This is a genomic window from Geodermatophilus tzadiensis (assembly GCF_003002915.1).
In the GTDB taxonomy this organism is placed as follows: domain Bacteria; phylum Actinomycetota; class Actinomycetes; order Mycobacteriales; family Geodermatophilaceae; genus Geodermatophilus; species Geodermatophilus tzadiensis.
Window position 1 is genome coordinate 168,736 of record NZ_PVTG01000001.1, and the last position, 57,202, is coordinate 225,937.

General features: G+C 77.4%; 55 protein-coding genes (1 of these 55 cut by a window edge). 19 read left to right on the forward strand and 36 right to left on the reverse strand.

From position 1 onward, the window contains the following. The first annotated feature begins 126 nt into the window (after positions 1-126). On the forward strand, positions 127-621 hold the full coding sequence (locus tag LY71_RS00810; RefSeq protein WP_245887574.1) for a nucleoside/nucleotide kinase family protein: 495 nt from the start codon (positions 127-129) through the stop codon (positions 619-621). An 83-nt stretch (positions 622-704) separates the two neighbouring features. Here the strand turns inward: LY71_RS00810 and nudC are convergent, their stop codons facing one another. The 6 genes from nudC to LY71_RS00840 all read right to left on the reverse strand — a co-directional run bounded on the left by nudC (position 705) and on the right by LY71_RS00840 (position 7,447). Then, entirely contained in the window at positions 705-1,664 is a 960-nt protein-coding gene (gene nudC / locus LY71_RS00815; protein ID WP_106275093.1) for an NAD(+) diphosphatase, read from the reverse strand. Then, entirely contained in the window at positions 1,661-3,034 is a 1,374-nt protein-coding gene (locus LY71_RS00820; RefSeq protein ID WP_106275094.1) for a M16 family metallopeptidase, read from the reverse strand. Before LY71_RS00820 ends, nudC begins: the two co-directional genes overlap by 4 nt. Then, complete coding sequence (locus tag LY71_RS00825) at positions 3,031-4,341, reverse strand: M16 family metallopeptidase (protein WP_106275095.1); 1,311 nt, start codon at positions 4,339-4,341, stop codon at positions 3,031-3,033. The genes LY71_RS00820 and LY71_RS00825 overlap by 4 nt, the downstream gene beginning before the upstream one ends. 329 nt (positions 4,342-4,670) lie before the next feature. After that, on the reverse strand, positions 4,671-5,561 hold the full coding sequence (locus LY71_RS00830; protein WP_106275096.1) for a DUF2510 domain-containing protein: 891 nt from the start codon (positions 5,559-5,561) through the stop codon (positions 4,671-4,673). A 4-nt stretch (positions 5,562-5,565) separates the two neighbouring features. Beyond that, the gene (locus LY71_RS24635) at positions 5,566-6,006 is read right to left on the reverse strand and encodes a DUF2510 domain-containing protein (RefSeq protein ID WP_106275097.1); all 441 of its coding nucleotides are present in this window, start codon (positions 6,004-6,006) and stop codon (positions 5,566-5,568) included. A gap of 37 nt (positions 6,007-6,043) precedes the next feature. Further along, positions 6,044-7,447: a M20/M25/M40 family metallo-hydrolase gene (locus LY71_RS00840; RefSeq protein ID WP_106275098.1), complete on the reverse strand. Its 1,404-nt coding sequence runs from the start codon at positions 7,445-7,447 to the stop codon at positions 6,044-6,046. A gap of 65 nt (positions 7,448-7,512) precedes the next feature. Here LY71_RS00840 and LY71_RS00845 point away from each other — a divergent pair, with 65 nt between their 5' ends. Further along, the gene (locus tag LY71_RS00845) at positions 7,513-8,349 is read left to right on the forward strand and encodes an alpha/beta fold hydrolase (RefSeq protein WP_106275099.1); all 837 of its coding nucleotides are present in this window, start codon (positions 7,513-7,515) and stop codon (positions 8,347-8,349) included. Beyond that, positions 8,346-8,846 carry a GNAT family N-acetyltransferase gene (locus LY71_RS00850; protein ID WP_170121168.1) on the forward strand — a complete coding sequence of 167 codons (501 nt, stop codon included), beginning with the start codon at positions 8,346-8,348 and terminating at the stop codon, positions 8,844-8,846. The genes LY71_RS00845 and LY71_RS00850 overlap by 4 nt, the downstream gene beginning before the upstream one ends. 26 nt (positions 8,847-8,872) lie before the next feature. On the opposite strand, the gene LY71_RS00855 is transcribed toward LY71_RS00850, so the two are convergent. Beyond that, entirely contained in the window at positions 8,873-10,069 is a 1,197-nt protein-coding gene (locus LY71_RS00855; RefSeq protein WP_106275101.1) for an HNH endonuclease signature motif containing protein, read from the reverse strand. Between the two features lie 205 nt (positions 10,070-10,274). Between LY71_RS00855 and LY71_RS23275 the strand changes: the two genes are divergently transcribed. Further along, complete coding sequence (locus LY71_RS23275; protein WP_106275102.1) at positions 10,275-10,460, forward strand: zinc-binding dehydrogenase; 186 nt, start codon at positions 10,275-10,277, stop codon at positions 10,458-10,460. A gap of 15 nt (positions 10,461-10,475) precedes the next feature. Here the strand turns inward: LY71_RS23275 and LY71_RS00865 are convergent, their stop codons facing one another. The 11 genes from LY71_RS00865 to LY71_RS00915 all read right to left on the reverse strand — a co-directional run bounded on the left by LY71_RS00865 (position 10,476) and on the right by LY71_RS00915 (position 25,407). Next, the gene (locus tag LY71_RS00865; protein WP_211297077.1) at positions 10,476-10,925 is read right to left on the reverse strand and encodes a GNAT family N-acetyltransferase; all 450 of its coding nucleotides are present in this window, start codon (positions 10,923-10,925) and stop codon (positions 10,476-10,478) included. A 66-nt stretch (positions 10,926-10,991) separates the two neighbouring features. Continuing rightward, positions 10,992-14,381: an ATP-dependent helicase gene (locus LY71_RS00870; RefSeq protein WP_106275104.1), complete on the reverse strand. Its 3,390-nt coding sequence runs from the start codon at positions 14,379-14,381 to the stop codon at positions 10,992-10,994. Next, positions 14,378-17,566 carry an ATP-dependent helicase gene (locus LY71_RS00875; RefSeq protein ID WP_106275105.1) on the reverse strand — a complete coding sequence of 1,063 codons (3,189 nt, stop codon included), beginning with the start codon at positions 17,564-17,566 and terminating at the stop codon, positions 14,378-14,380. Before LY71_RS00875 ends, LY71_RS00870 begins: the two co-directional genes overlap by 4 nt. 54 nt (positions 17,567-17,620) lie before the next feature. Next, positions 17,621-18,148 carry a dihydrofolate reductase family protein gene (locus LY71_RS00880; RefSeq protein WP_106275106.1) on the reverse strand — a complete coding sequence of 176 codons (528 nt, stop codon included), beginning with the start codon at positions 18,146-18,148 and terminating at the stop codon, positions 17,621-17,623. Positions 18,149-18,207: 59 nt separating this feature from the next. After that, positions 18,208-18,519 (reverse strand): MGMT family protein, encoded by a 312-nt coding sequence (locus tag LY71_RS00885; RefSeq protein ID WP_106275107.1) that lies wholly within the window; start codon positions 18,517-18,519, stop codon positions 18,208-18,210. Beyond that, positions 18,512-19,093 carry a TIGR03086 family metal-binding protein gene (locus LY71_RS00890; protein WP_106275108.1) on the reverse strand — a complete coding sequence of 194 codons (582 nt, stop codon included), beginning with the start codon at positions 19,091-19,093 and terminating at the stop codon, positions 18,512-18,514. The genes LY71_RS00885 and LY71_RS00890 overlap by 8 nt, the downstream gene beginning before the upstream one ends. 132 nt (positions 19,094-19,225) lie before the next feature. Next, positions 19,226-20,386, reverse strand: coding sequence for an adenylyltransferase/sulfurtransferase MoeZ (gene moeZ / locus LY71_RS00895; RefSeq protein ID WP_106275109.1), 1,161 nt, complete (start codon positions 20,384-20,386; stop codon positions 19,226-19,228). Between the two features lie 83 nt (positions 20,387-20,469). Further along, entirely contained in the window at positions 20,470-22,116 is a 1,647-nt protein-coding gene (locus tag LY71_RS00900; protein WP_211297078.1) for a hypothetical protein, read from the reverse strand. Next, complete coding sequence (locus LY71_RS00905; protein ID WP_106275110.1) at positions 22,113-23,018, reverse strand: ABC transporter ATP-binding protein; 906 nt, start codon at positions 23,016-23,018, stop codon at positions 22,113-22,115. The genes LY71_RS00900 and LY71_RS00905 overlap by 4 nt, the downstream gene beginning before the upstream one ends. 111 nt (positions 23,019-23,129) lie before the next feature. Next, a complete protein-coding gene (locus tag LY71_RS00910; RefSeq protein ID WP_245887575.1) occupies positions 23,130-24,185 on the reverse strand; it encodes a DUF3152 domain-containing protein in 1,056 nt (351 codons plus the stop codon). 136 nt (positions 24,186-24,321) lie between these two features. Further along, positions 24,322-25,407 (reverse strand): alpha/beta fold hydrolase, encoded by a 1,086-nt coding sequence (locus LY71_RS00915; RefSeq protein ID WP_245887576.1) that lies wholly within the window; start codon positions 25,405-25,407, stop codon positions 24,322-24,324. A gap of 69 nt (positions 25,408-25,476) precedes the next feature. Here LY71_RS00915 and LY71_RS00920 point away from each other — a divergent pair, with 69 nt between their 5' ends. Together LY71_RS00920 and LY71_RS00925 are read left to right on the forward strand one after the other, a co-directional pair. Next, positions 25,477-26,118 (forward strand): TetR/AcrR family transcriptional regulator, encoded by a 642-nt coding sequence (locus LY71_RS00920; RefSeq protein ID WP_106275111.1) that lies wholly within the window; start codon positions 25,477-25,479, stop codon positions 26,116-26,118. A gap of 98 nt (positions 26,119-26,216) precedes the next feature. After that, positions 26,217-26,456 (forward strand): DUF3107 domain-containing protein, encoded by a 240-nt coding sequence (locus LY71_RS00925; RefSeq protein ID WP_091362592.1) that lies wholly within the window; start codon positions 26,217-26,219, stop codon positions 26,454-26,456. 130 nt (positions 26,457-26,586) lie between these two features. Here the strand turns inward: LY71_RS00925 and LY71_RS00930 are convergent, their stop codons facing one another. Continuing rightward, entirely contained in the window at positions 26,587-27,237 is a 651-nt protein-coding gene (locus LY71_RS00930) for a ferritin-like fold-containing protein (RefSeq protein ID WP_106275112.1), read from the reverse strand. 126 nt (positions 27,238-27,363) lie between these two features. Between LY71_RS00930 and LY71_RS00935 the strand changes: the two genes are divergently transcribed. From LY71_RS00935 to LY71_RS00950, 4 genes are read left to right on the forward strand one after another with little or no spacing between them, the layout of a single operon-like run. Further along, entirely contained in the window at positions 27,364-29,328 is a 1,965-nt protein-coding gene (locus tag LY71_RS00935; RefSeq protein ID WP_245887577.1) for a DEAD/DEAH box helicase, read from the forward strand. 8 nt (positions 29,329-29,336) lie between these two features. Beyond that, complete coding sequence (locus LY71_RS00940) at positions 29,337-30,482, forward strand: outer membrane protein assembly factor BamB family protein (protein WP_106275113.1); 1,146 nt, start codon at positions 29,337-29,339, stop codon at positions 30,480-30,482. 49 nt (positions 30,483-30,531) lie between these two features. After that, entirely contained in the window at positions 30,532-31,461 is a 930-nt protein-coding gene (locus tag LY71_RS00945) for an alpha/beta fold hydrolase (protein ID WP_106275114.1), read from the forward strand. Continuing rightward, complete coding sequence (locus tag LY71_RS00950) at positions 31,458-32,309, forward strand: oxygenase MpaB family protein (RefSeq protein WP_106275115.1); 852 nt, start codon at positions 31,458-31,460, stop codon at positions 32,307-32,309. Before LY71_RS00945 ends, LY71_RS00950 begins: the two co-directional genes overlap by 4 nt. Here the strand turns inward: LY71_RS00950 and LY71_RS00955 are convergent. From LY71_RS00955 to LY71_RS00975, 5 genes are all read right to left on the reverse strand, one after another. After that, positions 32,306-33,175: a RecB family exonuclease gene (locus LY71_RS00955; RefSeq protein ID WP_245887578.1), complete on the reverse strand. Its 870-nt coding sequence runs from the start codon at positions 33,173-33,175 to the stop codon at positions 32,306-32,308. The two genes, LY71_RS00950 and LY71_RS00955, sit on opposite strands and share 4 nt — an antisense overlap. A gap of 10 nt (positions 33,176-33,185) precedes the next feature. Beyond that, a complete protein-coding gene (locus LY71_RS00960) occupies positions 33,186-34,061 on the reverse strand; it encodes a PHP domain-containing protein (protein WP_106275116.1) in 876 nt (291 codons plus the stop codon). 25 nt (positions 34,062-34,086) lie between these two features. Further along, positions 34,087-34,737: a PH domain-containing protein gene (locus tag LY71_RS00965; protein WP_106275117.1), complete on the reverse strand. Its 651-nt coding sequence runs from the start codon at positions 34,735-34,737 to the stop codon at positions 34,087-34,089. A gap of 7 nt (positions 34,738-34,744) precedes the next feature. Continuing rightward, positions 34,745-34,975, reverse strand: coding sequence for a hypothetical protein (locus LY71_RS00970; RefSeq protein WP_106275118.1), 231 nt, complete (start codon positions 34,973-34,975; stop codon positions 34,745-34,747). 72 nt (positions 34,976-35,047) lie between these two features. Next, positions 35,048-35,671 carry a DUF6758 family protein gene (locus LY71_RS00975; RefSeq protein WP_091362608.1) on the reverse strand — a complete coding sequence of 208 codons (624 nt, stop codon included), beginning with the start codon at positions 35,669-35,671 and terminating at the stop codon, positions 35,048-35,050. A gap of 81 nt (positions 35,672-35,752) precedes the next feature. On the opposite strand from LY71_RS00975, the gene LY71_RS00980 reads away from it, so the two are divergent. After that, positions 35,753-36,193 carry an NUDIX hydrolase gene (locus LY71_RS00980; RefSeq protein ID WP_245887579.1) on the forward strand — a complete coding sequence of 147 codons (441 nt, stop codon included), beginning with the start codon at positions 35,753-35,755 and terminating at the stop codon, positions 36,191-36,193. 16 nt (positions 36,194-36,209) lie between these two features. Here the strand turns inward: LY71_RS00980 and LY71_RS00985 are convergent, their stop codons facing one another. Then, positions 36,210-36,779: a MaoC family dehydratase gene (locus tag LY71_RS00985; protein WP_245887580.1), complete on the reverse strand. Its 570-nt coding sequence runs from the start codon at positions 36,777-36,779 to the stop codon at positions 36,210-36,212. Positions 36,780-36,847: 68 nt separating this feature from the next. Between LY71_RS00985 and LY71_RS00990 the strand changes: the two genes are divergently transcribed. After that, a complete protein-coding gene (locus tag LY71_RS00990; protein WP_106275120.1) occupies positions 36,848-37,336 on the forward strand; it encodes a hypothetical protein in 489 nt (162 codons plus the stop codon). Continuing rightward, entirely contained in the window at positions 37,333-38,274 is a 942-nt protein-coding gene (locus LY71_RS00995; protein WP_245887581.1) for an MFS transporter permease, read from the forward strand. Before LY71_RS00990 ends, LY71_RS00995 begins: the two co-directional genes overlap by 4 nt. 12 nt (positions 38,275-38,286) lie before the next feature. Here LY71_RS00995 and LY71_RS01000 read toward each other — a convergent pair whose 3' ends face one another. Next, on the reverse strand, positions 38,287-38,580 hold the full coding sequence (locus LY71_RS01000) for a WXG100 family type VII secretion target (protein WP_106275121.1): 294 nt from the start codon (positions 38,578-38,580) through the stop codon (positions 38,287-38,289). Between the two features lie 152 nt (positions 38,581-38,732). Here LY71_RS01000 and LY71_RS01005 point away from each other — a divergent pair, with 152 nt between their 5' ends. Continuing rightward, positions 38,733-42,926: an FtsK/SpoIIIE domain-containing protein gene (locus tag LY71_RS01005; RefSeq protein ID WP_146146035.1), complete on the forward strand. Its 4,194-nt coding sequence runs from the start codon at positions 38,733-38,735 to the stop codon at positions 42,924-42,926. 8 nt (positions 42,927-42,934) lie between these two features. On the opposite strand, the gene LY71_RS01010 is transcribed toward LY71_RS01005, so the two are convergent. The 4 genes from LY71_RS01010 to LY71_RS01025 all read right to left on the reverse strand — a co-directional run bounded on the left by LY71_RS01010 (position 42,935) and on the right by LY71_RS01025 (position 47,180). Then, on the reverse strand, positions 42,935-43,447 hold the full coding sequence (locus LY71_RS01010; RefSeq protein ID WP_106275123.1) for a DUF6912 family protein: 513 nt from the start codon (positions 43,445-43,447) through the stop codon (positions 42,935-42,937). Between the two features lie 87 nt (positions 43,448-43,534). After that, positions 43,535-44,917 (reverse strand): WS/DGAT/MGAT family O-acyltransferase, encoded by a 1,383-nt coding sequence (locus LY71_RS01015; protein WP_106275124.1) that lies wholly within the window; start codon positions 44,915-44,917, stop codon positions 43,535-43,537. 50 nt (positions 44,918-44,967) lie between these two features. Beyond that, a complete protein-coding gene (locus tag LY71_RS01020) occupies positions 44,968-46,257 on the reverse strand; it encodes a CpaE/TadZ family protein (RefSeq protein ID WP_106275125.1) in 1,290 nt (429 codons plus the stop codon). After that, entirely contained in the window at positions 46,257-47,180 is a 924-nt protein-coding gene (locus LY71_RS01025; RefSeq protein WP_106275126.1) for an SAF domain-containing protein, read from the reverse strand. The genes LY71_RS01020 and LY71_RS01025 overlap by 1 nt, the downstream gene beginning before the upstream one ends. Positions 47,181-47,389: 209 nt before the next feature. Here LY71_RS01025 and LY71_RS23865 point away from each other — a divergent pair, with 209 nt between their 5' ends. Further along, positions 47,390-47,704: a helix-turn-helix domain-containing protein gene (locus LY71_RS23865; protein WP_245887582.1), complete on the forward strand. Its 315-nt coding sequence runs from the start codon at positions 47,390-47,392 to the stop codon at positions 47,702-47,704. 3 nt (positions 47,705-47,707) lie between these two features. On the opposite strand, the gene LY71_RS01035 is transcribed toward LY71_RS23865, so the two are convergent. After that, positions 47,708-48,271, reverse strand: coding sequence for a hypothetical protein (locus LY71_RS01035; RefSeq protein WP_106275127.1), 564 nt, complete (start codon positions 48,269-48,271; stop codon positions 47,708-47,710). Between the two features lie 88 nt (positions 48,272-48,359). Here LY71_RS01035 and LY71_RS01040 point away from each other — a divergent pair, with 88 nt between their 5' ends. After that, positions 48,360-49,049, forward strand: coding sequence for a LysM peptidoglycan-binding domain-containing protein (locus tag LY71_RS01040; RefSeq protein ID WP_106275128.1), 690 nt, complete (start codon positions 48,360-48,362; stop codon positions 49,047-49,049). A 70-nt stretch (positions 49,050-49,119) separates the two neighbouring features. Then, positions 49,120-49,665, forward strand: a complete 546-nt coding sequence (locus LY71_RS01045; protein WP_106275129.1) for an Rv3235 family protein — start codon at positions 49,120-49,122, stop codon at positions 49,663-49,665. Between the two features lie 75 nt (positions 49,666-49,740). Here LY71_RS01045 and secA read toward each other — a convergent pair whose 3' ends face one another. Continuing rightward, positions 49,741-52,830 carry a preprotein translocase subunit SecA gene (gene secA, locus LY71_RS01050; RefSeq protein ID WP_106275456.1) on the reverse strand — a complete coding sequence of 1,030 codons (3,090 nt, stop codon included), beginning with the start codon at positions 52,828-52,830 and terminating at the stop codon, positions 49,741-49,743. Positions 52,831-52,890: 60 nt separating this feature from the next. Beyond that, positions 52,891-53,592, reverse strand: a complete 702-nt coding sequence (locus tag LY71_RS01055; protein ID WP_106275130.1) for an SDR family NAD(P)-dependent oxidoreductase — start codon at positions 53,590-53,592, stop codon at positions 52,891-52,893. Positions 53,593-53,634: 42 nt separating this feature from the next. Here LY71_RS01055 and LY71_RS01060 point away from each other — a divergent pair, with 42 nt between their 5' ends. Then, positions 53,635-54,027, forward strand: a complete 393-nt coding sequence (locus tag LY71_RS01060; RefSeq protein WP_106275131.1) for a pyridoxamine 5'-phosphate oxidase family protein — start codon at positions 53,635-53,637, stop codon at positions 54,025-54,027. 10 nt (positions 54,028-54,037) lie between these two features. Then, positions 54,038-54,661: a GNAT family N-acetyltransferase gene (locus LY71_RS01065; protein ID WP_106275132.1), complete on the forward strand. Its 624-nt coding sequence runs from the start codon at positions 54,038-54,040 to the stop codon at positions 54,659-54,661. Between the two features lie 44 nt (positions 54,662-54,705). Here the strand turns inward: LY71_RS01065 and hpf are convergent, their stop codons facing one another. The 3 genes from hpf to LY71_RS01080 all read right to left on the reverse strand — a co-directional run. Next, positions 54,706-55,398 carry a ribosome hibernation-promoting factor, HPF/YfiA family gene (gene hpf / locus LY71_RS01070; RefSeq protein ID WP_106275133.1) on the reverse strand — a complete coding sequence of 231 codons (693 nt, stop codon included), beginning with the start codon at positions 55,396-55,398 and terminating at the stop codon, positions 54,706-54,708. Between the two features lie 39 nt (positions 55,399-55,437). Next, entirely contained in the window at positions 55,438-56,217 is a 780-nt protein-coding gene (locus LY71_RS01075; protein ID WP_211297080.1) for a ComF family protein, read from the reverse strand. A 67-nt stretch (positions 56,218-56,284) separates the two neighbouring features. Then, on the reverse strand, positions 56,285-57,202 hold the 3' portion of the coding sequence (locus LY71_RS01080; RefSeq protein WP_106275134.1) for an LpqB family beta-propeller domain-containing protein. The gene runs 792 nt beyond the window's last position; the window shows 918 of its 1,710 coding nt (coding positions 793-1,710); its start codon lies off the right edge, out of view — the gene reads right to left on this strand; its stop codon occupies positions 56,285-56,287.

The window sequence follows — 57,202 nt, forward strand, 5'->3', positions numbered from 1 at the left end:
CGGCTGGCCGCGCTCCTCGCCGACGTCGCGCCCGAGCCCGACGCCGCCGCCCTGCGGGTCGCCGTCGACGGGCCGGACGTCGCCGCGCCGGACGAGCTCGCCACCGCGCTGGCCGACCGGCTGCCGGTGCTCGGGCGGGCCGCCGTCGTCGTCCCGACCGCGGGGTTCCTCCGGCCGGCGTCCCTGCGGTTCGAGCACGGCCGCACCGATCCCGACGCCCGCTACACCGACTGGCTCGACGCCGGGGCGCTGGCGCGCGAGGTGCTCGACCGGGTGGGTCCCGGCGGGCCCGGTGAGTACCTGCCGGTGCTGTGGGACGTGGCGCGCGACCGCGCTGCCCGGGTCGGCTACGAGCCGGCGCCGCCCGGCGGGGTGCTGCTCGTCCCCGGCCCGCTGCTGCAGGGCGTGGGGCTGGCCTTCGACGTCGTCGTGCACCTGCGGGTGGCGCCGCCCGCCCGGCGTCGGCGCTTCCCCGCCGAGCAGGCCTGGGAGCTGCCCGCCTTCGACCGCTACGACGACGAGGTCGACCCCGTGGCGCTGGCCGACGCCGTGGTGCTGGCCGACCGCCCGGAGCACCCCGCCCTGGTCCTGCAGGGCCGCCTGGCCGGTCCCCCGCGATGACCAGGTGACCTGATCGTCGAGCGTCCTACCCGACGGTGGGACGTCCGGTAGGACACCGCACGACCAGGTCACCTGATCGTCGCTCAGCCCAGGTCGCCGGCCACCCAGCGGTCGATGATGGTGCGGGCGATGGAGACCGGCGGCGGCAGCGCCTCGGGACCGCGGCCGGTGGCGAGCTCCTCGCGGGTCCACCAGCGCGCCTCCTCGATCTCGGTCGGGTCCAGCCGCAGCTCCAGGTCGCCGTCGGCCCGCGCGGTGAAGCCGAGCATCAGCGACTGCGGGAACGGCCACGGCTGGCTGCTGACGTAGCGGACGTCGGTGACGCCGAGCCCGACCTCCTCGGCCACCTCGCGGGCGACCGCGGCCTCGGCCGACTCCCCCGGCTCGACGAACCCGGCGAGGATGGAGAACCGCCCCGGCGGCCACACCGCCTGGCGGCCGAGCACGCAGCGGTCGCCGCCGTCGTGCACGAGCATGATCACCGCGGGGTCGGTGCGCGGGAACAGCTCCGTGCCGGTGACCGGGTCGCGCTGCACCCAGCCCGCACGCTCGATGGTCGTCGCGGCGCCGGAGACCGGGCTGAACCGGGCGCGCTCGTGCCACTCGAGGATGCCGATGGCCTCGGCGAGCAGGCCGGCGTCGAGGTCGCCGAGGTCGGCGCCCACCTCGCGCAACCCGGCCCAGAGGTCCACCGGCCGGCCGTTGACGGTGAGCGCCCGCTCGCCGCGCACCGCGGCGTACGGGACGCCGTCGGCCTCGCCGAGGTACACCGCGCCCAGCGGCAGCGCGGACTGCTCGTCCCAGACCAGCGCCGGGCCGTCGGCGCCCTCGGTCACGGGCACGGCGCGCCGCTCGTCGACCGTCAGCACCCGCACCGGCCGTCCGCGGGTGGGGTCGTCGAGCAGCCGGCCGAGGTGGTCGCGGTCGTGCGCCGAGCGGGACAGCACCGGCACCCGCCCCGTGGTGGCGCGGGTGCCGGCCGGCCAGGTGTCGCGCGTGGCGGGGACGTCGGCCGGCGTGCTGCCGCCCGGGGGGACGCTCACGCCGGTGCCGCGGCCGCGCTGGCGGTGACGTCGACCGGGCCGAGGGCGCGCAGGGAGTCGGTCACCCGCTCGGCGTCGCCGACGACGACGGCGGTCAGCGCGGCCGGCGCCAGGTACCGGCGGGCGGCGTCCTGCACCTGCTCGACGGTGACCGCGGCCAGTGCCGCCTGGTGCTCGGCCAGCCACTCGACCGGCAGCCCCGACCCGACCAGCGCCGAGATGGTGCCGGCCAGCCCGGCGTGCGTGGCGGTGGACAGCGCCATCGAGCCGAGCACGTACCGGCGGGCGGCGTCGAGCTCGGCCTCGGTGACCGGTGCCAGCGCCATCCGGCCGAGCTCGGCCCACGTCTCGAGGAAGGCCGGTCCGGTGACCTCGGTGGCGACGTCGGCCTCGACGGTGAAGGACGACGCGGCGGCCAGGTGGTCCACGCCGCTGCGCGGGCTGTAGGAGTAGCCGCGCTGCTCCCGGATGTTGCCCACCAGCCGCGAGGAGAAGTAGCCGCCGAAGACCATGCTCGCCAGCCGGACGGCGGGCAGGTCGGGGTCGGTGCGGCCGGGCGCCGGGCCGCCCAGGCGGATGTTGGACTGCACCGCCCCGGGCCGATCGACCACCTCGAGGTGCCCGGGCGCCAGGGTCGGCGCGGGCGGGGCGCCCACGGCGGCACCCTCACCGGCCCACTCCCCCAGCGCCGCGGCGACGGCGTCGGTGGCCGCGGCGGCGTCGAGGTCGCCGACGAGCACCAGCGTGCTGCCGCTGGGCAGCACCCGCTCGCGGTGCAGCTTACGCAGCGCGGGTGCGCCGACTCTCGCCACCAGCTCCGGCGACGGGAGCTGGACGGCGTAGGGGTGGGTGCCGTAGCGGCGGGCGGCCAGCGCGGTGCGCGCGATGACCCCGGGCTGGGAGTTGGCGATGGCGATCCGCTCGGCCACCCGGTCGCGCTCGGCCTCGACCCGGTCGCCCGGGTAGGACGCCGAGGTGAGCACCTCGGCGAGCACGCCGAGCACGGGGACGAGCCCCTCGGCCAACAGCGTGGTGGAGAACAGCAGCCGGTCGGGGTCGGCGGAGACCGACAGCTCGGCGCCGTGGCCCTGCAGCGCCTCGGCGACCCCGGTGGCGTCGCGTCGCGCCGTCCCGAGCAGGACCGCGCCGGAGAGGACCGAGGCGCGGGCGGTGTGCTGGGCGGCGCCGCGCGGCGAGCCGGCGGCGAAGGGCACCCGCAGGCGGAGCTCCACCAGCGGCACGCCCGGCCGCGGGACCACCACGACGCCCAGGCCGGTGGGCAGCGTCGTCGTCGTCACGTCGGGGACCGGCTGGGGCCGCGGCTCGCCGAGCGGCGGGACGAGGCCGAGGTCGAGCACCGGGGCGCTCACCGGGCACCCCCGGTGGCGCGCAGCTCCAGCACGGCGGCGGTGTCGGGGTCGAGCCCCTTCGCCGCGACCTGGACCTGGTCGGGGGTGACCGCGGCGAGGCGGGCGGCCAGCTCGCCGGCCAGCTCGGCCCGGCCGTGCACGAGCTCGGCGCCGGCGAAGGCCAGCGTGCGGCCCAACACCGAGTCGGCCTGGCGCAGCAGCTGGGCGCTGGTGCGGGCCTGCACCCGCGCCAGCTCCTCGGCGGGGACGCCCTCGGTGGCCACCCGGGCGACCTCCTCGTGCACCGCGCCGAGCACGTCCTCGACACCGACGGCGGCCGGGTGGTGCACCTGCGTGGTGAGCAGCGTGGCGTCGCGGACGTCGAACGGGTCGCCGAAGAGCCCCACGTAGCTGCTCTGCGCCACGGCCAGCCGGTCGTCGTGCACGAGCCGGCGCTCCAGCCGGGAGGCGTCGCCCTCGCTGAGCAGCTCGGCGAGCAGCACCGTGCCGAGGTAGGTGTCGAGGTCGCCGACCGGGTCGGGCACCCGCCAGCCCAGCGCCACGGCGGGCGCGGGGGCCAGGCGGTCCTCGACGACGTCGCGGCGGACCGTCGTCGGCGAGGGCTCGCCGGTGTTCGGCGTCGGCGGGACCTCGCGGGCCTCGACCGGGCCGAACCAGCGGCGGACCAGGCGCTCGGTCTCGCCGACGTCGAGGTCGCCGCCGACGGCCAGCACGGCGTTGCCCGGCGCGTAGAAGCGGGAGAAGAAGTCCGTGGCGTCGGCGACCGTGGAGCTCTCGAGGTCGACGAAGGAGCCGTAGCCGTCGTGGGTGTTGGCGAAGCTCTCGAAGGCGACCTGCGGCAGCTGCAGCCAGGGGAAGGCGCCGTAGGGCCGGTTGAGCACGTTGACCCGGATCTCCTCCTTGACCACGTCGATCTGGTTGCGGAGGTTCTCCTCGGTGATGGCCGGGGCGGCCATCCGGTCGGCCTCGAGGAAGAGCGCGCGCTCGAGCGCCTCGGCCGGCAGGGCCTCGTAGTAGTTCGTGTAGTCCTGGTGGGTGGAGCCGTTGAACGTGCCGCCGGCGGCCTGCACCAGCCGGGCGTGCTCGAGCTTCGGCACGTGCGCCGAGCCCTGGAACATCACGTGCTCGAAGAGGTGGGCGAAACCGGTGCGGCCCTCCGGCTCGTTGCGCATGCCCACGTCGTAGAAGACGGTCACGGCGACGACCGGCACGCTGCGGTCGGGCGCGAGGACGACCCGCAGCCCGTTGTCCAGCGTGAAGCGCTCCACCGGGTGCCGGAGGACGAGGTCGGACCCGACTGGTGTCACGGACCGACCCTAACCACGCGCCGCCACCGCCCGCCGCGCGGCCGACGAGCGGGGGCCGGAGGGTCCTCACCGGGTGCGGCGGCAGGGCTCAGCGCGGGCCGGGGACGGCTCGTGGCCGCGGTGCGGGCGACCGACGAGCGGGGCCCGGAGGGTCCCCGAGGAGGGCAGCGGCCGCAGCGGCTCAGCGCGGGCCGGGGACGGCAGTCGGCCGCGGTGCGGGCGACCGACGAGCGGGGCCCGGAGGGTCCCCGAGGAGGGCAGCGGCCGCAGCGGCTCAGCGCGGGCCGGGGACGGCAGTCGGCCGCGGTGCGGTCCGGAGGACCGCCGTGTCAGAGCACGTCGACGTCGGCGATGACCCGGTCGATGACGCCGTAGAGCTCGGCGTGGGTGTTGGGGATCGAGAGGTAGAGCAGCGCGGGGTCGGGACGGCCGACGTCGATGACGAGCAGGGCGGCGCGCTCACCGGTGGAGTCGTAGCCCTCGACGTCCCAGGTCAGCTGGAACTCGATCAGGTGGGCGTTCGCGCCGTCGACGGTGAGCGCCTCGTCGCGCAGCACCTCCCGCTCGTTGGGCCCCGGGTAGTAGGCCGCGCGCACGCTGTCGGCCAGCGTGGTGACCGTCGCCTGCTCGCTGCCCGGGCCGGTCCAGCCGAAGCCGTCGGCCACCGGCCCGGAGGTGCACTGCGCGATGAAGTTGCCGCCGTCGGGCGTCAGCTCCTGGGTGATGAAGTACTGCCCGGCGGTGGTGCGGGTCTCGATCATCGGCCTGAGGGCGTACTCGTACCAGCCGTTCCCGAGGAACGGGTAGGAGATGCCCGCCTCCTCGTCGACGATCCGCACGGTGCCCGGGGGGAACGTCGGCCCGGCCGGCGGGGTGGTCGCCACGGGCGTGTCGGCCGGCGTCGTGCCGCCGCGGCCGGACAGGCCCACGACCAGGGCGACGACGACCACGACCACCACCGCCAGGACCGAGCCGGCGACCCACCAGGCGGTGCGGGACGGCCGCCTCGGCGGCGGGGTCTGCCACGGGACGGAGCCGGTCGGCTCCACCGGCGGGCGCGGCGGGGCGGCCACCGGGAGGGCCTGCACGGCGACGCCGGGACCGGCCGGCGTCGTGACGTCCGACCAGGTCGCCCCGTTCCACCAGCGCACGACGCCGGAGGCGCCGTCGGGGTCGGGGTACCAGCCCGCCGGCGCGCTCGACAGTCCAGGTCCGGTCACGCGGTCAGGGTAGGTCGCGACCGAACCGTTCCAGGACCTCCACGTCGTCGAACACGCGGTCGATCGTCCGGTGGAGCTCGGCGTCGGTGTCGGGGATGGAGACGACCAGCAGGGCCGGGCCGGGCGTCCGGTGTCGACCAGGAGCACGGCGGTGCGCTCGCCGCTGGCGTCCCAGCCCTCGAGGTCCCAGGACAGGTCGACCTCGAGCAGGTGGGCGGGGTGGTCGTCGACGTCGCGGGCCTCGTCGCGGCGGACCGCCTGCTGGTTCGGCGGGCGCCGCGAGGGGCGCGGCCGGGGACGGCGGTCCGGCGTCGGTGGCCGCGGACCAGGACCGGCCGGTCCACCAGCGCAGCCGTCCCGGGACCCGCCCGGGGTCGGGATACCACCCGGGCGGCGGCAGGGACGGGGGCCGCCGGCAGTGCCAGCGGATGAGCGCGCCGAGCACCCGGTGGGGCCGGGGCGCCCGCCGTCCCCGGCCCCGGTCAGCGGGCGGCCAGCTCCCGCCACAGGTGGGCCACGGCCTCCGCGCCGCGGTGCAGCATGGGCAGCAGCACCCGCTCGTTGGGCGAGTGGATGCGGTCGGTGGGCAGGCCGGCGCCGAGGAACACCAGCGGTGCGCCGAGCACCTCGACCAGGTCCGCCTCGGGGCCGCTGCCGCCCTCGCGGGTGAGGAGCACGTCGGCGGGGTCGGAGTCGAAGGCCAGGCCGATCGCGCGCAGCAGGGCGTCCACGTGCGGCGAGTCGAGGTCGCTGGCGCACGGGGCGACGCCGCCGGGCGGGGTGTGCACCTCGGCCTCGATGCCCTCGGGCAGGTGCTGCTGCACCCACTCGCGCAGCGCCGGGCCGACGTCCGCGGGCCTCTGGTCGGCGACCAGCCGGAAGGTCAGCTTGGCGTGCGCCTCGGCCGGGACGATCGTCTTGTGGCCCGGGCCGGTGTAGCCGCCCCACATGCCGTTGACCTCGGCGGTCGGCCGGGCGCCGATCCGCTCCAGCGTGCTGAAGCCCGCCTCGCCCGCGGTCGCGCGCGAGGCGGCGGGGCCGGCCAGCCAGGCGGCCTCGTCGAAGGGCACCCGGGCCATGAGCTCGCGCTCGCGGTCGGTCAGCGGCCGCACCCTGTCGTAGAAGCCGGGCAGCGTGACGCGGCCCTGCTCGTCGTGCAGCGCGGCGAGCAGCTGCGCCAGGGCGTGCAGCGGGTTGGGCACGCCGCCGCCGAAGGAGCCCGAGTGCAGGTCGACGGCGGGACCGCGCAGGGTGATCTCGGCGTCGGCCAGCCCGCGCATGGCCACGACGGCGCTGGGCACGTCGGGCGCGGCCATGCCGGTGTCGCTGACGACGACGACGTCGCAGGCCAGCCGGTCGGCGCGCTCGCGCAGCAGGTCGGCGAAGTGCGGCGAGCCGGACTCCTCCTCGCCCTCGACCAGCAGCTTGACCGTGACGGCGGGGGTGTCGCGGCCGGTGGCGGCGAGGTGGGCGCGGATGCCGAGCAGGTGCATCGCCACGTTGCCCTTGTCGTCGATGGCCCCGCGGGCGTGCAGCTCGGGACCGTCGGGGCCCTCGACGCGGGTCGGCTCGAAGGGCGGGTGGTCCCACAGCTCGGGCGGGTCCACCGGCTGGACGTCGTGGTGGCCGTAGACCAGCGCGACGGGGGCGCCGTCGTCCGCCGACGGCCACTCGGCGTAGACGGCGGGGGCGCCGAGGGTCTCCCACACCTCGACGATGGGGAAGCCGACGCGGCGCAGCGCCGCGGCCAGCCACTCTGCGCTCGCCGCGACGTCAGGGGCGTGCGCGGGGTCGGCGGAGATCGACGGGATGCGCAGCCAGGCGTCGAGGTCGGCGTGCAGGTCGTCGAGGTGGTCCTGCACGAAGGCGCGTTCCGGGCTCGTCACGAGCGCCGACGGTAGCGGCGGCCGGGCACGGGCCACGTCGCGCCCCGGCCGTTAGGTTCGGCGACATGGCGGGAGAACTGTTGCGGGTGGACGTCGGCGACCTCACCTTCGACGTGCGGGCCGACGGCCCCGAGGACGGACGGCCGGTGGTGCTGCTGCACGGCTTCCCCGAGACGTCGGCGTCCTGGGCGGCGGTGACGCCGCGGCTGACCGAGGCGGGGCTGCGCACCTACGCCGTCGACCAGCTCGGCTACTCCCCCGGCGCCCGCCCGCTGGACGTCGACTCCTATGCGCTGACCAACCTCGCGCAGGTCACCGCCGACCTCATGACCGCGATGGACGTGCCGGTGTCCGACGTCGTCGGGCACGACTGGGGCGCCAACGTCGCCTGGGCGCTGGCCGCCTGGCACGAGGACCGGGTGCGCTCGCTGACCGCGGTCTCGGTGCCGCACCCCGGCGCGTTCACCGCCGCCTTCCGCAGCGACCCGGAGCAGAAGGAGCGCTCGGCCTACATCCGGCTGTTCTGGCAGGAGGGCAAGGCCGAGGAGGTGCTGCTGGCCGACGGCGCCCGCCGGCTGCGGCGGATGTACGGGGACGCCGTCGACCCCGAGGCCGTGGAGGAGTACGTGGCCGTGCTGTCGGCGCCGGGCGCGCTGACCGCGGCCCTGAACTGGTACCGGGCCATGAGCTCGGCGACGCCGGTCGACGACGTCACGGTGCCGACCACCTACGTGTGGAGCGACGGCGACGTGGCGATCGGCCGCATCGCCGCCGAGGGGTGCGCCGAGCACGTGGCCGGCGACTACCGGTTCGTCGAGCTGACCGGCGTGAGCCACTGGATCCCCGAACAGGCCCCCGACCAGCTCGCCACCGCGATCCTGGACCGGATCGCGTCGACGTGACCGTGCGGCTCCGCGTCCCCACCGCGGAGGACGCCGACGCCTGGGCCCGGCTCTTTGACGACGCGGAGGTCATGCGGTACATCGGCACGGGCGAGGTGCGCGACCGGGCCTGGTACGCGGCGTTCGTGCAGCGACAGCAGGAGCTGGCCGAGAGCACGGGCCTGTGCCTGTTCGCGGTGCTCGTCGGCGAGGAGGTCGCCGGCTTCACCGGGGTCCAACCGTGGACGCAGCCGTGGGGACCCAGCGACGTGCCGGAGGTCGGCTGGCGGCTGGGACGCCGGTTCTGGGGCCGTGGTGTCGCGACCGAGGCCGGGCGCACCGTGCTGGACCGTGCCCGCGCCCTGGAGGTGCCGCGGGTGGTCGCGATGGTGCACGCGGACAACGCGGCGTCGCTGGCGGTCGCGCGCAAGCTCGGCCTGACCGAGGAGGCGGCCCTCCGCGCGCCGTGGGGCACCCCCGTGCTCCAGTACGGCGTGCAGCTGTCCGCAGCGCCCTGACACAGCCGGCTCCTCGGCCGGCCGGGTCAGGCGGCGGGTTGCCGCAGTGGTGGTGCGGTGCGGATCTCGGTGCCGTCCGGGCGCCAGGTGCGCCACCGACCATCCGGTTGGCGTTCGACCCGGAACCCGTGGTGCACCTGGGTGTGGTGGCGCTCGCACAGCAGGGCTGAGTTGGCCAGGGTGGTCTCGCCGCCGTCGAGCCAGTGCACCAGGTGGTGCACCTCCGCCCACCAGGTGGGCGCCCCGCAGCCGGTGAACACGCACCCGCCGTCGCGCAGCTCCACGGCGCGGCGCAGGTGCCGGTCGGCCAGCCGGTGTTCCCGGCCGAGGTCCAGCGGGGCGCCGTCGGGACCGAAGACGACGCGGGAGACGGTGCTGTCGCAGGCCAGCCAGCGAGCCCTCGCGGCGGAGATGGTCGCGCCGAAGCCCATCCGCCCGGCGTCGGGGCCGGTGGCCGGGTCGGCCAGGTCGGCGAGGTCGATGACGACGGCGACGTGGGGCTTCACCGTCCGCAGGGTGGGCAGCGAGCCGGCGGCGAGGGCGGTGTCGCACAGCTGCACCAGCGCGTCGCCGAGGCGCTGGGCGCGGCTGCGCCCGTCGCCGGCCGGGCGGTCGGCCTGCACGAAGGACTCCAGCGCCGCCTGCAGCTTCTCCCCACCCACCGCGTCGAGCTCCCCGCGCACCGACAACGACCCGTCGGCGTGCTTCGCCAGCGTCAACCGCCGACCCTCGGTGGGATCGGGCTCCGGCCCGTCGGGATCGAGCCGGGTGAGGTAGTGGCGCACGACGGTGACGAAGTCGGCGTACCGCTGCTCGATCGCCGCACCGGTGAGCACCGCATCGATCTCCGCCAGCTCCACCCCGCGCTCGGCCGCCGCGGCCAGCCGCTCCGGCGTCAGCGCGGTCGCGGCGACGGCCACGTGCTCGGCGCCGACCAGGCCGGCGTCGTGCGCCTCGGCCAGCGCCGGCAGGTGGTCGAGCACCCGGCCGTTGCTCACCACCCGGGCGGCGGCGGTGGCCGGGAGCCGGCAGTGCCCGGGCAGCCAGGAGCGCATGCTCTTCAGCCCGTCGTGCTCGGCGGCCTGCCGGTGCTCCGCGGCCCGCACCAGGCGGGCCAGCCGGGCGTCCTCGCGGTTGCGGGCGGCGACGGCCGCGGCGATGGCGTCGAGCAACTCGCCGTCGGACAACCCGTCCGCCTCGACAGTGACACTACTCGAACACATGTACGGATGTTACCGCCACCGGGACGCCGTCGCGACCTGTATCCGCAGGTCAGAGCCGGTATCCACAGTCTTGACGGACACCTAGACGGCCACCCTGCCTGAGCCCTGCGTGGCGGGGCGAGGCCGGGAGGTGGACTCACCAGCCGGCCGCCACAGGCAGCGACGGCACAGCGGGCTCCGCCGCTCAAGGGCGTCGGTGGCCGGTGTGTGCCCACAGACCTGGAGGCGGGCCTCGGCCTGCGACCCCGACCGGTCCGCGCTGGTCGACAGCGGGCGCCTGCGACCGGCCATCGCCCGCGCCGTCCCGCTCGACCGGGTGCCGGACGCCTACCGCCACGCGACCGGCCCGGCCACCGGCAAGGTCGTCCTCACGACGTCCGCCGCCCGCTGACCGGCCCCGCCGCGGTCAGAGCAGCCGGTGGTAGCGGACCAGCGGGAGCGCGGTGAAGCCGGCCGCCTCGTACGTGCGGCGGGCCGGCGCGTGCCCCGGGTCGCCGCCGGTGCCGATGGCGACGATCCGCACGCCCGCCGCCCGCAGCTGCGCCACCCCGTCGTCGAGCAGTGCCCGCCCGATCCCGCGCCGCTGGGCCGCGGGGTCGACGGCGAGCACCTCCACCTCGCCGCTGCCCGGCTCGTCGTGCGTCTCGTCGTGGACGACGACGGCCACGAACCCGACCGGCCGGCCGTCCTCGACCGCGACCCGCACCCGCGTCCCCGGGTCCCGGCAGACGCGCTCGACGGCCCCGGCCTGCGACCGCGACCAGTCGGGGTACAGGTGCCGGTACACCGCCGGGCCGAGGACCGCCTCGAAGGAGGCGAACACCGGCGCCCAGGCCCGCAGCGACAGCGCGACCACCTCGCCGAGGTCGGCGTCGTGCAGGTCGCGGATCGCCGCGATCGCCCCGTCAGGCTGACCGGCGCGTCAACCGGGTTCGTCGTCCTCGGGTGGCGGGGGCAGGTCGTCGTCCGGGGGCTCCTCGGGCAGGTCCTCGCCGGTGACCAGCGCCAGCAGGCCGGCCTCGTCGAGCAGGTCGACCGGCCGCACCGTGACCCCGGCGGCGACGTGGTGGAAGCCGGCGCTCACCCGCTCGACCGGGACGCCGGCCAGGCGTGACCAGCCCAGCCGGTAGGCGGCCAGCTGCACCGCGGCGGCGGCCAGCTCGGCTCCCGACGGCGGCGGGCCGGTCTTCCAGTCGACCACCTCGAAGCCGCCCGCGCCGTCGCCGAAGACGGCGTCGATGCGGCCGCGCAGCGTCAGCGGGCCGAGCGGCGTCTCGAAGGGCACCTCGACCTCGACCGGCTGCCGGTCGGCCCAGCCGCTGGCCAGGAACGCCTCCTGCAGGGCCGCCAGCGCGCCGTCGGGCGCGGCGCGCTCGTCGCCGGAGCCGGGCAGCTCGTCGAGGTCGAGCAGCCGGGCGGCGCCGAAGCGCTCCTCGAGCCAGGCGTGGAAGGCGGTGCCGCGGCGGGCCAGCGGCGCGGGTGCCGACGGCATGGGCCGGCGCAGCCGGCGGGCCAGCCCGGCCGGGTCGCGGCGCAGCGCCACCAGCTCCGAGACCGACAGGTGGCTGGGCAGCGGCACCTCCACGGACGGCCGGGCGGACCGCCGCCGCTCGCGCAGCAGCAGGTCGGCGTCGCGGACCCACTGGTGCACCACCGGGTCGGCGGTGCCGAGGGCGGCGTCGGGGTCGAGCGGGTGCGGCGCGGACCCGGCCACCAGCTCGGCGGCGGCGGTCAGCGCGCGGCGGCGCGGCGCGGACAGCGGGTCGGCCGGCCACACGCCCACCGGCCACTCCTCCAGCGCCGGGTTGGTCGCGCCGTCCTCCGGCCGCTCGGCCCAGGCGACGACGACACCGGCACCGGCACCGCACGCCCGGCGGACCGTGTCGAGCAGCACCGACGGCCCGTTGGGCTTCACGCCCTCCCGCCACCAGCTGCCCGAGCAGACCAGCAGGTGCTTGGCGCGGGTGACCGCGACGTAGCCGAGCCGGATCTCCTCGCCCTCGCCGAAGCCCTTCCACTCCTCGACGTAGTCCTCCAGCGCCGCCCGCACCGCCGCCTGGTCACCGGAGCCGGACACCGGCAGGCGCAGTTGCGGCAGCTCGTCGCGGTCGGTGGTGCGCAGGTCGACCGGCACCGCGCCCGGGTCCCTGACCCACGAGTCGGCGGTGTCGGTGCGGGCCGGGAACTGGTCGGCGGTCATGCCGGGCACGGCGACGACGTCCCACTCCAGGCCCTTGGCCGAGTGGCCGGTGAGCAGCTGGATCGACTCGGGGTCGACCGCGACCTCCCCGGGCTCCAGACCGCGCTCGCGCTCCTCGGCGTCGCGCAGGTAGCCGAGGAACGCCGGCAGCGAGGGCAGCTCGGCCAGCTCGGTGAACTCCGCGGCGACGGAGTGCAGCGCGTCGAGGTGTGCCCGCGCCGCGCCCGGGCTGACCCCCGGCGCGCTGGCCAGCTCGGTCTCCAGGCCCAGGGTGCGGGCCACCTCGTCGACCAGGTCGGGCAGCGCGTCGCCCAGCCGGCCGCGCAGCTGCGCCAGCTCCGCGGCCAGCCGCCGCAGCCGGCGGTACGCGACGGCGGAGTAGGCCGAGGGGTCGCCGAGGTCGTCGAGCGCCTCGACGATGCTGCCGCGCTCGGACGGGCGGGCCGCCGGGTCGTCGTCGTCCTCGCGGGCGGGCCGGCGCGAGTGCACCAGCGTGCGGGCGCGGGACTCCAGCGCGGCGAGGTCGCGGGGGCCGATCCGCCACCGGGCGCCGGTGAGCAGCCGGCCCATCGCGTCGCCGGCCGAGGGGTCGACCAGGACGGTGAGCGTGGCGACGACGTCGGAGACCTCGGGCACCTCCAGCAGCCCGCCCAGCCCGACGACGGTCACCGGGAGCCCGCGGGCGCGCAGGGCCGCGGCGATGCCGGGCAACTGGCGGCGGGTGCGCACCAGCACCGCGGTCGTGGGCGGGCGCCCGTCGGGCCGCGGCGGCAGCAGGGGGTCCTCGCCGCGCCAGCAGGCGGCCAGCCGGTCGGCCAGCGCCTCGGTCTCCTCGGCCACCGTCGCGTAGAGGCCGGCGGTGACCACCCCGCGCCCGGCCGTGGGCGCGGGCGTCAGGTCGGGCAGCGGCACGTCGGGCGCCGGCAGCAGCCCGGCGACGGCGTTGGCCACCTGCAGCACCGCGGCGTCGTTGCGCCAGCTCGTGGCGAGGGTCAGCCGCCGGGCCTCGCGGCCGCGGACGCCGGGGAAGGTGCGGGCGAAGCGCTCGATGGTGCCCGCCGACGCGCCGCGCCAGCCGTAGATCGACTGCCGCGGGTCGCCGACGGCCAGCACCGCGTGCCCGCTGGCGCGGCCGAACAGCGCCTCGAGCATGCGCAGCTGCCCGACGCTGGTGTCCTGGTACTCGTCGAGCAGCACGACCTGCCAGCGGGCCCGCTCCCGGCGGCCGACCTCGGGCGCGGTGACGGCGACCCGCGCGGCCAGCGCCACCTGGTCGGAGTGGTCGATGGCCCCGGCGGCCCGCTTGCGCGCCTCGAACGCCGCCACCAGCGGCAGCAGCGCCACACGGGCTCGCTGGCGGGCCAGCATCTCCAGCACCGGCGCGTACGGGCCGCGCTTGCGCGGGGCGTCGGGGTAGCCGGCGATCCGCGCCTGCAGCTGCGCGGTCCACTCGCGCAGCCGCTCCGCGCTGATGTCGTGCTCGCCGAGCTCGCCGGCCAGCGCGAGGACGTCCTCGACCGTGGTCAGCGGGGTGAGCGGGACGTCGTCCATGTCGCCGGTCCAGCCCGACACGACGGCGGCCGCCTGCCCCCAGCACATCGCCGGGCCGAGCACCCCGGCGCCGGGCTCGACGCCGATGCGCAGGCCGTGCTCGCTGACCAGCGACGCGGCGTACCCGTGGTAGGTCGACACCGTCGGCACGGCCACCGCCAGCTGCTCGCGCAGCCGCGCGTCGGTCTCCGGGTGGCGGGCCAGCGCGGCGAGCCGGATCCGGATGCGCTCGTTGAGCTCGCTGGCGGCCTTGCGGGTGAAGGTCAGCCCGAGGACGGCGTCGGGGGCCACCAGCTCGTTGGCCACCAGCCAGCACACGCGGGCGGCCATCGTCTCGGTCTTGCCCGACCCGGCCCCGGCGACGACGACCAGCGGCCGGTCGGCGGGCGCGGACACCACCCCGGCCTGCTCGTCGGAGGGCGCGTAGGCCAGGCCGCACCGCTCGGCGACCTCGGCCGGGGTGAGCAGCCGCCGCGGCCGCTCCGGCTCGGGCGCCGCCCCGAAGAGAGCGTCGTCGAAGGAGAGCTGCTCCTCCGGCGGCGCCGGCGTCCGTCGACTCACGCGGTGACCTGCCTGCCGCGCTCGCTGAGCGGGCAGCTGCGCCGGGCCGGGCAGCGCTGGCAGTGGCTGCCGCTGCGCACCTCGAAGGTGGCCGCGCCCATGCCCTCGCCCACTTCGGCGATCAGCTCGCCGGCCCAGGTCTCCCCCGCCGGCACCCCGTCGGGCAGCGGTTGCTGCGCCTGCTCCTTGGCCTTCGACCCGGTGCCCACCTGCAGCAGCGCCGCGCCGCCGGGCTCGCTGCCGTGCGCGCCGAACGCGCCGGCGGCGACGGCCACCTGGTAGGCGGCCAGCTGCCCGTGGGTGTCGACGTCCTTGGCGTGCGTGCGGCCGGTCTTGAGGTCGACGACGACCAGCCGGCCCTGCCCGTCGCGCTCGAGCCGGTCGACCTGGCCGCGGATGCGGGCGCGCCCCACGGTGACGTCGAAGTCGGCCTCGGCGGCCAGCAGCTCGCGGCGGTTGGCGGCGTGCCAGCGCAGGAACCGGTCGAGCATGTCGCGGGCGGCGACCCGCTGCCGCTGGTCGGCCCAGCCCGGCCCGAGGGCGAGGGCGTCGAGCTCGGCGGCGAGCGCGGCGGGGGCCTGCGCCGGCGGCAGCCCCTCGGCCACCTGCTGGGCGACGGCGTGCACCGCGGTGCCGACCGTGCGGGTGGCGTCGGGGGCGGCCTCCGCGCCGACCGCGCCGAGCACCCAGCGCAGCGGGCAGCGCTGGAAGGTCTCGATCGCCGAGGGCCGCACCCGCACCGGGTCGTCCTCGGGCACGAGCGGGGCGTCGTCGGACAGCGGGGCCAGCCCCCACCAGTCGGGAGGCGCGGCACCGGGGACGCCCTCGTCGGCCAGCCGGCGCAGCACGGCGGCGGCCGCGGACCGGCGGGCCGGCTCGGTCTGCGGGTCGCTGACCGCCCGGCGCAGGTCGGCGACGAGTGCGGGCAGCCGCAGCGAGCGCGGCAGCGGGGTCAGCGGCCGGCCCTCGTCGGGCGGGGGGACGACGAGGTCGAGGAAGCGGGAGGCGGTGGCCCCGGCGTCGGGACCGTCGAGCGCGCCCTCGACAGCGGTGACCACCAGCCGGCGGCGGGCGCGGGTGCAGGCGACGTAGAACAGCCGCCGCTCCTCGGCCAGCAGCTGGGTGCGCCGGTCGACCACGGTGCCGTCGATGCCGGCGACCCGCTCGACCAGCAGCTCGGTGCCCAGCAGCGTGCCGCGGTCGCGCAGGTCGGGCCAGACGCCCTCCTGCACGCCGGCCACGCACACCAGGTCCCACTCCAGGCCCTTGGACGCGTGCGCGGTGAGCAGCCGCACCGCCTCCGGGGCGCCGTCGCGGACCGCGCCGGACAGACCGGGCAGCTCCTGTGCCGACAGGTGCTCGACGAACGCGCCGACGGTGGCCGACGGCAGCCGGTCGACGAAGCCGGCGGCGGCGTCGAACAGCGCGACGACGGCGTCGAGGTCGCGGTCGGCCACGGCTCCCGCGGCCCCGCCGACGGCGCTGGCGCGGGCCCACCGGGCGGCCAGGCCGCTGCGCTGCCACATCGCCCACAGCACGTCCTCGGCCGACCCGTCGCGCGCGAGCGCGACCCGCCCGGCGGCGAGCACGGCGGCCACCCGCCGGGCCGGCCGGCCCACCGGCTCGGGCAGCGCCTCGAGCAGCGGCTCGTCGGCCAGTGCCGTGGCCAGGGGCGCGCCGCGCTCGTCGGCGTCGACGCCACGCTCGGCCTGCGCGATGCGCACCGCCCGGCGCAGCCGGCGCAGGTCGAGCACGGTGGCCCCGCCCAGCGGCGAGGCGAGCAGTGCCTCCGCGCCGGGCTCGTCGAGGGTCAGCGCCCCGGGCTCGGTGCCGGGGTGTGGCAGCAGCGCGGTGAGCGCGGCGAGGAACGGCGCGACCGCCGGCTGGGCGGCCAGCGGGACGTCGTCGGCGGACACCTCGACGGGGACTCCGGCAGAGGTCAGCGCGCGGCGGATCGGGCCGATGGCCTGCGCGGCGCGCACCACCACGGCCATCCCCGACCACGGGACGCCGTCGACCAGGTGGGCGCGGCGCAGCACGTCGGCGACGTAGGCGGCCTCGACGCTGGCCGAGCCGAAGACGTGCACCTCCGCGCCGCCCTCCTCCGCACCGGCCGGGGCCTGCAGCCGGCGGTGCTCCCAGGGCCCGGGCAGCGCCTCGGCCACCCGGCGGCTGACCGCGAGCAGCCCGGGCCCCGACCGGCGGGACACCCCGAGCGACAGCCGCCGCGCGGGCCGGCCGTCGACGGTGCGGAACCGGTCGGGGAACTCGACGATCCCGCGCGGCTCGGCGCCGCGGAAGGCGTAGACCGCCTGGTCGGGGTCGCCGACCACGACCAGGTCCCCGCCGCCGCCGGCGAGCAGCTCGAGCAGCTCCACCTGCGCGGGGTCGGTGTCCTGGTACTCGTCGACGAACAGCCAGCGGGCCCGCTCCCGCTCGTGGCGCAGCAGCTCCGGGTCGTCCTCCAGCTCGGCGATGGCGGCGCGGACGAGCTCGGCGGGGTCGTAGCCCGAGGCGTCGCCGCCGCCGGCCGTGGAGAAGGCGGTGACCGCCTCGTACTGCTCGAGGAACGCCGCCACGTGCGGCCAGGCCTCGGTGCCGGTCTCCCGGCCCCACGCGGCCAGCAGCTCGGGGTCGACGCCGCGCTCGGTGGCGCGCAGCAGCAGGTCGCGCAGCTCGCCGCGGAACCCCGCGGTGCCCAGCGCGGGCAGCAGCGACGCCGGCCAGCGCACCGCACCCTCACCGGCGAGGTCACCGCGCAGCAGCTCGGCCACGAGGGCGTCCTGTTCGGCGGCGGTGAGCAGCCGGGGCGGGGCCTCGCCGCGCAGCAGCGCCGCCCGCCGCAGCACGCCGTAGGCGTAGGAGTGGAAGGTGCGCGCCAGGGGCTCGCGGATGGTGCGGGCCACCCGGGCGGTGATCCGGGTGCGCAGCTCCGCGGCCGCCCGGCGGCTGAAGGTCAGGACGAGCAGCTGCTCGGGGTCGGCACCGCGGTCGATGCGGGCGGCGACGGCCTCGACGATCGTCGTCGTCTTGCCGGTGCCGGGGCCGGCCAGCACCAGCAGCGGGCCGCCGGGGTGGTCGACGACGGCCTGCTGCGTGGGGTCGAGCCGGGGTGGCCGCACCGGCGCCGGTGCCGGCTGCACGAGCCGGTAGACCGGCGCCGCCTCGTCCCCCCGCAGTGCCACCCCTCGATGACACCACGACGGACCGACAGCGCGGCGCAGCGCCGTCGGCCCGGCTCAGTACCGCACGCGGTACCAGTGCTCGGTCTCACCGGGGAGCCGGTCGAGCAGCACCTGCGTGCCCCCGGGGACGTCGAGCACCCGGACGCCGTCGCCGAGCAGGACCGGCGCGAAGAACAGCAGCACCTCGTCGAGCAGCCGGGCCTCGACGAGCTGCCGGGCGACGTCGGCGCCCAGCACGTTCACCACGCCGTCCCCGGCGGCCTCCCGCGCCAGGTCCACCGCCCGGTGCAGGTCGCCGGCGAAGGTCACGCCCTCCGGGGCCTCGACCGGTGCCCGGTGGGTGAGGACGACGACCGGTCCCGACCACTGCCCGCCGAAGGCGCCCTCGCGCTCGGTGCCCCGGTGGGGGTCGTCGCCGCCGAAGGTCCGTGCGCCGGCCAGCACCGCGGTCACCCGGGTGACCAGCCGGTCGGCCGTGGGGTTCGGTGCCTCCAGGTGCGGGGTGAGCCAGGACATGTCGCCACCGGGGCCGGCGATGAAGCCGTCCAGTGACGCGGTCGCGGAGTACAGCAGGGTGGCCACGGTTCCTCCGGTCGGGTCGTCGGTGGGGCAGACCGCCGGGGACCACGGAACTCATCGGCTCACGGCCAGCCGACGGCGGCGAGGTCGACCCGGCCGTCGCGCGCCGGCACGCCCTCGGCGGCCAGCAGCGCCAGCTGCCGCACGCGCACCGGCTCGGCGCAGGTGCCGTCGGCGCGCAGCACCCGGTGCCAGGGCACCGCTCCCCCGCCGGACGACAGCGCCCGGGCCACCCGCCGCGGGCCGACGCCGACCAGCCGGCCGACCGCGCCGTAGGTGCTCACCCGCCCCGGCGGGATCGACTCGACGACGTCGAACACCGCTTCGTCGACGTCGGCCGGGTCGGCGGGCGCCCGGTCGACCGGTTCACGCACGGCGGCCGAAGCGGGCGAGCAGGCGGTCCTGCGGGGACGCGCCCTCGGCCACCTCGAGCGGCGGGTCGAACAGGCCGGGGACGCCGTCGCCGGGCAGCCGGTCGGCGAGCGCCCCGGCGGCCCGGACCAGCGCCGGGTCGAGCTGCTCGTCGCCGCCGGTGGCGCGGGCGAGGTCCCAGGAGTGCACGGTCAGGTCGGCGGTGAGCTCCTCGACGTACTCGCGCGCCGGCGTCGGGCCGCGGGTCAGGTGCACCGTGCCGCCGTCGAGGTCGGCGCCGGCGACGGCGGCCAGCGCCTCGTCGGCCACGGCCTCCCACGCGGTCAGCGGGTCCGGGGCCAGCAGCGCGTCGTTGCCGGCGGGTACCTGCGCGGCGACGTCGTCGACCGGGTCGCCCGCGAGCAGGCCGGGCACCCAGTGCGCCTCGCCGACGAGGTGGGCGACCAGGTCGGCGACGGTCCAGCCGGGCAGCGCCTCGAGGTCCCACTGGCCGGGCTCGACGGCGTCGACGCGGTCGGTGAAGGCGGCCTGGGCGCGCTGGTAGAGCTCGAGCAGCTCGGTGGCGGAGGTCGGCACGTGTCCAGTCAACACAGCCGCCGACGGCCCGGCACCCGCAGTCGGGTACCGGGCCCTCGGAACGTGCTGGAACGGCCCCCTCGCAGGTCCCCGGCCCGAGCGGAGCGAGGGTCGGGGAGCGAGGGGGTCCTTCTAGTAGGTCGGGAGCGTCTTGTCGATGCGGGTCGCCCACGCCGTCACGCCGCCCTGGACGTGTACGGCGTCCCGGAAGCCGGCGTTCTTGACCGCGGCCAGCGCCTCGGCCGAGCGGACGCCGGTCTTGCAGTGCAGGACGATCGGCTTGTCCTGCGGCAGCGAGGCCAGCGCCCGGCCGGAGAGGATCTCGTCCTTGGGGACCAGCCTCGCGCCGGGGATGGACACGATCTCGTACTCGTTGGGCTCGCGGACGTCGATGAGCTCGAAGTCCTTGCCGGCGTCCATCATGTCCTTGAGCTCGTCGACGGTGATCGTCGAGCCCGCGGCCGCCTCCTGGGCCTCGGCCGACACGACGCCGCAGAAGGCCTCGTAGTCGATGAGCCCGGTGATCGGCTCGCCCTCGGGGTCCTTGCGCACCTTGATCGTGCGGAAGGTCATCTCCAGGGCGTCGTAGACCATCAGCCGGCCGAGCAGCGTCTCGCCGATGCCGGTGATCAGCTTGACCGCCTCGGTGGCCTGGATGGCGCCGATGGTGGCGCACAGCACGCCGAGCACGCCGCCCTCGGCGCAGCTGGGCACCATGCCGGGCGGCGGGGGCACCGGGTAGAGGTCGCGGTAGTTGGGCCCGTGCTCGTTCCAGAAGACCGACACCTGGCCGTCGAAGCGGTAGATCGAGCCCCACACGTAGGGCTTGCCGAGCAGCACGCAGGCGTCGTTGACCAGGTAGCGCGTGGCGAAGTTGTCGGTGCCGTCGACGATCAGGTCGTACTGCCCGAAGATCTCGAGGACGTTGTCGCTGTCCAGCCGCGTCTCGTGCAGCCGGACGTCGATGAGCGGGTTGATCTCCTTGATGGAGTCGCGCGCGCTCTCGGCCTTCGACCGGCCGACGTCGGACTGCCCGTGGATGATCTGCCGCTGCAGGTTCGACTCGTCGACGACGTCGAACTCGACGATGCCCAGCGTGCCGACGCCCGCGGCGGCCAGGTACATCAGCACCGGCGAGCCGAGGCCACCGGCCCCGACCGCGAGCACCTTGGCGTTCTTCAGCCGCTTCTGCCCGTCCATCCCGACGTCCGGGATGATCAGGTGGCGGCTGTAGCGGCGGACCTCGTCGATGGACAGGTCGGCGGCGGGCTCCACCAGGGGTGGCAGGGACACGCTTGACTCCTCGGTTCGCGACCAGCGGCCCGCTCGGGGGCCGGCGTTCGTGCGGGTAACAGCGTCCCAGGCCGCGGGATTCCCTAGCCGCGGAGGTCCCTGCGGGCGTAGCCGGCGAGCCCGGCGGCGGCCAGCGCCAGCGCGACGACCACCATGCCGACGGCGCCGGCGACGTCCAGCGGCTCGGCGGGCACCGCGGCCAGGTGCGCGAACGGCGAGAGCCCGCGGACCCACGCGGGCCAGCCGAAGCTGTCGGCGAGCACCAGCAGCAGGTAGCCCCCGGCCGCGGGGAGGACGCCGACGGGCAGCACCGCCGAGGGCGCCCACCCCAGGGCCAGCAGCGCGGCGCCCAGGCACAGCAGCGCGACGGGCAGCACCGACAGCGCCCCGCCCAGGGCCGCGCCGGGTCCGAGGCCGGCCCCCACCCACGACGCACCGGCCCAGGTGGCCACCCCGGCGGCGGCCGCGACGAGCACCGCGCCGGCGGCGGCCACCGCGGCCTCCCAGCCGGCCCACCGCACCCGACCGACCGGCCGGGAGTACAGCAGCGTGAGCCGGGACGCCGTCTCGTCGGCCGCGAGCGCGGCCACCCGCGCCGCGGCGAAGGCGCCCACGGGCACCGCCAGCAGGCCGAACAGCGAGGCCGCGTAGCCCTCGACGGAGGCCAGCCGGGCGAAGCCGGCGGCGGCCGCCATCTGCGCGAAGACGGGGTTGTCGCGCAGGAAGTCGAGCATCGCGGTGGCCAGCAGGCCGATGAGCAGGAAGTAGGCGGCCACGCCCAGCGACCAGGTCGCCGCCGGCCGCCGGGTCCGCTGCACCGCGAGCCCGGGCAGCGAGCGCAGCAGCCGGCTCGGAGGGCGCGCCCGGTCCCGGCCGCGCCACCGGCCGGTGCCGACGTCGCGGGCCCCGGCCAGGACGGCGGCCAGGACGGCCGGCGCCGCGACCAGCACGCCCAGGACGAGCAGGGGCGCCCAGCGGTCGTGCGCGTAGGGGGCGACCCGGCCGAGCAGGCCGAACGGGCTGAGCCACTGCAGCCAGGACAGCGCCGGCACCCCGTCGCCGACCATCCGCGCCAGCAGCCCCGCGAGCAGGACGGCGACGGCGAGGCCCGACGCGGCGCGACGCTCGGTCAGCAGCTGGCCGGTGAGCACGCCGAGCGCGCCACCGGCCATGGCGGTGCCGCCGACGAGCGCGCCGAAGAGCACCGCCCCGGGCACCGCCGTCCCCGCCGCCCACACGCCCGCGGTGACGGCGACGCCCACGACGGCGCCCGCGCCGAGCAGGACGTCGAGCGCGGTGCGGACGAGCGTGACCTGCCGGACCCGGCCGGCGAGCAGCAGGTCGGCCCGCCCGGACTCCTCCTCGCCGCGGGTCACCCGCGTGCCGGCGAGCGCGGCCCACACCCCGGCCAGCACGGCGACCACGGTGCCGGTGCGCCAGACGGTGAAGCCGCCGGGGTCGTCGAGCGCGAGGGGCGGGCCGAACAGCGTGCGGATCGCCGGGTTCTCCGCCAGGGCGGTGAGCGAGCCGACGCCGATCGCGCCGCTGACGGTCGACGCGTACTCGTGCGCCACGAAGGCGGTCAGCCCGCCGGAGAGCACCGCGACGACCACCGTCCCCCGGCGCACCTGGCGCACGACGGCCCGCCGGACCGCCGTCGCCGGGTGGGCGGGTGCGGGCGGCCGCCCGGTGCCGGTGGCAGGCGCGCGCGGCGGCGTCCGGGTGGTCACGCCGCGGCCCGCCCGTAGTAGTCGAGGAAGATCTCCTCGAGCGAGGGCTCGCGGACGTCGAGGCGCAGCACGTCGGCCCCGCCGAGGGCGCGCAGCACCGGGCCGGGCGGGCCGGTCAGGGCGAGGGTGACCTCCAGCGGCGTCGTCCAGCGGACGTCGGCCACCCCGGGCAGCCCGGCCAGCCGCTCCAGCTCCGGCGCCGGCCGGGCGAGTGACACGGTGACCTCCGAGCGGCGCAGCCGGCGCAGCTCGGCCAGCCCCGCCACCTCGACCAGGCGGCCGGCGCGGAGGATGCCCACCCGCGTGCACACCGCCTCGACCTCGGCCAGGGCGTGCGAGCTGAGGAACACCGTCTGCCCCCGCTCGGCGGCCTCGGCGAGGCAGCGGCGGAACTCCCGCTCCATGAGCGGGTCGAGGCCGCTGGTCGGCTCGTCGAGCACGAGCAGGGGCGCCCGGGTGGCGAAGGCGGCGACGAGGGCGACCTTCTGCCGGTTGCCGGTGGAGTAGGTCCGCGCCCGCTTGCCGACGTCGAGGGCGAACCGCTCGACGAGCTCGTCGCGGTAGCCGCGGTCGGTGCCCGGCCCCACGCCGGCCAGCAGCTCGAGGCACTCCTGCCCGGTGAGCGAGGGCCACAGCGCGACGTCGGCCGGCACGTACGCCAGGTGCCGGTGGGCCCGCTCGACGTCGCCGGCCGGGTCGCCGAAGACCTCCGCGCGGCCGGTGGTCGGCCGCAGCAGGCCCAGCAGCAGCCGGATGGTGGTGGACTTGCCGGCCCCGTTGGGACCCAGGAAGCCGAAGACCTCCCCGGCGGGGACGGCCAGCGAGAGGTCCGTGACGGCCGCGGTGGCGCCGAAGCGCTTGCCGAGGGAGTCGAGGAGGACGGGGGTGGCGGACTCGGCCATGGCACTCCGATCGGCGCCGCCGGGATCACGACCGCCGACCGGGCTCCCCGGTGCACCGGCCGCGGAGCGTAGTCCGCCCGGCGGACCGGTGGCAGGCCCTCGACCCCGCCGTCAGGGGAACGGCCAGGCGTTCCTCGTGCAGCCGTCGAGGCCCAGCGTCTGCTGCTGCATGACCGGGGCGAGCTGCCCCGGTCCCGGGCAGTCCTCGTGGCCGTTGCCCAGCGCGTGCCCGACCTCGTGGTTGACCACGTACTGGCGGTAGGTGGCGACGTCGCCGTCGTAGTGCGGGACGGCGGTGGCCCAGCGGGCCAGGTTGATCACGGCGCGCTCGCCGTAGCGGCAGGAGGTGTAGCCGCCGGTGCCCACGCCCGGGCAGTAGCGCTCCATGCTGCCGGGGCTGACCAGGCTGACCCGGAACTCGTAGCCGCCGGCCTCGGCCGTGTCCACGCGCTGGAAGGACATCCGGCCGCCGCTGCCCCAGGAGCGCGGGTCGCCGAGGGTCGCCTCGACCGCGGCGGCGAACGCGGGGCCGTCGACGCCGATGCCGTCCTCCACCTCGACGACGAAGCGCTGCAGCGGGCCGCTGCCGTAGACGGCGGAGCTGCCGGGGACGACCGAGACGCTCCCGGCGCCCTGCTCGACGTAGGCCGTGGCGGCCGTGGCCGGGGGCAGGTCGGTCGGTCCGGCGTCGCCCTCGGCCGGTGCGGTGGGAGGTGCGGCCGGGCTGCTCGCCGGCGGCTCGACGGCGGCCGACGGGGTGTCCGCCGCCCGGCTCCCGGTCACGGCCGAGGCCGACGCCGGCTGCCCGCTCCGGCCGGTGGACACCAGGTCGACCAGCGCCAGCACGGTGGCGACGGCGAGCAGCGGGATGGCGTAGGCCCGCCAGCCGTACCGGGCGACGAACCGGCGCACCCGCCCGACGGGACGGTGCCGCGGCAGGGGGTGCGGCAGCGGGTGCGGGCCGGTCGCCGGACGGCGCGGGCTGTCGGCGAGGGGGTCGCGGCGGGCCACCAGCGGGCCGGTCGGGCGGTGCCCCCCGGTCGCCGACGGCGACCGGCCCGGACCGGGCGCCGCACGCGGGGCGCCCCGCGGCGGGGGCGGCGGCACGCGGGGCAGGCCGCGCACCGGCTGCGGACCCCGGTCGCCCCCGGGCGGGAGAGCAGCCACGGGCACGCCTCCTCCCCGGATCGGGTGGCCGGGCCCGGCCGCGTCGCGACGCGCGGCCCCGGGCCGTGACCGCGCGTCGGGGGTCAGGTTCTCACGGTCGTCGCGGCGACCCACCGACCCGCCCACGCGCGTCGCGTCAGCCCGCGGCGCGCCCCGCCCCGGCGCCGGTCCCCGCGTCCTGCGGGGCGCCGTCGGCGGCCGCGTCCTCCAGCAGGCCGAGCACCGCGCGTGCGGTCGGCTCCGGGGCCTCGAGCATCGCCACGTGGCCGACGCCCTCGAGCACGAGCAGCCGTGCGCCCGGCACGGTCGCGGCCAGCCGCGGGGCCAACCGGGGGTCGACCAGACGGTCGCGGTCGCCCCACACCACCAGCGTCGGCACCCGCAGCAGCCGCGCCAGCCGCCAGGCGTTGGCCCGCCCCAACCGCAGGTAGGAGGTGATCAGGCCGCGCATGCTGCGCACCAGCGCCCGGTTGGCCCAGGCCTGCGCCGCCCGCTCGCGGACCTCCTCGACCGCGGCGTCGATGCGCTCGCGCGGCACCCGCGCCGGGTCGCCGAAGCACATCTGCAGCATCCCGCGCACCGACTGCTCCGGGCTGACCCCGGCCAGCCGCTTCTCGGCCAGCGACGGGACGCCCGGCAGCAGGACCAGCAGCAGCGCGCGGCCGAAGGCCTGGGGCACGCGGTAGACCGGCACGGCCGGCGACACCAGCGTCAGCGAGGCCACGAGGTCGGGCCGCCGGGCGGCGACCAGCAGGGTCACCAGCCCGCCCAGGCTGTTGCCGAGCAGGTGCACCGGCCGCCCCTGCGCCTCCCCGGGCCGGGCCCGCACGTGCTCGAGCACCTCGACGACGGCGCGCACGTGCCCGCGGACGGAGTACGAGCCGCTCGACGGCGGCGCGGAGCGCCCGAAGCCGGGCAGGTCCACCGCCCAGCCCTCGCAGCGCACCGCCAGCAGCGCGGCGAGGTCGGTCCAGTTGGTCGAGGCACCGCCGAGGCCGTGCACGTAGAGCGCCCGCTCCCGCGGGGCACCGGGCCGACCGGCCCACGGGGTGCTGCGCACGAAGACCGTGCCGCCCTCGACCGGCAGCTCCTCGCCCGGCCACGGCGGCGGCGGGGGGTCGGTCGCCGGCAGGGGCGCCGAGGAGAGACGGGCGGTGGACGACGGCGCGACCGTCGGGGGCGCCGGGACTCGGCGCGTGCGCGTGCGGGCGGCCTCGGGCACGACGGCGACGGTAGGCCACCCGGTGCCGGGCGTGCGCGGGGGGAACCCGCCGGTAACATCCCCGGCGCCATGCAGACCTCCCGCCCGGTCCCCGTCCGCCGCACCTCGCGGCTGCCCCGCGGCGCCCGGCGCCTCCAGCTGCTGCAGGCCGCGCAGGAGGTCTTCGTCGCGCAGGGGTTCCACGCCGCCGCGATGGACGACATCGCCGACCGCGCCGGCGTCAGCAAGCCCGTGCTCTACCAGCACTTCCCCGGCAAGCGGGAGCTGTACCTGGCGCTGCTCGAGCAGCAGGTCACCGAGCTCACCGACCGGGTGCGCGACGCGATGGCCGGCACCGAGGACAACCGGACGCGGGTGCACGGCGCGGTGGGCGCCTACTTCGACTTCATCGACGCCGAGGGCGGGGCCTTCCGGCTGGTCTTCGAGTCCGACCTGCGCAACGACGACGACGTCCGGGCGCTCGTCGACCGGGGCAACCGCGCCTGCGTCGAGGCGATCGCCGAGGTCATCGCCGGCGACACCGGCAGCCCGCCGGAGCAGGCGCACCTGCTGGCCTCCGGGATGACCGGGCTGGCCGAGACCAGCGCCCGGTGGTGGCTGGCGCAGAAGGGCACCGTGTCGCGCGACGAGGCGGTGTCGCTCATGTCGGCGCTGGCCTGGCGCGGCATCTCCCGCTTCCCGCGGGTCGAGGGAGAGCCGGCCGGGAGCTGAGCCGCGCGTTCGCTGTCGGCGCACCGCCGCGGCGGGGCCGCCCGCCCGGCGCTGGACTAGCGTGGTCGGCAGCCGTGCAACCCGAGGAGGCATCCCGAGTGGAAGTCAAGATCGGTGTCCAGCACTCCCCCCGGGAGCTGGTCGTCGACAGCCCGAAGACCCCTGACGAGATCGCTGCCGACGTGGCCAAGGCCGTGTCCGGCGCCACGAAGGACGGGCTGTTGACCCTGGAGGACGAGCGCGGCCGCCGCGTGATCGTCCCGGTCGACCGCATCGCCTACGTGGAGATCGCCCAGGCCGACCAGCGCCGCGTGGGCTTCGTCGCCGGCTCCGCCTGAGCAACGACCCCTCGACGGGCGTCCCCGCCACCGCGGGGGCGCCCGTCGTCGTTCGCGGGCCGGACCGTCCACCGGCCCCGGTGCAGGGGCCCGCGCCGAGCTCCCGAGGCGTAGCGGGCACCGGGGTCCTTCACGGGTTGAGGCCGAGGGTGCGCATCCGCTCGGTGTGCGCGGCGGTGATGCGGTCGACCAGGCGGCCGATGCCGGTGAGGTCGCCGGTGCCGGCCAGGATCAGCCGGGCCAGCTCGTCGCGCTCGGCGATGACGGCCTGCGACTGGGAGATGGCCTCCCCGACCAGGCGCCGTCCCCACAGCGCCAGCCGGCCCGCGAGCGTCGGCTGGGCGGCGATGGCCGCGCGCACCTCCCGGACGGCGAAGTCGGCGTGGCCGGTGTCGGCGAGCACCTCGAGGATCAGCGACCGGTCCGGCTCGGGCAGGAAGCCGGCGATCTCGCGGTAGAAGTCGGCCGCCAGCCCGTCGCCGACGTAGGCCTTGACCAGGCCCTCCAGCCACGTGCGCGGGTGGGTGCCCTCGTGGAAGCCGTCCAGTGCGCGGGTGAACGGGGCCATGACCGTCGACGGCTCGGCGCCCAGCTCCACCAGCCGGCGGACCAGCCGGTCGTGGTGGCCGATCTCGGCAGCGGCCATCCGGGCCAGTGCGGCGCGGCCGTCGAGGGTGGGCGCCAGCCGGGCGTCCTCGGCCAGCCGGTCGAACGCGGTCAGCTCGGCGTAGGCCAGCACGCCGAGCAGGTCGACGACGGCGCGGGTGTCGACCGTGGTCACGAGGTGCCTCCGGGGCGGGGTGGGCGCCAGGGGCGCGGGACCGGCGCTGCGCACGCCTGCCGCGCAGGATCGCACGTCCGACCCGGGAGGATGAGCCCGTGCGGCGTCCCGGCGCGCGGCGATCGGGTGCCGGCACCGCCCGCGCTACCATGGGAACAGGCGGGCCGCCAGGCACGCTGGTATCTGTGCGCTGACGAACGTCGCACGACGCACCGTGGAGCCCTCCGCGGCACACCGGGTGCGTCCCCGGGGGTCCCCCGGTCCGCTGGCCGCGTCGGCGCTGGAACGCACTCCCGCGACACCCGACCGCGGAGCGCCCGGACGGCGAGGCCGTCCGCCTGCCGCTCCCCCAGCAGACCAGAGGCGAGACCACTGACCTCCACCGAGAACACCCCCACCACCCCCGAGCTCGAGCACGCCGAGACCGGCGCCCCGGCCCCCGAGCAGGTCGAGCAGACCGTCGAGCAGCTCGGCGGCGCCCCCGTCGAGGAGACCGCGCCGCTGTTCAGCGACTTCGACGTCCACCCCGACGTCGTCGCCGCGCTGGCCGAGGCCGGGATCACCCGCACCTTCGCCATCCAGGAGCTCACCCTCCCGCTGGCGCTCGCCGGCCACGACCTCATCGGGCAGGCCCGCACCGGCACCGGCAAGACCCTCGGCTTCGGCGTCCCGATGCTGCAGCGCGTCGTGCCGCCGGCCGAGGGCGGGGACGGCGTCCCGCAGGCGCTGGTCGTCGTCCCCACCCGCGAGCTGTGCGTGCAGGTCGCCCGCGACCTGTCCACCGCGGGCAAGAAGCGCGGCACCCGCGTGCAGGCCATCTACGGCGGCCGCGCCTACGAGCCGCAGGTCCAGGCGCTGCAGGGCGGCGTCGAGATCGTCGTCGGCACGCCCGGGCGGCTGCTCGACCTCGCCGAGCAGGGCCACCTGATCCTCGGCAAGGTCGAGGTGCTCGTCCTCGACGAGGCCGACGAGATGCTCGACCTGGGCTTCCTGCCCGACATCGAGCGGATCCTCGGCATGGTCCCGACGCAGCGGCAGACGATGCTGTTCTCGGCCACCATGCCCGGCCCGATCGTCACCCTGTCGCGGTCGTTCATGACCCAGCCGACGCACATCCGGGCGCACGGCAACGACGAGGGCTCGACCGTCCCGCAGACCACCCAGTTCGTCTACCGGGCGCACAACCTCGACAAGCCCGAGCTGCTCTCCCGCGTGCTGCAGGCCCGCGACCGCGGCCTGGTGATGGTCTTCTGCCGCACCAAGCGCACCGCGCAGAAGGTCGCCGACGAGCTCGTCGACCGCGGGTTCGCGGCTGCCGCGGTGCACGGCGACCTCGGCCAGGGCGCCCGCGAGCAGGCGCTGCGTGCCTTCCGCAGCGGGAAGGTCGACGTCCTGGTCGCCACCGACGTCGCCGCCCGCGGCATCGACGTCACCGGCGTCAGCCACGTCGTGAACTACCAGTGCCCCGAGGACGAGAAGACCTACGTGCACCGGATCGGCCGCACCGGCCGCGCCGGGAGCACCGGTGTCGCAGTCACGCTGGTCGACTGGGACGACATCCCCCGGTGGCAGCTGATCAACAAGGCGCTCGACCTCGACTTCGCCGACCCGCCGGAGACCTACTCCACCTCCCCGTGGGTCTACACCGACCTCGACGTGCCCGAGGGCGCCACCGGCCGGCTGCCGCGGGCGCAGCGGACCCGCGAGGGTCTGGACGCCGAGACGCTCGAGGACCTCGGCGAGACCGGCAAGAAGTCCAGGGGCGGAGGCCGCGGCCCCGCCCGCGAGGAGGCCCGCGAGGACGCCGAGCGGCCCGCCCGCTCGCGCAACCGCCGCCGCACCCGCGGGGCGGGCCCGGCTGCCGAGGGCGCCGCCGCCGCCGAGGGTGCCGCTGCCGGGGACGCTCCCGAGGCCCCGGCCGCCGACGCCGCCGCCGGTGAGGACGCCCCGGGCAAGCCGCGTCGCCGTCGCCGTCGCCGCGGTGGCGCCAGGCGCGGCGGAGGCGCCGACGCCGGTGCCGCCGAGGGCTCCGGCAGCGACACCGGCAGCGGCACCGGCAACGACTCGGACGGCTCCGAGTCCGCCGCCTAGTCCGGCCGATGCGCCCTCCGCCGCTGCGGGTGTGGGTCTGGACGGCGGCCACGCTCGCGCTGGTCGTCGTCGCCACCCTGCTGTGGCGGGGGTCGAGCGTCGCCGCGACCGACAGCACCACCGCGCCGGAGGCGGCCGTCCCCGACGCCGCCCCCGCCGCGGAGCTGACCGAGGCGTGGACGGCGGAGGCCGGCGCCCCGCTGCCCCGCCGGGTCGTCGAGGGCGGCCGGGTGCTGGTGACCGACGAGCACGGGTTCGCCGCCCTCGACCCGGTCACCGGCGAGGAGGCGTGGCACTACCGGCGCGGGGACGCGCGGCTGTGCGACGCGACCGCGGTCGACGGGCTCGTCGTCGCGGTGTTCCGCACCGCCGACCGCTGCGACGAGGCGCTCGCGCTCACCGCGGCCACCGGCGTGCGGGCCTGGACCCGCAACCTGAGCCTGCGCGGCGACGCCACGCTGTCGGGCACCGACCAGGTCGTGCTGGCCGCCGGCCCCACCGGCGTCGTGGTCCTCGACCCGGTGGGCGACAACGTCCGCTGGCGCTACAACCCGCCGGAGGGCTGCCGGCTGCTCGGCTCCGACGTCGGCAGCGCCGGCGTGGCGGTGCTGCAGCGCTGCCCGGGCACCGCCGCGCTCCAGCTGCGCCTCTTCGACGGCTTCTCCGGGCAGGCGCGGTGGACCCGCGACGTCGCCGTCCCCGCGGACGGCACGGTGCGGCTGACCGGCGCCGACCGGCTCGTCGGCGTCGTCGCCGGCGACACCCTCCTGCTGTCCCGGGCCGACGACGGCGCGGCGCTGGAGGAGCTGCCGCTGCCCGCGGCCACCGACGACCCCGGCACGGAGCTGCTGCACCAGGCCGGCGCCGGCGACCTCGCGCTGGTCTGGGCACGCGGCACCGTGTGGGCGCTCGACCGCGGCACCGGCGCACCCCGGTGGCAGCTGCCCGCCCTCGGCCTGCCCTCCAGCAGCGACGAGACCGACGCCGCGACGGTGTGGGTGCCCGAGGAGGGCGGCTTCGTGCAGCGCGACCTCGCCACCGGCGCCGAGGTGGGCCGCTCGGCGGCCGGCGGGCTCGTCCCCGGCGGGCGCACCGCCGTCGTCGGCCCGGCGCTCGTCTACCGCCTGCCCGACAGGGTGACCGGGTACCGCTGACTCCCCGCCGCGGCGGCGCGGACGGCTCTCGCGCGGTTGACTGGGAGCCATGGTGCTGCCCGGGAGCCCCGAGACCCCCGACCGTCCCGCGCCCGTCCTCGCCGTCGCCCCCGACGACCTGCGCCAGCTCGCCGACCACGACGCGACCCCCCGCACGCTCCCCGGCCGGGCCGGGCCGCTGGCCGCGCTCGACACCGGCGGCCCCGGCCCCAGCGGCACCGTGCTCATGGTCGCCGGCTACACCGGCAGCAAGGAGGACTTCGCCCCGCTGCTCGCCCCGCTGGCCGCCGACGGCTTCCGGGTGGTGGCGCTCGACCAGCGCGGGCAGTTCGAGTCGCCCGGGCCCGACGACCCGGCCGCCTACGCGGTGCCGGAGCTGGCCGCCGACGTCCTCGCCGTCGCGCACCTGCTGGCCGCGGAGACGGGGCTCCCGCACCTGCTCGGGCACAGCTTCGGCGGCCTGGTCGCCCGGGCCGCCGTCCTCGCCGACCCGGCCGCGTTCCGCTCGCTGACTCTGCTGGGGTCCGGGCCGGCCGCGCTGACCGGCCCGCGGGTGGAGCTGCTCGACCACCTCGGCCCGCTGCTGGACGCCGGCGGGGTGGAGCTGGTGTCGGCCACGCTCGAGCAGCTGGCGATGACCGACCCGCGGGCCCAGGCCGTCCCGGCCCCGACCCGCGCCTTCTACACCCGCCGGTTCCTCCGCAACACCGCCGCGGGGCTGCGCGGGATGGCCGACGCGATGACGACCGAACCCGACCGGGTGGCCGAGCTGGCCGCCACCGGCGTGCCGGTGCTGGTCGCCCACGGCGAGGGCGACGACGCGTGGTCACCCGCCGTGCAGGCCGACATGGCCGCACGGCTGGGCGCGCGGCACGAGGTCGTCCCGGGCGCCGTCCACTCCCCCGCCGTCGAGAACGCGCCGCACACGCTCAAGGTGCTCGAGTCGTTCTGGTCCTCCCTCCCGGCGGCCGCCCGGTGAGCGACGCCCGCTTCTCGGCCCTCGACTGGACCGACGAGGAGGACCGGCTGGGCTTCTTCGGCCCGGACAGCGTCACCTGGCGGGTGCACGCCGACCCGGTGTACAGCGTCGGCGGGCTGCGCGCGCTGCTGCTCCAGGCGCTGCACCCGGTCGCGATGGACGGCGTCGCCCGCAACTCGGTCTTCCGCGAGGAGCCCTGGCAGCGGCTGACCACCACCGCCGCCTACGTCGACACGCTGACCTTCGGCACCCGCCGGGAGGCCGTCCGCGTCGTGCGCCGGGTCCGCGGGATCCACCGCCGGCTGGGCGGCACGGAGGAGACCACCGGCCGCTCCTACCGGGTCGACGACCCCGACCTGCTGCTCTGGGTGCACTGCGCGCAGGTCGACTCGCTGCTCGACGTCGCCCGCCGCGCCGGCGTGGTCGACGACGAGGAGGCCGACCGCTACGTCGCCGAGCAGGTGACCGCCGCGGAGCTGATCGGTGTCGACGCCGCCGACGCGCCCGACTCCGTCGCCGCCCTGGCCGACTACTTCGCGCGGATGCGCCCGCAGCTGGCCGTGACGCCGGCCGCCCGCGACGCCTGGCGCTTCGTCGTCGTCCCGCCGATGCCGCGGTGGGTGCAGGTGCTCACGCCGGCCCGCCCGGCGTGGGGGTCGCTGGCCTCGCTCGCGGTGGCGACGCTGCCCCCGTGGGCGCGGCGGCTGGCGTCGCTGCCGGGGTTCGCGGTCACCGACACCGCGGCCACCGCGGCACTGCGGGCCTTCCGGACCGGCCTGCTGGCCCTGCCCGACCGCGCCCGCCTCTCGCCGATCGTGCGCGCCGGCCTCGAGCGGACGGCGGCCTAACCGCCGGCTGCCGGGGTCCCGGCCGCGTCGTCCTCGGCGAGGAAGCTCCAGGTCTCGCGCGCCGGCGTCGCCGCCTGCCCGGCCGGGCAGCTGGGCCGGAAGTCGCACCAGCCGCACTGCCGGCCGGTCACCGCGGGGAACGCCTCGTCGCGCGAGGCGCCGTCCTCCAGGGCCTGGGTGGCGGCGGCGATGTCGGCGGCGACGTCCTCGGCCCGGCGCACGTGGTTGGCCAGCGAGCGCTCGGTGTGCTCGAAGGAGGCCACCGTCCCGCTGGGCAGGTGGTGCAGCTCCACCCGGCGGCAGGGCCGGCGCAGGGTGCGCTGGACGCCGAGGACGTAGACCGCGAGTGCCGGTGACCCGCGGGCCTCGTCGTCGGTGCTCGGCACCCGGCCGGTCTTGTAGTCGACGACGACCAGCTCGTCGCCGCGCTGGTCGATGCGGTCGACCCGGCCCGACAGCGCCAGCCGCGCCGTGGTGGCCGCGACCTGCCGCTCGGTGCCGACCGGCTCGTCGCCGGGGTCGAGGTCGGTGACGTAGTCGGTCAGCCAGCCGGCCGCGCGCGCCCGCCACCGCTCGGACTGGTCGGCGTCGCGGAAGCCGGTGGGCGACCAGGCGCCGTAGAGCAGCTGCCGCGCGGCGCCGGCGGTGCGCCGGTCGCGCGGCAGCTCCCACCACGAGCGCAGCGCCGCGTGCACGGCCGAGCCGACGGAGTTGTGCGCCCACGGTGGCCCCTTAGGCGGGGTCGGGCGGTCGACGTAGGCGAACCGGTACCGGCGGGGGCAGTCGGCGAAGGTGGCGAGCTTGCTCGGCGTCGCGGGGAACAGCCGCTGGGGCATGCCCGGCATCTCCAGCTGCGCGCCTCCCACGCCGGTCACGCTAACCCGGGACACCCACGGGGCCGGTGAACGGCGCGGTGCCGGTTCCCGCGGCGAGCAGCGCGTCGTACTGCCCGGGGTCGGTGAGGCAAGCCCCGATCGGCGTCGTCTTGTTGGCGCCGTGGTGGTCGCTGGAGCCGGTGGTCAGCAGCCCGAGCTCGCCGGCCAGGCCGCGCAGGTGGTCGCGCTCGGCGGGGCTGTGGTCGGGGTGGTCGACCTCCAGGCCGAGCAGCCCGGCGCCGGCCATGGCCGCGATCGCCGCGTCGTCGACCACCCGGCCGCGCTTGGTCGCCAGGCCGTGGGCGAACACGGGCACCCCGCCGGCCTCCCGGACCAGGCGGATGCCCTCGAGCACGTCGGTGTCGGCCTTGGCCACGTAGTGGGGACTGCGGTGGGACAGCAGGTCGGCGAACGCCTGGTCGACCGACTCGACGACGCCGGCCTCGACCAGCGCCCGCGCCACGTGCGGCCGGCCGACCACCCCGCCGGCGGAGGCCTCGACGATGCGCTCCCACACCACCGGGTAGCCGGCCGCGGCCAGCGCGGTGACGATGCGCTCGCCGCGGCCGAGCCGCTCGGCCCGCAGCCGGGCGAGCTCGGCGGACAGCGCCGGGTGCGCGGGGTCGAACAGGTAGGCGAGCAGGTGCACGCTGACCGGCGGCTCGTCGGCCGGGAACCAGCGGCAGGACAGCTCCAGGCCGGGGACGACGGTCAGCCCGGCCGGCCGGGCGGCCTCCGCCGCGGCCCACCCGTCGGTGGTGTCGTGGTCGGTCAGCGCGACCACGTCGAGGCCGGCCGCCGCGGCGGTGGCCACGAGCGCGGCCGGGCTCTCGGTGCCGTCGGAGACCGCCGAGTGGGTGTGCAGGTCGATGCGCATCGGCGTCCAGCCTCCCCCAGCGCGCTCAGGCCTGCCCGGGACCGTCCTCGGGCGGGGTGCGGACGCCGGGGATGGGCTCGGTGTCGCGCCGGCCGCCGCGCTCCTCGGCGGGCTCGGGGTTGCCCTCGTCGTCGCCGCCGGCAGCGCCACCCCAGTCGCTGCCGAACAGCAGCCCGCTGACCTGGTGGTAGAGCAGGTCGGCCCGCGGCAGGAAGGTGATCTGCGACAGCGCCTGCTGCTGGCCGGCGGACTCGAAGCGGAAGGTGCCGTAGCCGAGCACCTGACCCAGCAGCGTCTCCTTCCAGGTCAGGTCGGTGATCCGGCGCAGCGGCAGCAGGGTGACGGTGCGGGCGACGATGCCCGAGGTCAGCAGCACCCGGCGGCGGGTGACGATGAAGTGCCGCATCCACCACTCGCCGGCGCGCAGCGCGAACCAGCCCAGCGCGCCGAGCACGAGGACCAGCCCGACGGTGGCGCCGGCCTCGTCGTCGGGCTCGAGGGTGAGCACCCACAGGCCGAGGAGCGCCACCGGCAGCGCCTTGGCGGCGGGCTCGAGCAGCACGGCCCAGTGCCGGCGGGTGGCGACGACGGCCCGCTCGCCGGGCAGCAGGTACTTGGCGGCGTCCTTGGCCCACCGCGGCGGGCGGCCGTCGGTCCGGCGCGCCGGGCCGGTCACGGCCCGCCTAGACGAGCGACTCGACGAAGGAGGCCAGCGACGAGGCGGCGTCCCCCAGCGCCTCGCCCGCGTTGCGCACCATCATCGCCGAGGCCTCCGGCTGCTGGATGACGTAGAAGACGACGAAGGCGACGGCCAGCCAGACGAGGAGCTTCTTCAGGTTCACCGCCACCTCCGGGGTGTCGCGCGGACCGGCGGGCAGCTGCCCGCGCGGGTCGGCCCGGAGGCCTGATCCCATGCGTAACACAGGCCCCACGGACCACCGGACGGACACGCCGGGCGGGACCCGCTGGGCAGCACCCGGCCGGGCTCACTCGCCGGGCAGGAAGTGCTCGCTGGGCGGACCCAGCGGGAGGTCGGGGTAGAGCCGGTCGCGCAGGTCGAGCAGGGTCAGCTCCTCGGCGAGCAGCCAGCCGGCCGACATCGGCCACATGACCAGCCACAGCCAGACGCCGTAGGCCTCCCCGACGAATGCGGCGCGGTCGTCGGAGGTGGGGACCGCCCACAGCGGCGCGCGCTGCCCCGCCGCCTCGACCGCCGCCGAGGACGGCCCGGTGATGACGTCGCCCGGGTCGAGTCCGGGCAGGCCCGCGTAGCCGCAGCCGACGCCCGTGCCCGGCTCCTCGGCGACCAGGACCAGCTCGGCGGACCCGCCCAGCGGCGCGGGCCCGGCGCAGCCGACCACGATCGCCCGCGCGCCCGGCTCGCCGCCCCAGGCCAGGCCGGTGACCGTCCAACCCGACGGCATCGGGTCGGGCACCCAGGCCGGGACCCGGGCGTCGGCGGTGACCGCGGCGATCGCGTCGTGCGCGATGAGCGTGGTGTGGTGCAGCGGCGTCACGGCGCCGTGCACGTGGCACCAGGCCAGCGCGGAGTCCCCCGGGCGCACGACGAGCGGCTCGCCACAGCGGGGGCAGACCGGGGAGGCGCTCATCGGATGACACCGTCCTGTCACTCGATCGGTTCGTCAAGCGGAGTCCGACGCGCCGCGGCGTGCCGCCGTAGGCTCGCGCGCGTGCCCGCCTCCGCCGCCGGCGAGGACCCCGGCGTCCCCGCACCGCCGGTGCAGGCCTGCGTGGGGGCCGTGGTCCTCGACGACGCCGGGCGGCTGCTGCTGGTGCGCCGGCGCAACGAGCCCGGCCGCGGGCTGTGGTCGGTGCCCGGCGGCCGGGTCGAGCCCGGGGAGTCGCTGGCCGGTGCCGCCGCGCGGGAGGTCCGGGAGGAGACCGGGCTCGACGTGCGGGTGGGCGCGGAGGTCGGGCGGGTGCGGATCCCCGGTGACGGCGTCGTCTACGACGTCGTCGACTTCGCGTGCACGCTGACCGGCCCCGCACGGCCGGTCCCCGGGGACGACGCCGACGCGGTGCTGTTCGCCGACGCCACCGACCTCGAGCGGCTGACCTGCACGCCGCGGCTGCTGGAGACGCTGCGCGGCTGGGGCGCGCTGCCGGTCTGACGGTCCGCCCCGGGCGTCAGCCGCGGGGCCGCGGCTCCGGGCGGCCGGGCTGCTCGCCGCCGCGGGCCTCGCCGTAGGAGCGCTTGGGCACCATCACCTTGCGCCGGAACGTGCAGACGACGGTGCCGTCCTGCTTGTAGCCGATGGTCTCGACGTGGACGACGCCGCGGTCGTCCTTCGACCTCGACTCGGTCTTGTCCAGGACGGTCGTCTCCCCGTAGACCGTGTCGCCGTGGAAGGTCGGCGCGACGTGCCGCAGCGACTCGACCTCCAGGTTGGCGATCGCCTTGCCCGAGACGTCGGGGACGCTCATGCCCAGCAGCAGCGAGTAGACGTAGTTGCCGACGACGACGTTCTTGCCGAAGTCGGTGGTCTCCGCCGCGTAGTGCGCGTCCAGGTGCAGCGGGTGGTGGTTCATCGTGATCAGGCAGAACAGGTGGTCGTCGTACTCGGTGACGGTCTTCCCGGGCCAGTGCTTGTAGACCGCGCCGACCTCGAACTCCTCGTAGTACCGGCCGAACTGCATCTGCGCGCTCCCGACGACGTCGTGGGTGGGCGGGACCCGCGCGCGGGGGCGTCCCGGCACGGGCGGCCCGTGTGCCACGGCGCGCGCCGGTGACCCGTCTGGACGGCCGCCGATCCTACGATGCCCCGGTGGTCCAGCTCTCCCGCGCCGTCGACCCCGCGGAGGCGGAGGTGGTGCGGCTCTCCCCCGCCGGGCGGCGCGCCCGCCTGGCCGCGACCGCGGTCGTCCTGGCGCTCCTGCTGGCCGGCACGGTCTGGGGCACCGACGCCCACTTCCCGTTCGGCCCGTTCAAGATGTACTCGACCCGCGCGGCCAACGACGCCCCGGTCGTGTCCACCCGCGTCGTCGGCCTGACCGGCGACGGCCGGGAGGTGCGCCTGTCGGGGGGCGAGGTGGGGCTGCGGCGGGCCGAGTTCGAGGGCCAGCTGCCGCGCCTGGTCGAGGACCCCTCGCTGCTGGTCCTGCTGGCCGACACCTACGCCGAGCACCACCCCGGCGGGCCGCAGCTGGTCGAGGTGCAGGTGGTGCTGCGCCGCTTCGAGCTCGTCGACGGCCAGCGCACCGGCGCGTGGGCCGACGAGGTGCTCGTCGAGCAGGAGCTAGAGGTCGGCCCGTGAGCACCACCCTGCCCACCGCCGAGGCCACCGCCCGGCCGACCGGCCGGCGTCCCCTGGCCGTCCTGCGCGGCTTCTGGACGCGGCCGGTGCCGCTCGCGCGGATCGCGGTCTTCCGCACCCTCGCCTACCTGTTCGTGCCGGTCGACGTCTTCCTCACCACCGCGTGGGTGAGCGCCCACGCCGACGTGCCGACCGCCTACTACCAGCCGCTGGTCGTCGGCCGGCTGCTGTCGCTGCCCACGCCGACCCCGACGGTCGTGCTCGTCGTCCAGTGGGCCCTGGTGGCCTGCGCGCTGGCAGCGGCCACCGGTCGCGCCCCCCGCCTGCTCGGCTCCGCGGTGTTCCTCCTCTACCTCGAGTGGATGGTCATCGCGATGAGCTACGGCAAGGTCGACCACGACCGCATCGCCTACCTCGTCGCCCTCGCCGTGCTGCCGACCATCGGCGTGGCCCGCTGGCGCGACCGCCGCTCGTCGGAGGCCGCCGGCTGGGCGATGGCCGCGGTGTTCGTCACCGTGATGCTCACCTACTTCCTCGCCGCCTGGGCGAAGATGCGCTTCGGCGGCTGGGACTGGGCGACGGGCTCGACGATCACCCGCGCGGTCATCCGCCGCGGCACGGCGCTCTCGGACTGGACGCTGGACGTGCCGGGCCTGCTCACGGCCGCGCAGTGGGGCATGCTCGTCGCCGAGTTCGCCGCGCCGCTGATGCTGCTGGTCCGCTCCGACCGGGCCCGGGTGGCGCTGGTGGTCTTCCTGCTCGGCTTCCACCTGATGGTGTTCGGCGGGTTGCGGATCATCTTCCTGCCGCACTGCGTGGCGATCCTGTCGATCCTGCCGTGGGAGCGCGCACCGGAGGCCCTCGCCGCGGTCCGCTCCCGGCTGGGACGGTCGGCCGGGCAGGCCGGCGGCGTCCCCGCCGCGGCCCCACCCGGCTGACCGGCCGACCGCTCAGAGCAACGCACCGATGCGGGCCGCCGTGTCCGCCTCGTGCTGCTGGTAGGAGCCGGCCACCTGGCCGAGCAGTCCGCCCATGCCGGTCAGCGCGTCGCTGACCCCCTGGGCGGAGAGCCGCCACTGCTCGTAGAGCGCGCTGAACTGCACGGCGGCCTGGCTGTCGGTCCAGCCGTCGAGCACCGAGGTGGTGACGCTGCTCGACAGGGTCGCGTGGCGCGACGCCGTCTCGGCCGCCTCGGCCTGGCACTGCCCGGCCATCGACTGCAGCGTGGCGATGTCGACCTTCATGGTCCCTCCCGTCCGGTCCGGGTCCCTCCCGGTGGCAGCGGACGGTAGGCCGGTCCGGCCGGGTGGCCGGCCCGCCCGTCCACAGCCCCCCGCCCGTCCACAGCCGGTCGGGCCGCCGTCTGCGACGGCCGGGAGCCCCGCAGGGTCGGCGCGTGCCCGACGTCCCCCTCGCTGCCGAGCTCCGCTGCTGGACCGTCGTGGGCCCTGCCGGGCCCGTCGACGTCGAGGTCCGGGCCGCGGACCACGCCCGGCTCGACACCGTCCTGCCCGTGCTCGCCGCCGCCCTCGGGGCCCCGGCGGCGGGCCTGTGGTCGGGCAGCAGCCGGCTGGCCGACGACCTGCCGCTGGACGACGCCGCCCTCGCCCACGGTGCCGTCCTCGGCCTCGGCCGGCCGGCCGCGCGTCCTGGTACGCCCGGGCAGAGCCCGCTGGAGCTGCACGTCGTCGGCGGCCCGGCGGCCGGCACCACCGTGCCGCTGGTCGCCGGCCGGCACGTCCTCGGCCGCGGGACCGCTGCCATGCTGCCCCTGCCGGACGCCGGTGTCTCCCGCCAGCACGTGGTGCTCGACGTGGGCGCCGGTGGCATCAGCGTGACCGACCTCGGCTCCACCAACGGCAGCCGGCTCGACGACGCCGACCTCGGCCCCGGCCCCCGGGACTGGCCCGCGGGGACGGTGCTGCGGCTGGGCAGCAGCTCCCTGGCGGTCACCGGCCCCCGCGACGGCCCGGCCGGGGTCCGCCCCGCACCGGCGGGCCGGGTGTCCCTGCAGGCCGCGCCGCGCCCCGTCCCGCTGCGACCGGAGGTCGAGGTCCGGCTGCCCGACGCCCCCGTGGCCGCCTCCCGGCGGCGGCTGGCCTGGGTGGCCGTCGTCCTCCCGGCCGCCGCGGGCGTCACGATGGCGTGGCTGCTGTCGGCGCCGACGTTCCTGTTCTTCGCGCTGCTCAGCCCGATCGTCGCGGTGGCCACCTGGCTCTCCGACCGGTGGAGCGGGTCCCGCGGCGGGCGGCGGGCGGCCGCCGTCCACGCCGAGGAGACCCGCGTGGCCCGCGCCCGCCTGGCCGAGGCCGTGCGCGCCGACGTGCGGGCGGCCCGCGCCACCTCACCGGACCTCGCCACCCTCGCGACGGCGGCGCGGCGGCGGACCGGCCTGCTCTGGCACCGCGGCGCCGCGGACGCCGGGACGCTGGTCGTCCGGCTGGGCACCGGTGCCGGCGTCACGCGGGTCCGGCGGGTGGAGGAGGGCCGGCGCGAGCCCGAGACGGCGGCCGACCTGCCGGTGACCGTCGACCTGCGCCGGACCGGCGGGCTGGCCGTGACCGGCCCGCGCGGCCCCGCACTGGACGTCGTCGCCGGGGTCCTGGCCCAGCTGGTGACCCTGTCCCCGCCCGGGGACGTCGACGTCGCGGTGCTGACGACGGCCCGGCGGCTGGCCGACTGGGCGTGGGCCCGCTGGATGCCGCACCTGTCCCCCGGCGCCGTGCACGTCCGCCCGGACGCCGCGGAGGAGGCCGCCGCGGCCGACGCCGCGCTGCTGTCGTGGCTGCGCGGTGTGGCCTCGGGCGGGCCGCGGCCGCGCGCCGGCGACCCGGGCGCGCCGGCGCGTCCCCGCCCCGCCCGGTGGCTGGTCGTGCTCGTCGACCGGCCGGTCGACCCGGCGCTGCGGGCGGCGCTGCGCGACTGCCGGGAGGCCGGCGTGGTCGTGCTGGGTCCCGCCGACCGGGCCGACGAGCTCGCGGGTGCCGAGGCCGTGCTGCAGGTCGCCGGCGAGACCGGAGACACCGGGCTGCTCGACGGGGACGGCGCGGACCGCACCGAGCTGGCCGTGGACCGCCTGCCGCGCGCGGTCGCCGCACGGCTCGCCCGGGACCTCGCTCCCCTGGCCCCGGTCCGCCCGTCGGCGGGACTGCCCGCGGTGGTCCGGCTGCTCGACCTGGTCGGGGGCGGCCCCGGTGCGCCCGTGGCCCCGGAGTGGTCCCGGGACCGGGGGGCGCTGCGTGCCCGGCTGGGGATCGGCGTGGACGGCGTGGTCGAGGTCGACCTCTGCCGCGACGGCCCGCACGCCCTCGTCGCCGGGACGACCGGGTCGGGCAAGTCCGAGCTGCTGCGGACGCTGGTCGCGGCCCTGGCGCTGGCCCACCCGCCCGACCGGTGCTCCTTCCTGCTCGTCGACTACAAGGGTGGAGCCGCCTTCGCCGAGGCCGTGGCGCTGCCGCACACCGTCGGCGTGGTCACCGACCTCGACGGCGCGGCGACAGCCCGGGCCCTGCGCTCGCTCACCGCCGAGCTCGTCCGCCGCGAGGCCGTCCTCGCCGCCGCCGGCGTGGCCGACGTCGCGGCGCTCCCCGCGGACGTGGCGCTGGCCCGGCTGGTGATCGTCGTCGACGAGTTCGCCGGGCTGGCCGAGACGCTGCCGGAGTTAGTGTCGGGCCTCGTCGGGATCGCCCAGCGCGGTCGCTCGCTGGGAGTGCACCTGGTGCTGGCGACCCAGCGGCCCGGTGGCGTCGTCTCACCGGAGATCCGCGCCAACTGCTCACTGCGCCTGTGCCTGCGCACCACCGGCGAGGCCGACTCCCGCGACGTGCTCGGCGGTCCCGAGGCGGCGGCGGTCCCCGTGGACCGCCCGGGCCGCGGGTTCCTCCGGATCGGCAGCGACCGCCCGGTGCCCTTCCAGTCGGCCCGCGTGGCCCTCGCCGACCCCGAGGAGGTCCCCGGACCCGCCGTGCGGCGCTGGGCGTGGCCGGTGGTGCCACCGCCACCACCCGATCGGGAGGAGCCCGCAGCCGGCCCGTCGGCCCTCTCCCGGGTGACCGCGGCGGTCACCGCACACGCGCGGGCCGCGGGTCTGCCCCCACCGCACCGGCCCTGGCAGCCGCCGCTGCCCGGGCGGATCGACGCCGCCGAGCTCGGCGGGGCCGGCCGCGCGCCGACGGAGCTCCTCGTCGGCCTCGTCGACCACCCGGACCGCCAGCGCCGGGAGCCGCTGGTGCTCGACCTGGCCCGCGGCGGTGGCTGGCTGGCCGTCGGCGGACCCCGCAGCGGCCGGACGACGCTGCTCCGGACCGTGCTGGCCGAGGCAGTCGACCGCCTGCCGCCAGGCGGGCTGCACGTCCACGTCCTCGACCACGGCGGCGGCGCCCTGGCTGCGGAGGCGGCGCGGCTGCCGCACACCGGGACGGTGGTGGAGGCGGCCGACGCGCTGCGCACCGTCCGCCTGCTCGCGCGGCTGACCGAGCACACGGCCGCCCGCCGGGCCGGCGGGGTGGCCCCCGGCCCGGCGGTGCTCCTGCTCGTCGACGGCGTCGAGTCGCTGGTGGCCCAGCTGGACGAGGCGGTGCCGGGCTCGGGGTCGGCGGACCTGCTGCGCCTGGTCCGCGACGGCGCGGCCGCCGGCCTGACCTGCGTGCTGACCGGGGACCGCGCGGTGCCCGGGGGCCGGCTGGCCGCGGCGGCGGGGACCCGGCTGGTCCTGCCGCTGCCCGACCGGGCCGACTACGCCGTCGCCGGGGTCCCCGTCCGCGCGGTGCCCGCCGAGCGGCCGCCCGGCCGGGCCCTGCTCGGAGAGCAGGCGCTGGAGTGCCAGCTGGCGCTGCCCCGGCCGCTGCGCCCGGCGGCGGGCCGCTCCCTCGGCCCAGCACCGGTGCGCATCCCCCTGCTGCCGCCGGATCCCCGGCTGTCGGCAGCCGAGGCGGACGGCGGGCCCGACGCGGTGCCCCTGGGCCCCGGCGGCGACGAGGGCGCCGTGCTCAGGGCCGACCTGCGGCGCGGAGGCGGGCTCTTGATCGTCGGGCCACCGCGCAGCGGCCGGACGACCACCCTGGACGCCCTCGCCACGACGCTGCTGCGGTCGGGCACCGCGGTCGCCCGGCTGGTCACCGGCCGGCGGGCGACGGGCCGCGGACCCGCCGGCGCCACCGCGCTGGCCGCCGACGACCCGGCGGGCTGGCGGTCGTGGCTGGCGGCGCTGGGCGGTCCGGGCGCGGTGCTGCTCGACGACGCCGGCACGCTCGCCGACTGCGCGGTCGTCGCGTCGATGACCACGGCCGGCCTGGCCGACGCCGACGTGGTGGTGCTCGCCGCCGGGACGGCGGGTGAGCTGTCGGCCGCCTTCCGCGGGCCGGTGGCCGACCTGCGCCGGTCGCGCAGCGGCCTGCTGCTGTGCCCGGGTCCCGGGGACGCCGACCTGCTGGGCACCCGGCTGCCGCGGACGCCGGTGCCGGTCCGGCCGGGCTCGGGCTGGGTGGTCACCGCGGGGACGGCGCAGCGGGTGCAGGTGGCCCGCCACCGGGGTCCGGCACGAGCCGGCGGCGCCGGGGACGGACCGGCCGGGAACCGGGCGGCGGCGTGAGCGGCGGCTCAGAGCAGCTCGAGCGCCGCGCCGATCTCCTGCGTCGCGTACCAGGCGAGGTCGTGGCCCTCGGCCTGGTCCACCACGAACTGGGCGTCGTCGCTGCCGAGGTCGGCCTCCAAGACCACGGCCACGGCCGCGCGGACGTCCTCCTCGGCCTCGGCCCCGTCGACGTGTGCGCTGGCCACGTCGGCGAGTGCGACGTCGGCGGTGACCCGGACCGCGCCGGGCTCGGTGTGCGGGTCGTCGAGCGGGGCGACCGCGGCGTCGGGGACGTCCGCGGCGAGGACGACGCGGCGGCGCGCCGCGGTGGGGTCGACGTCGATGAGCCGGAGGCTGGCGCGGGCGGCGGCCAGGAGCGCGGCGTACTCGAGCTCCTCGAGGTCGGCCTCGGCGTCACTGATGGCGTAGAACTCCCGCAGCCGGGGCGTGACGGCGAAGGCGGTGTGCGGCCCGGTCAGCCGTCCCTCGTCCACGAGGGTGCGCAGGACGCTCGTCGTCGCCGGCAGGTAGATCCGCACCCGGCGGCTCCCTTCGTCGGTGGGACGCCGACGGTAACCCGCGGCCACCCGCCGCCGGGGAGCGCCCGGGACGCCGCCGGGGCTGCGTCAGCGCACCGACTCGGTGAGCGCGGCGACCTCCTGCTCGACGAGGTCGGCGAGCACGTCGACGTCGCCGACCCCGTCGCGGTCGGCGTTGAGACCGACGTAGACGTGCCCGTCGTAGCTGGTCATGCCCACGGCCAGGCCCTGGCCGCCCAGCAGCGGCACGACGGGGAAGACCTCCAGCATCCGCGCGCCCGCCGCGTACAGCGGCACCTGCGGGCCGGGCACGTTGGTGACGACGAGGTTGAACAGCCGCCGCGACAGGCCCCGGGCCGCGCGGGCGCCGAGCGCGTGCAGCGTCGGCGGGGCGAAGCCGGTGAGCGCGATGAGCGTGTCGGCGCGCACCGAGCGGCCGGAGTGGGTGACCCCGCGCATCGCGTAGCTCAGCCGCGCCAGGCGCACCCACGGGTTGGGCTCCCCCACCGGGAGGTCGACGAGGTGGGCCGACACGCTGCTGCCGGGGAGCTCCTGGTCCTCACCCTGCTCCGACACGGGCACCAGCGCCCGGATCGCCGTCGAGGCCAGCACCGGCTCGCCGCGGGAGAGCAGCCAGTCGCGCATCGCCCCGGTGAGCACGGTGAGCAGCACGTCGTTGACCGTCCCGCCGTGGGCCTTGCGGATGCTCCGCAGGTCCTCGAGGGACGCCCGCGCGACCGCGACCCGGCGCTGCCGGCCGACCGTCCGGTTGAGCGGGCCGTGCCGCGGGGGCACGACCGCCGACTGCGCGGCCCGGACGAGCCCGCCGGCGACGCCGCGGACGCGGGCGGTGGTCGAGCGCAGGTCACCGACCGCCGACCAGGCCCCCTCCACGGCCGACGCCGGCCGCTGCACGTACTCGCCGAAGGCGTCGAGCACCAGCTCCACGCGCCCCGGCAGCCGGCGCGGCGCCCAGTCGTCCGTGGGCGGGACGGCGACGTCCGGCGCCGGCTCGAGCAGCACCTGGGCGATGTCCACCGCGCCGAGGCCGTCGACCAGCGCCGGGTGCGTCTTGGTGACCACCGCGACCCGCCCCTCGGCCAGACCCTCGACGAGGTAGACCTCCCACAGGGGGCGGTTGCGGTCGAGAGGACGCGAGGTCACCCGCGACACCAGGTCCAGCAGTTGCTGCTGGGTGCCCGGGCGCGGCACCGCCGAGCGCCGCACGTGGTAGGCCACGTCGAAGTCCGGGTCGTCGGCCCACACCGGGTTGGCCAGGCGCCCGGGCACCTGCACGATCCGCTGCCGGTAGCGCGGCACCAGGGGCAGCCGGGCCTCCACCAGGTCGGCGAGGGCGTCCAGGCCGCCCGCCACCGGCTCGAGGACCAGCACGCCGGCGACGTGCAGCGGGGCGCCGTCGTCCTCCAGGTAGAGGAACGACGCGTCCAGGGTGCTCAACCGCTCGGTCATCGTCCCCCTCCGGATCGGGCCCCCACGCTACGGGGCGGCCGCGACGGCGGTCACCCCGCGCGACGGCCCCGCCGCCGACCGGCTGCCGGCTCGGGTACGCGCGCCAGCCCGGCGGCCAGCGACCGCAGCCCCGCGCGCAGCGGCGACCCGGCCGCCACCTCGGCCAGGGTGCGGCCGGACGCGAGCACGGCGTCGGTGGCCCGCCGGTCGGCGGGCAGGAAGGCGCGGACCGGCCGGCCGGCGAAGCGCTCCAGCGCCTCGGCGATCTCCCGGTGCGGGTCGCCGGGCACCGGCCCGCGCCGGACCTGGTTGACCACCACCGCGGGCTCGACCTCGGGCAGCACGTCGCGGAGCTGCCCGAGCGCCCGGATGGTGCGCTGCAGGGCGACGGGGTCGGCGCCGCTGACGCACAGCACCTCGTCCGCCTCCTCCAGCACGGTGAGGGTCGCCCCGTTGCGGCGGGGCGCGGCGGTGTCGAAGGACAGCTCCTCGTCCTCCTCGAGGTTGAAGGCGCAGTCGACCACGGTGAGGTCGGCGACCCGCCGGGCCTCCGCCAGCACGGCGGCGACCGCACGCGGGCGCAGCTCCGGCCAGCGGTCGGCGCGCGCCAGCCCGGTGAGCACGCCCAGGTGCGGGCGCACCGACCAGGCGAGGCGGCCGAGCGCCGCCTCGTCGAGGGTGCCCGCGGCCGCCTGCCGCGCGGCACCGGCGAGCCCCGGCGACTCGTCGAGCAGGCCGAGGACCTGGGCGACCACGCCCCCGTACACGTCGGCGTCGACGAGCAGGGTGCGCACGCCCAGCCGGGCGGCCTCGTCGGCCAGGCCGACGGCGACCGTCGTCCGGCCCGGCGCACCGGTCGGTCCCCACACGGCCACCACCCGCCCACCCGGCGGACGCCGCGCACCGGAGGTCGGCTCGGGGACGTCGCGGGCGGGCAGCGCCGCGCGCGGGTCGGCGACGTCGCGTCCGGTGGGCAGCCGGCCGGCCACGGCCTCGCGCAGCGTGCGGACGACCTCCTCCGGGGAGGCGTCGGCCGGCAGCACGGTGGCGACGCCGAGTGCGCGGAGGCGCTCGGCCGCACGCTCGTCGCCGGGGTCGGCCAGCCCGACGACGGCGACGCCGGCCGCCGCGAGCCGGGCGACCGCCTCGCCGTCGAGCCGCCGCAGGTCGGCCGAGAGCAGCGCGGCCTGCGCCGTGCCGGTGGCCGCGGTGGCGAGCAGGTCGGGAGCGTCGACGCAGCGGCGGACGACGGTCACCCCGTGGTCGGCGCGGTCCAGGGCGCCGACGAGCGCGGACTCCCACGCCGCCCCGGTGACGGCGGTGACCACCTGCAGCGCCATCAGGCCGTCGGCCCGGCCGGTGCGGCGGGCGCCGGCGCGGCACCCGGGTCCGGGGCCGGCACGGCAGGGACGGCGCCGGGCGGTGCCGCCGGCGGCACCGGGGCAGGCGCGGGAGCGGGCGTCGGTGCGGGTACCGGCGCGGTCGCGGTCCCCGTCGTCGGCGAGGCGGACGGCCGGGCCGGGGACGGCGTGGCGGCGGCGTCCGGGCGGGCGTCGGGACCAGCACCGGGACCGGCGTCGGGACCGGCATCGACCGACCCGTGCACGACCACGACCAGCGGCCGCCCGCCGATCGCGCCGAGCACCCCGGGCGCCTCGGCCGCCGGGACGGAGACGACCACCTGGACGGTCGTGGTCGCCGTCGACAGGACACCCTCGGCGCGGCCGCTCACCGCCTGCACCGGCGCCGCCCGCACGACAAGGACGACGCCCTCCCCGGTCGTCGTGCCCGCGGGGTCGGTGACGCCGTACACGTCGACCACCTGCCCTCGCTCGAGCCCCGGCGGGACGTAGCCGGCCTGCACCGGGAGGGCCACCTGCACCAGCTCCTGCGGCTCCTCGAGCGCGGTGCGCGGCAGCAGCTCGCCCGCCCGCACGGCCCGTGCCAGGGTGCGGCCCGCAGGGTCGGTGCCGGTGGAGAGGTAGGCGCCGGCCGCGTCGCCGAGCCGGACGTCGACGGCGACCAGGTCGCCCGCCCCCAGCACGGTGCCGGCCGCCAGGTCACCGGCCACCGACCACACCGGCACGGTGGCGTCGGCGGCGGTGACCACCCGGGCGCCGAGCAGCACCGAGCCGAGCACGAGCAGCACGCCGAGCACCAGGCGCAGGTCCAGCCAGCGCGGCGGGCGGACCCGGCGGGGCACCGGGCCGGTCGCGGGCTCGTCGGCGGCTGCGGCCGGGGCCGTGCGGGTCGCAGCGCTCACCCGGCGTCTCCTCCTCGTCGCGGGGGCTCCCCCGGATCCCCGCCGTCCCGGCGGAGGTACCTCGCGGCCGGCGGTCCGGCGCGGTCGGACGCAGATGATGCGCTACGGACGCAGGTGCGTGCACCGGCTGTCCACACGTTCGGGTGTGGACGGGATGCGCCCGGGTGAGTGCGGTCCTGACAGACTGACCGCGAACGGACGGAGACCCCATGCCCTCACCGCGGTTCCTGACCCTCGACGACGTCGCCGAGATCCTCAACGTCTCCTGGTCGCAGGCCTACGCGCTCGTGCGGCGCCGGGAGCTGATCGCCATCCAGATCGGCGGCCGCGGTCAGTGGCGGGTCGAGGTCGACGAGCTCGAGCGCTTCATCCAGCAGAAGTACGCCGAGGCACGGGCCGGCGCGGTGCCCGCCGCCGACGAGCTGACCGCCGCCCCGACCGCGGACGAGCAGCCCGAGTCCCCCGCCACGGCACCCGGGTCGGCACCCGAGCCGGCGCCCGCCCGGAGCCGCCGCCGCGGCTGAGCCTCAGGCGGTGCCGGGCGCCAGCGTCCGCACCGCCACCACGGCGCCGAGCGCCACCGCGCGCACCGCGCGGACCGCGCCGGCCCGGCGGAAGTCGTCGGCGGCGTGCTCGGCCAGCTCGACGAAGTCGGCGCCCACCCGGTCGAGCGTCCCGGTCAGCACGCCGTCGTCGTCGAGCACCACGGTCACCGGACTGCGGTCGCGCACCAGCCCGCGCAGCACCCGCCGCAGGTCCACCGTCACCGGCGACCCCGCCTCCGGCGCCGCCGTCGCGCGCACCAGCCCGGCCACCGCCAGCACGGCCGGCAGGGCGACCAGCACCTCGCGGCCGGCGTCGTCCTCGAGCAGCAGCCAGTCCGGCCCCCGCTCGGCCAGCCGCCCGGCCACCTCCCCCGCGCCACGGCAGCGCAGCGACACGCGGCGGCCCAGCGCGCCGCCGAGCCGGTCGGCCAGCCGGACCGCGCCGGTCTCCGCGCGCGCCCGGGAGGGCAGCTGCGCCCACTCCTCGGCCGCCTCGGCCGCCTCGAACTCCGCCTGCAGGTCGGCGAACAACTGCTGCCAGCGCATGACTCCGAGCCTAGATGCACACTGACTCTTGCGTTTGGATGCGTTTGCTTGCTTCAGTACCTCGTCGCCCGCACCTGAGGAGGTCCCCGTGTCGATCCGTCGACTCGCCGCCACGACGGCGGCCATGGCGGCCGTCGCCGCGGTCCTGGGGGTGCTCACCCCCGACCTCGACCGGCTGGTCCCGCCCGGTGGCGACCTCCAGCGGGTCGTCGACGTCGCCGGTCCCGAGGCGCTGCTGCTCGGCGGGGTCGCGGCCCTGGCCTGGGCCGTGTGGGCCTGGGGCGCTCTCGGCCTGGCGCTCACCGCCCTCTCCGCGCTGCCCGGGTGGGCCGGCGCGGTGGCCGGCGTGCTGCTGCGCCGGGTGCTGCCCGCGTCGGGACGGCACGCCGCCGCACTGGCCCTCGGCATCGGGCTGACCACCGTCGTCGCGCTGCCCGGGCCGTCCGCGGCACCGGCGCCGGCGGTGGTCGCGACCGCCGGCGCGGAGAGCCCGACCGGCGTGCCCGACTGGACGGCCGGCCCCGCGGCTGCGGTGCCGGGGACGGCACCGGTCGCCGTCCCCGACTGGCCGGCCCCCACGCCCGGCGACCACGTCGTCCTGCGCGGCGAGTGCCTGTGGTCGATCGCCGAGGCCGACCTGCGGGCGCGCACCGGCGCCGAGCCCGGGGACGGCGAGGTTGCCGCCGCCGTCGGCCGGTGGTGGGCGGCCAACGCGGCCGTCATCGGCGACGACCCCGACCTGCTGCTGCCCGGGCAGGTGCTGCGCCCGCCGTCCTGAGCCCGCTCCGCCACCGCCGACGACGGCCGCTCCCCCGGCCCGTCCCCGCCGTCCGACCCCGGGAGCCCCCGTGTCCGCACCCGTCGTCCCCCCGCCCGCACCCGCGCCGCTGCGCCGGCTGCACCTGGCCGTCGTCCCGGCCCTGCACCCGGCCCTCGACGGCCCGGCCGTGCCGCTGGTCGACCCCGCCACCCCGCCGCCGCGGCCGCCGCACCGGCCCGGCCCGCGTCCGAGCCCGCCGGGGGTGCACCGGGCACCGGTCGACCCCTTCGGCCCGGCCTGGTCGGTGCGCGCCGACCTGCCCGACCCGCGCGCGGCCGGGCGCACGCTGTTCACCACCGTGCTGGAGGCGCTGGCCGGCCGGCGGCCGCTGTCGCAGGTGCAGCGGCTCACCACGCCGGGCGTCCACGCGGCGCTCGTCCGCGGACGGCGGCCGGCCTGGTGCACGAGCGGCACCGCGCCGCTGCTGTTGGGCCCGGTGCACGTGTGCGAACCGGTCGACGGCGTGGCCGAGGTCAGCGCCGTGGCCCGCCGGGGCGGCCGGGCGCACGCGGTGGCCGCGCGGCTCGAGGGCGTCGACGGGCGCTGGCGCTGCACCGCCCTGTCGATCGGCTGACCGGGGCGGGTCCCGCGGTGACGGCGGGCGGGGACCGGGAGGTCCCCGCCCGCCGTCACCGGAGGGAGCGCGGCCTCAGCGGCCCGCCGCCCCGTGGCAGACCTTGTACTTCTTGCCCGAGCCGCACGGGCACGGCGCGTTGCGGGCCGGCTCCTTGGTCCCGGTGACCGTGGCGGTCTTCGCCGCCTTCGCCGGGCCGCTCTCCTTGGGCGAGGCGTCCAGCGAGGGCGCCGAGTAGCTCAGGTCCTCCGTGTGCCGCGGCTCGTCGAGGCCCTTGACCGCGAGCTGCGGCCCGGTGCCCGAGGGGCTCGGCGCCTCCTCGGCGGGCGCGGCCGGGGCGGCGTTGCGGGCGGCGTGCCGCCCACCGGGCCGGTTGGCCGGGGCGCCGGTCGAGCGCCGGGCCGCGGGCTTGGCCGCCGGCTTGGTCACCGACACCGGCGCGGCGGCGGGCGCCACGGGCGCGGCGCCGTCCCCGTCCGCCGGCGGTGCGGGCGCCTCCGCCGGAGCGGCGGGCGCGGTGGCCGGAACAGCGGGCGCCGCGGCGGCCTCGGCGGCCTTCGCGGCCGCGGCCTGGCGGGCCAGCACACGGGCGGTGCCCTCCTGCGCGGCAGCGAGCGCCTTGGCCTCCGCCTCGGCCTGCTGCGCCCGGGCCTCGGCCTCCTGCTGCTCCTTGGTCTTGACCTCCAGGTTGAACAGGAAGCCGACCGACTCCTCCTTGATGCCGTCGAGCATCGCGTTGAACATGTCGTAGCCCTCGCGCTGGTACTCCACGACCGGGTCGCGGTTGGCCATCGCGCGCAGGTGGATGCCGGCCCGCAGGTAGTCCATCTCGTAGAGGTGCTCGCGCCACTTGCGGTCGAGCACCGACAGCAGCACCCGCCGCTCGAGCTCCCGCATGACCTCCGCGCCCAGCGCGGACTCCCGCTCCTGGTAGGCGCGGTGCACGTCGTCGAGCAGCTCCGAGCGCAGCACGTCGGCGGTCAGCGCGGCCTGCTCGCCGTCGGCGACCCGGTCGAGCAGGTCGGGCACCGTCAGGCTCACCGGGTAGAGCGCCTTGAGCCCGGTCCACAGCTGCTCGAGGTCCCAGTCCTCGGCGTAGCCGGTCTCGGTGGCGCCGTCGACGTAGGCGCCGACGACGTCGTCGAGCATGTGCTGCACCTGCTCGTGCAGGTCCTCGCCGTCGAGCACCTTGCGGCGCTCGTCGTAGATGACGGTGCGCTGCCGGTTGAGCACCTCGTCGTACTTCAGGACGTCCTTGCGGACCTCGAAGTTCTGCTGCTCGACCTGCGTCTGCGCCGAGCGGATGGCCCGGGTGACCATCTTCGACTCGATCGGCTGGTCGTCGGGGACCCGCAGCGTGGTCATCATCGACTCGAGCATCGGGCCGTTGAAGCGGCGCATGAGGTCGTCGCCGAGGGAGAGGTAGAAGCGCGACTCGCCGGGGTCGCCCTGCCGGCCGGAGCGGCCGCGCAGCTGGTTGTCGATGCGGCGGCTCTCGTGCCGCTCGGTGCCCAGCACGTAGAGACCGCCGACGTCGGCGACCTCCTCGTGCTCGGCCCGGACCTGGTCCTTGGCCGCCTGCAGCGCCTCGTCCCAGGCGGCCTCGTACTCCTCCGGGGTCTCCGAGGGCGACAGGCCGCGGGCGCGCAGCGCCTCGTCGGCGATGAACTCGGGGTTGCCGCCGAGCTGGATGTCGGTGCCGCGGCCGGCCATGTTGGTGGCCACGGTGACCGCGCCGAGCCGCCCGGCCATGGCGACGATCGAGGCCTCCCGCGCGTGGTTCTTGGCGTTGAGCACCTCGTGCGGGATGCCCTTGCGCAGCAGGAACGTCGACAGGACCTCGGACTTCTCGACGCTGGCGGTGCCCACGAGCACCGGCTGGCCGGCCTCGTGCCGCTCGGCGATGTCGTCGATGACCGCGTCGAACTTGGCCTTCTCCGTCTTGTAGATGACGTCGGACTGGTCCTGGCGGACCATCGGCCGGTTGGTCGGGATGGGGACGACGCCCAGCTTGTAGGTCTGGGAGAGCTCGGCCGCCTCGGTCTGGGCGGTGCCGGTCATCCCGGAGAGCTTGGCGTAGAGCCGGAAGTAGTTCTGGAGGGTGATCGTGGCGAGCGTCTGGTTCTCGTCCTTGATCTTCACCCCCTCCTTGGCCTCGATGGCCTGGTGCATGCCCTCGTTGTAGCGGCGCCCGGCCAGCACGCGGCCGGTGAACTCGTCGACGATGAGCACCTCGCCGTTGCTGACGATGTACTGCTGGTCGCGGTGGAAGAGCTCCTTGGCCTTCAGCGCGTTGTTGAGGTAGCCGATCAGCGGGGTGTTGACCGCCTCGTAGAGGTTGTCGATGCCGATCTGGTCCTCGACGAACTCCACGCCCTCCTCGGTGACGGCGACCGTGCGCTTGGCCTCCTCCACCTCGTAGTGCACGTCGCGCTGCATCAGCGGCACGATCCGCGCGAACTCGACGTACCACTTGCCGGCCGTCTCGGCGGGACCGCTGATGATCAGCGGGGTGCGTGCCTCGTCGATGAGGATGGAGTCGACCTCGTCGACGATCGCGTAGTGGTGCCCGCGCTGGACCAGGTCGGCCTTGCTCCAGGCCATGTTGTCGCGCAGGTAGTCGAAGCCGAACTCGTTGTTCGTGCCGTAGGTGATGTCGCAGGCGTACTGCTCGCGGCGGTGCGCCGGCTTCTCCCCGGACAGGATCGTGCCCACCGACAGGCCGAGGAAGCGGTGCACCCGGCCCATCCACTCGGCGTCGCGCTTGGCCAGGTAGTCGTTGACCGTGACCACGTGCACGCCCTGGCCGGTCAGGGCGTTGAGGTAGGCCGGCAGCACGCCGGTCAGCGTCTTGCCCTCACCGGTGCGCATCTCCGCGATGTTGCCCAGGTGCAGCGCGGCACCGCCCATGAGCTGCACGCGGAAGTGCCGCTGGCCCAGCGTCCGGCTCGCGGCCTCGCGGACGACGGCGAAGGCCTCCGGCAGCAGCTGGTCGAGGGTCTCGCCGTCCTCGAGGCGCGCCTTGAACTCGTCGGTCTTCGCGCGCAGCTCGGCGTCGGTCAGGTCGGCGACGTCGTCGGAGAGCAGCTCGATCGCGTCGGCGATCCGTTCCAGTCGACGGACGAGCTTGCCCTCACCGGCCCGGAGGATCCTCGAGAACACCACGGACACCAGCGTAGGCGGCTCCCGCGGCGAGTCGGGGAGGCAGCGCCCGGTCCCGGGCGGTCAGCGGCGGACCAGCCGCTTCTCCCCCGGGTCGAGCACGACCTCCCGCGCCCCCTCGCGCAGCCCGTCGAGGACGGCGGCCACGACCTCGTCGCGGTCGTGCCCGGCGGGCAGCCGCGGCGGGGTCCCGGCGAGCGCCCGGTCGACCAGGCCGGTGTCGACGTGCGGGGGCCGCACGTCGAGCACGGCGACCGACCGGCTGCGCAGCTCGCGCCGCAGCACCGCGGCCCACGCCGAGAGCGCGGCCTTGCTCGCCGAGTACTCGGCCATGCCCAGCGTCGGGGCGTCGGCCACGATCGCCGACAGGAGCACCACGGCACCGCCGTCGGCCAGGTGCGGCAGCGCGGCGCGCACCAGGCTCATCGGGGCGAGCGTGTTGACCGCGAACAGCTCCTCGGTGACGGCGTCGTCGGCGTCGGCGGCCGGCCCGAAGGCCACCACGCCCCAGGCGACGACGACGGCGTCCAGGCCGCCCAGGGCGTCGGCGGCCGCGTCCACCGCGCCGCGCACGGACTGCACGTCGACCGCGTCGGCCGCGCGGGCCGGGACACCGCCGAGCTCGCCGGCCAGCGCCTGCAGCCGCCCCTCGTCCCGCCCGGTGAGCGCCACCCGCGCGCCGGCCCCGGCCAGCGCCCGCGCCAGCTCGCCGCCCAGCACGCCCGTCGCACCGGCCACCAGCACCCGCGCCCCCGCCAGCTCCACGCCCGGCCGGTGCCCGTGCCGGAGGCCGCCTAACCTCCTGACGTGGCCCACGACCTGCACGATCTCGGTCCGGAACTGCTCGGCTTCCTCACCGAGCGGCACCTGGCCACGCTGACCACGCTGCGCGCCGACGGCAGCCCGCACGTCGTGCCGGTCGGCGTCACCTACGACCCGGACACCCGCACCGCGCGCGTGATCACCTCCGCCGGCTCGGCCAAGGCCCGGCACGTGCGCGCCGGGCAGTCGCGGGTGGCCGTCTGCCAGGTCGACGGCCGCCGGTGGGTGACCCTCGAGGGCGCGGCGGTCGTGCGCGACGACCGGACCGCGGTCGCCGACGCCGAGGCGCGCTACGCGCGGCGCTACCGGCAGCCCCGGGAGAACCCGGCGCGGGTGGTCATCGAGATATCGGTCGACCGGGTCCTCGGCAACGCGTGACCATCACGGCATGACTGCTCCTCGGCCCCGTCCGGAGGCTCGTCGCGAGCGTGCGAGCGACGAGAGGGACGGGGTCCTCTCCCTGACCGGTGTCGACCTGACCACCGAGGTGGTGCGCACCGCCCGTCTGGTGCTGCGGCCCCACCGGCCGGACGACGCCGACGCCGTGTTCCGTGCCTGCCAGGACGCGGACACCCAGCGGTGGCTGCTGGCCCTGCCCGTGCCCTACACGCGCGAGGTGGCCGAGGAGTTCGTCACGGCGGTCTCACCACGCGGGCGCGCGGAGGGCCGGGAGCTGTCGTGTGCGATCGAGGCCGACGGCGAACTGGTCGGCTCCTGCGGTCTGCACCACCTGGAGGACGGGCGCCGGCTGGGCCCGGAGGTCGGCTACTGGATCGCGCCGTGGGCCCGCAGACGGGGCTACGCCACCGAGGCGGCCCGGGCACTGGCCGACTGGGCGCTGGACCGGGGCGCGCACCGGGTCCACCTGCTGGCCGACGTCCGCAACGGGACCTCCCAGGCGGTCGCCGAGCGGGCCGGCTTCGTCCGCGAGGGCGTCGTCCGCTCCTGCCTGTCCTACCGCGACGGGTCCCGGGCCGACGCCGTCCTGTTCGGCCGGCTGCCCGGCGACTGACGTGGCAGAGGCCCGGCCGGTCGGGCCGGGCCCCTGCCGCGGTGTCAGCGGGGGACGGCCGCGGGCTCGGCCGGTTCGTGACGGGCGCTGTGCTGCTCCCCCAGGGGCGGCTCGACCAGCCGGATGAGGCCGTAGTCGAAGGCGTGCCGCCGGTAGACGACGGTCGGCCGTCCCGTGTCGGCGCACTGGAAGAGGAAGAAGTCGTGCCCCACGAGCTCCATCTCGTGCAGGGCCTGGTCGACGGTCATCGGCACGGCGGGGTGGTGCTTCTCGCGCACCACCTGGCCGGGCAGGTGCTCGTCGAGGTCGGTGTCCGGTGGCTCGGCGGCGACGTCCGCGACCGCGCCGTCGACGAGGCCGAGCGCCGGTGTCTCCAGCGGTGCTGCCTCGGTGGCGCCGGACACCCGCACGCTGGGCGGGGTGCGCCGGCCGTGGTGGACGCGCCGGCGGTCGTTCGCCCGGCGCAGCCGGTTGTCGAGCTTGCCGCAGCTCAGGTCGAGCGCGGAGTAGAAGTCGGGTCCGGAGGCCTCGGCGCGGACCACCGGCCCCTTGCCGCGCAGGGTGATCTCGACGCGTTGGCAGCTGTGGGACTGCCGGGGGTTCTTCTCGTGGAACAGCTCGACGTCGATGCGGGACAACTTGCCGTCGAACCGCTCGAGCTGACCGACCTTGTCCTCGACGCGCTGCCGGAAGTGCTCCGGCACCTCGACGTTGCGGCCACGTACCACGATCTCCATCAGACCTCCCGGTCGTCGTCGGGTGTGACCGAGACCACGCTAGTCGCTGTCAACAGGGGTCGACAGTCGATCGAGAGGGTGCCGGAGAGCGCGGCGCGCTGCACCGTCCGCAACCGAGTGGTGGACACCCGGTGTCGGCGCGCGGGGCGTCGCGGCCACGACGGCGGCCAGGACCGGCGTGTCGCCGTCCGCGCGTGTCCCGGCCAGTGCGGCGGCCGCCGCAGTGAGCGTCGCGCCGCTGGTGAGGACGTCGTCGACCAGGACGAGCACGGCTCCGGACGGGACCGCCGACCGCCGCCGGGGCAGGAACGTGCCGGCCAGGTTGGCCCGCCGGTCGGCCACCGACAGGCCGGCCGAGTCGCGCACCCGCCCGGTGCGGGCCAGCAGCGGCGCCACCCGGGCGGCCACCCCGGCGGCCGCCAGCTCGACGACGGCGACCCGGGCCAGCTCGCGCACGTGGTCGCGGCCGCGCGACCGCAGCGAGGCCCGGCTCGGGGGCACCGGGACCAGCAGCACCGGCCGGCCGGGCAGCACCGCGGCCCCGGCGGCGACGGCGAGGGCCAGCGCCGTCCCGAGCGGCCCGGAGAGCTCGGCGCGACCGCGCTCCTTGAACGCGAGGACGGCGGCGCGCACCGGCCCGGCGTAGGTCCCGGCCGCGACCACCGGCGGCAGGCCGGCCGGCACCCGGCGCGGCGTGGCCACGTGCGGCCGGGCGACCAGGCGGGCGCAGCGTCGGCACAGCGCCGGGCCGGGCACGCCGCAGCCGGCGCACGTGCGCGGCAGGACCAGGTCGGCCAGCGCCGCTCCCAGTCCGCCCACCGCCCCAGCCTGCGGTCCCCGCCGCCCCGGCGGCCGGCCGCGACCGCATCTGTGGAGACGGCGCTGCTCAGACCGGGTAGAACGGCTCCAGGCCCGGCACCGGCTGGGCACCGCGGATGAGCGTCACCCAGGTGCCGCCCGACAGCTGCCACACCCACCCGCCGGCGCTGACCAGCGGCAGCTGACCGGGTGCGGCGGCCACCGACGTCGGCGGGCTGGGCAGCCCCGAGGTGGGCACCTCCGTCAGCCCCCAGCCGTCGACACCGACCACGTAGGGCGCCGCGCCCTCCTCGCCGTCCCCCGCCAGCACCATCAGGCGGTCCGCGGAGGGCCACGCGACGTCGACCACCGACGTCAGGCGCGGCGCCACCGGCCGCAGGTCGCGCAGCGCCACCGGGCCCTCGTCGGAGCGGACGACGGTGCCGACGAGCAGCGACGAGCCCCCCGTCCCGCGGCTGACGACGACGGCGGCGCGCACCCCGTCGGGCGAGAGCTGCAGCGCCGTCGCCCGGCCCTGGGCGGGCAGCGTCGGGGCGTTGACCGGCTGCGGGGACCCGCCGGCCGGCAGGCGGACGACGGTCGTCTCGTCCCGGACCACCCAGAACTCCGGCCGGGTCGCGGCGACGGTCGGCGTGGAGAAGCGGCTCCCGGTGAGCTGCGGGGCGAGGTCGCCGCCGTAGTTGCCGGCCAGCAGCGTCGCCGTCCCCTCGGACACGGAGGTGCCGACCATCGACGTCAGGGCGCTGGTGCGCGGGTCGGCCGCGACCGCCGCGGCGGTCAGCCCGTAGGCGCCCTCCCCCGCCGGCCCGGGGGCCGGCTGTCCGTCGTCGGTCATCAGCCGGCCACCGTCGACGTAGTGGCCGTCGGCGTCGGCGGGCGCGGCCTCGGGGTCGAAGGCGACCCAGTCGTCGGTGCGCTGCACGGCCGGGATCCCCTCCGCCGTCAGCGGCTCGCCGTTGGCACTGACCTGCACCGAGCTGACGCC

Coding starts and splice junctions, on each gene's coding strand:
- LY71_RS00970 (WP_106275118.1), bottom strand. CDS start 34,975: ATGGGATCAGGCCTCCGGGCCGACCCGCGCGGGCAGCTGCCCGCCGGT.
- LY71_RS23865 (WP_245887582.1), top strand. CDS start 47,390: ATGCCCTCACCGCGGTTCCTGACCCTCGACGACGTCGCCGAGATCCTC.
- LY71_RS01065 (WP_106275132.1), top strand. CDS start 54,038: ATGACTGCTCCTCGGCCCCGTCCGGAGGCTCGTCGCGAGCGTGCGAGC.
- LY71_RS00945 (WP_106275114.1), top strand. CDS start 30,532: ATGGTGCTGCCCGGGAGCCCCGAGACCCCCGACCGTCCCGCGCCCGTC.
- LY71_RS01015 (WP_106275124.1), bottom strand. CDS start 44,917: ATGACCGAGCGGTTGAGCACCCTGGACGCGTCGTTCCTCTACCTGGAG.
- LY71_RS00960 (WP_106275116.1), bottom strand. CDS start 34,061: ATGCGCATCGACCTGCACACCCACTCGGCGGTCTCCGACGGCACCGAG.
- LY71_RS00975 (WP_091362608.1), bottom strand. CDS start 35,671: ATGAGCGCCTCCCCGGTCTGCCCCCGCTGTGGCGAGCCGCTCGTCGTG.
- LY71_RS00855 (WP_106275101.1), bottom strand. CDS start 10,069: ATGTGTTCGAGTAGTGTCACTGTCGAGGCGGACGGGTTGTCCGACGGC.
- LY71_RS01020 (WP_106275125.1), bottom strand. CDS start 46,257: ATGGCGCTGCAGGTGGTCACCGCCGTCACCGGGGCGGCGTGGGAGTCC.
- LY71_RS01035 (WP_106275127.1), bottom strand. CDS start 48,271: ATGCGCTGGCAGCAGTTGTTCGCCGACCTGCAGGCGGAGTTCGAGGCG.
- LY71_RS01000 (WP_106275121.1), bottom strand. CDS start 38,580: ATGAAGGTCGACATCGCCACGCTGCAGTCGATGGCCGGGCAGTGCCAG.
- LY71_RS00940 (WP_106275113.1), top strand. CDS start 29,337: ATGCGCCCTCCGCCGCTGCGGGTGTGGGTCTGGACGGCGGCCACGCTC.
- LY71_RS00905 (WP_106275110.1), bottom strand. CDS start 23,018: ATGGCCGAGTCCGCCACCCCCGTCCTCCTCGACTCCCTCGGCAAGCGC.
- LY71_RS00845 (WP_106275099.1), top strand. CDS start 7,513: ATGGCGGGAGAACTGTTGCGGGTGGACGTCGGCGACCTCACCTTCGAC.
- LY71_RS00920 (WP_106275111.1), top strand. CDS start 25,477: ATGCAGACCTCCCGCCCGGTCCCCGTCCGCCGCACCTCGCGGCTGCCC.
- hpf (WP_106275133.1), bottom strand. CDS start 55,398: ATGGAGATCGTGGTACGTGGCCGCAACGTCGAGGTGCCGGAGCACTTC.